At 45.7% G+C, this 57671-nt stretch carries 50 protein-coding genes, 2 tRNA genes and 1 pseudogene (1 of these 53 running past the window's edge); 26 read left to right on the top strand and 27 right to left on the bottom strand.

Going from position 1 to position 57671, the window contains the following annotated elements:
• Positions 1-25: 25 nt before the first annotated feature.
• The 3 genes from KO537_RS14750 to orn form a co-directional block, all read right to left on the bottom strand.
• Positions 26-101 (bottom strand) — tRNA-Gly (locus KO537_RS14750).
• 42 nt (positions 102-143) lie between these two features.
• Positions 144-219: transfer RNA gene (locus KO537_RS14755), tRNA-Gly, on the bottom strand.
• A 189-nt stretch (positions 220-408) separates the two neighbouring features.
• On the bottom strand, positions 409-954 hold the full coding sequence (gene orn, locus KO537_RS14760) for an oligoribonuclease (protein WP_131523968.1): 546 nt from the start codon (positions 952-954) through the stop codon (positions 409-411).
• A gap of 112 nt (positions 955-1066) precedes the next feature.
• Between orn and rsgA the strand changes: the two genes are divergently transcribed.
• The 5 genes from rsgA (at position 1067) to KO537_RS14785 (ending at position 7969) form a co-directional block, all read left to right on the top strand.
• The gene (rsgA, locus tag KO537_RS14765) at positions 1067-2131 is read left to right on the top strand and encodes a small ribosomal subunit biogenesis GTPase RsgA (RefSeq protein WP_105250279.1); all 1065 of its coding nucleotides are present in this window, start codon (positions 1067-1069) and stop codon (positions 2129-2131) included.
• Positions 2132-2193: 62 nt separating this feature from the next.
• Entirely contained in the window at positions 2194-3072 is an 879-nt protein-coding gene (asd, locus tag KO537_RS14770) for an archaetidylserine decarboxylase (protein WP_028761759.1), read from the top strand.
• Between the two features lie 6 nt (positions 3073-3078).
• Complete coding sequence (locus tag KO537_RS14775) at positions 3079-3960, top strand: DMT family transporter (protein WP_219234750.1); 882 nt, start codon at positions 3079-3081, stop codon at positions 3958-3960.
• A 68-nt stretch (positions 3961-4028) separates the two neighbouring features.
• A complete protein-coding gene (locus KO537_RS14780; protein WP_219234800.1) occupies positions 4029-7232 on the top strand; it encodes a mechanosensitive ion channel domain-containing protein in 3204 nt (1067 codons plus the stop codon).
• A 14-nt stretch (positions 7233-7246) separates the two neighbouring features.
• A complete protein-coding gene (locus KO537_RS14785) occupies positions 7247-7969 on the top strand; it encodes a glycerophosphodiester phosphodiesterase family protein (protein ID WP_219234751.1) in 723 nt (240 codons plus the stop codon).
• Positions 7970-7989: 20 nt separating this feature from the next.
• On the opposite strand, the gene KO537_RS14790 is transcribed toward KO537_RS14785, so the two are convergent.
• Positions 7990-8325 (bottom strand): DUF3392 domain-containing protein, encoded by a 336-nt coding sequence (locus tag KO537_RS14790; RefSeq protein ID WP_113939153.1) that lies wholly within the window; start codon positions 8323-8325, stop codon positions 7990-7992.
• A 92-nt stretch (positions 8326-8417) separates the two neighbouring features.
• Between KO537_RS14790 and KO537_RS14795 the strand changes: the two genes are divergently transcribed.
• Positions 8418-9353, top strand: a complete 936-nt coding sequence (locus KO537_RS14795; protein ID WP_219234752.1) for a D-2-hydroxyacid dehydrogenase — start codon at positions 8418-8420, stop codon at positions 9351-9353.
• Between the two features lie 86 nt (positions 9354-9439).
• Here the strand turns inward: KO537_RS14795 and KO537_RS14800 are convergent, their stop codons facing one another.
• Complete coding sequence (locus tag KO537_RS14800) at positions 9440-11014, bottom strand: PAS domain-containing methyl-accepting chemotaxis protein (RefSeq protein ID WP_173496266.1); 1575 nt, start codon at positions 11012-11014, stop codon at positions 9440-9442.
• A gap of 262 nt (positions 11015-11276) precedes the next feature.
• Here KO537_RS14800 and KO537_RS14805 point away from each other — a divergent pair, with 262 nt between their 5' ends.
• Entirely contained in the window at positions 11277-11468 is a 192-nt protein-coding gene (locus tag KO537_RS14805; protein ID WP_076498521.1) for a bacterioferritin-associated ferredoxin, read from the top strand.
• A 276-nt stretch (positions 11469-11744) separates the two neighbouring features.
• Here the strand turns inward: KO537_RS14805 and KO537_RS14810 are convergent, their stop codons facing one another.
• A complete protein-coding gene (locus KO537_RS14810; protein ID WP_173247576.1) occupies positions 11745-12401 on the bottom strand; it encodes a thiopurine S-methyltransferase in 657 nt (218 codons plus the stop codon).
• A gap of 102 nt (positions 12402-12503) precedes the next feature.
• Entirely contained in the window at positions 12504-12845 is a 342-nt protein-coding gene (locus KO537_RS14815) for a hypothetical protein (RefSeq protein ID WP_105250285.1), read from the bottom strand.
• A 249-nt stretch (positions 12846-13094) separates the two neighbouring features.
• Between KO537_RS14815 and KO537_RS14820 the strand changes: the two genes are divergently transcribed.
• The gene (locus tag KO537_RS14820; protein ID WP_173247579.1) at positions 13095-14903 is read left to right on the top strand and encodes a protein kinase; all 1809 of its coding nucleotides are present in this window, start codon (positions 13095-13097) and stop codon (positions 14901-14903) included.
• Between the two features lie 20 nt (positions 14904-14923).
• Here KO537_RS14820 and KO537_RS14825 read toward each other — a convergent pair whose 3' ends face one another.
• From KO537_RS14825 to KO537_RS14835, 3 genes are all read right to left on the bottom strand, one after another.
• Positions 14924-17332, bottom strand: coding sequence for a zinc-dependent metalloprotease (locus KO537_RS14825; protein ID WP_219234753.1), 2409 nt, complete (start codon positions 17330-17332; stop codon positions 14924-14926).
• A gap of 138 nt (positions 17333-17470) precedes the next feature.
• The gene (locus tag KO537_RS14830; RefSeq protein ID WP_113939159.1) at positions 17471-21187 is read right to left on the bottom strand and encodes a response regulator; all 3717 of its coding nucleotides are present in this window, start codon (positions 21185-21187) and stop codon (positions 17471-17473) included.
• A 215-nt stretch (positions 21188-21402) separates the two neighbouring features.
• Positions 21403-22797 (bottom strand): PhoH family protein, encoded by a 1395-nt coding sequence (locus tag KO537_RS14835; protein WP_105250289.1) that lies wholly within the window; start codon positions 22795-22797, stop codon positions 21403-21405.
• A gap of 406 nt (positions 22798-23203) precedes the next feature.
• Between KO537_RS14835 and rapA the strand changes: the two genes are divergently transcribed.
• Positions 23204-26110 carry an RNA polymerase-associated protein RapA gene (rapA, locus tag KO537_RS14840; RefSeq protein ID WP_173247585.1) on the top strand — a complete coding sequence of 969 codons (2907 nt, stop codon included), beginning with the start codon at positions 23204-23206 and terminating at the stop codon, positions 26108-26110.
• A gap of 206 nt (positions 26111-26316) precedes the next feature.
• Positions 26317-27219, top strand: a complete 903-nt coding sequence (locus KO537_RS14845; RefSeq protein ID WP_173247588.1) for a DUF3530 family protein — start codon at positions 26317-26319, stop codon at positions 27217-27219.
• A 35-nt stretch (positions 27220-27254) separates the two neighbouring features.
• Here KO537_RS14845 and KO537_RS14850 read toward each other — a convergent pair whose 3' ends face one another.
• Positions 27255-28061 (bottom strand): crotonase/enoyl-CoA hydratase family protein, encoded by an 807-nt coding sequence (locus tag KO537_RS14850; RefSeq protein ID WP_173247591.1) that lies wholly within the window; start codon positions 28059-28061, stop codon positions 27255-27257.
• A gap of 562 nt (positions 28062-28623) precedes the next feature.
• Here KO537_RS14850 and KO537_RS14855 point away from each other — a divergent pair.
• Complete coding sequence (locus KO537_RS14855; protein WP_028759518.1) at positions 28624-29619, top strand: response regulator; 996 nt, start codon at positions 28624-28626, stop codon at positions 29617-29619.
• 18 nt (positions 29620-29637) lie between these two features.
• Positions 29638-30612, top strand: coding sequence for a sensor domain-containing diguanylate cyclase (locus KO537_RS14860; protein ID WP_131523954.1), 975 nt, complete (start codon positions 29638-29640; stop codon positions 30610-30612).
• Between the two features lie 82 nt (positions 30613-30694).
• Here KO537_RS14860 and rraB read toward each other — a convergent pair whose 3' ends face one another.
• The 6 genes from rraB to KO537_RS14890 all read right to left on the bottom strand — a co-directional run bounded on the left by rraB (position 30695) and on the right by KO537_RS14890 (position 35568).
• Positions 30695-31102, bottom strand: a complete 408-nt coding sequence (gene rraB / locus KO537_RS14865; protein ID WP_113939164.1) for a ribonuclease E inhibitor RraB — start codon at positions 31100-31102, stop codon at positions 30695-30697.
• A 306-nt stretch (positions 31103-31408) separates the two neighbouring features.
• Positions 31409-32152: a 1-acylglycerol-3-phosphate O-acyltransferase gene (locus KO537_RS14870; protein ID WP_219234754.1), complete on the bottom strand. Its 744-nt coding sequence runs from the start codon at positions 32150-32152 to the stop codon at positions 31409-31411.
• A 162-nt stretch (positions 32153-32314) separates the two neighbouring features.
• The gene (locus tag KO537_RS14875; RefSeq protein ID WP_173496258.1) at positions 32315-33115 is read right to left on the bottom strand and encodes a metal ABC transporter permease; all 801 of its coding nucleotides are present in this window, start codon (positions 33113-33115) and stop codon (positions 32315-32317) included.
• 4 nt (positions 33116-33119) lie between these two features.
• Positions 33120-34028, bottom strand: coding sequence for a zinc ABC transporter substrate-binding protein (locus KO537_RS14880; protein WP_173913152.1), 909 nt, complete (start codon positions 34026-34028; stop codon positions 33120-33122).
• The gene (locus KO537_RS14885) at positions 34012-35196 is read right to left on the bottom strand and encodes a hypothetical protein (protein WP_105250297.1); all 1185 of its coding nucleotides are present in this window, start codon (positions 35194-35196) and stop codon (positions 34012-34014) included. The genes KO537_RS14880 and KO537_RS14885 overlap by 17 nt, the downstream gene beginning before the upstream one ends.
• Positions 35197-35277: 81 nt before the next feature.
• Positions 35278-35568 carry an ABC-type zinc uptake system zinc chaperone gene (locus KO537_RS14890; RefSeq protein ID WP_219234755.1) on the bottom strand — a complete coding sequence of 97 codons (291 nt, stop codon included), beginning with the start codon at positions 35566-35568 and terminating at the stop codon, positions 35278-35280.
• A gap of 288 nt (positions 35569-35856) precedes the next feature.
• Here KO537_RS14890 and KO537_RS23255 point away from each other — a divergent pair, with 288 nt between their 5' ends.
• Complete coding sequence (locus KO537_RS23255; RefSeq protein WP_263266200.1) at positions 35857-35982, top strand: hypothetical protein; 126 nt, start codon at positions 35857-35859, stop codon at positions 35980-35982.
• A gap of 137 nt (positions 35983-36119) precedes the next feature.
• Here the strand turns inward: KO537_RS23255 and KO537_RS14895 are convergent, their stop codons facing one another.
• Entirely contained in the window at positions 36120-36449 is a 330-nt protein-coding gene (locus KO537_RS14895; RefSeq protein ID WP_113939169.1) for a hypothetical protein, read from the bottom strand.
• Between the two features lie 235 nt (positions 36450-36684).
• Between KO537_RS14895 and KO537_RS14900 the strand changes: the two genes are divergently transcribed.
• Positions 36685-38343 (top strand): mechanosensitive ion channel family protein, encoded by a 1659-nt coding sequence (locus tag KO537_RS14900; RefSeq protein WP_219234756.1) that lies wholly within the window; start codon positions 36685-36687, stop codon positions 38341-38343.
• An 84-nt stretch (positions 38344-38427) separates the two neighbouring features.
• Here KO537_RS14900 and KO537_RS14905 read toward each other — a convergent pair whose 3' ends face one another.
• Positions 38428-40140, bottom strand: a complete 1713-nt coding sequence (locus KO537_RS14905) for a formate--tetrahydrofolate ligase (protein WP_219234757.1) — start codon at positions 40138-40140, stop codon at positions 38428-38430.
• A gap of 166 nt (positions 40141-40306) precedes the next feature.
• On the opposite strand from KO537_RS14905, the pseudogene KO537_RS23300 reads away from it, so the two are divergent.
• A pseudogene (locus KO537_RS23300) lies at positions 40307-40404 on the top strand (oxidoreductase); the annotation flags it as partial.
• Between the two features lie 80 nt (positions 40405-40484).
• Here the strand turns inward: KO537_RS23300 and KO537_RS14910 are convergent.
• Positions 40485-41315 carry a MaoC/PaaZ C-terminal domain-containing protein gene (locus tag KO537_RS14910; protein WP_219234801.1) on the bottom strand — a complete coding sequence of 277 codons (831 nt, stop codon included), beginning with the start codon at positions 41313-41315 and terminating at the stop codon, positions 40485-40487.
• 678 nt (positions 41316-41993) lie between these two features.
• Here KO537_RS14910 and KO537_RS14915 point away from each other — a divergent pair.
• The gene (locus tag KO537_RS14915) at positions 41994-42767 is read left to right on the top strand and encodes a methyltransferase domain-containing protein (protein ID WP_219234758.1); all 774 of its coding nucleotides are present in this window, start codon (positions 41994-41996) and stop codon (positions 42765-42767) included.
• A gap of 17 nt (positions 42768-42784) precedes the next feature.
• Here the strand turns inward: KO537_RS14915 and KO537_RS14920 are convergent, their stop codons facing one another.
• A complete protein-coding gene (locus tag KO537_RS14920) occupies positions 42785-43687 on the bottom strand; it encodes a TraB/GumN family protein (protein WP_219234759.1) in 903 nt (300 codons plus the stop codon).
• Positions 43688-43735: 48 nt separating this feature from the next.
• Between KO537_RS14920 and KO537_RS14925 the strand changes: the two genes are divergently transcribed.
• Together KO537_RS14925 and KO537_RS14930 are read left to right on the top strand one after the other, a co-directional pair.
• Positions 43736-44044, top strand: coding sequence for a prephenate dehydrogenase (locus tag KO537_RS14925; RefSeq protein WP_105250305.1), 309 nt, complete (start codon positions 43736-43738; stop codon positions 44042-44044).
• Positions 44045-44209: 165 nt separating this feature from the next.
• Positions 44210-45967, top strand: a complete 1758-nt coding sequence (locus KO537_RS14930; protein WP_219234760.1) for a GGDEF domain-containing protein — start codon at positions 44210-44212, stop codon at positions 45965-45967.
• 43 nt (positions 45968-46010) lie between these two features.
• Here the strand turns inward: KO537_RS14930 and KO537_RS14935 are convergent, their stop codons facing one another.
• Entirely contained in the window at positions 46011-46535 is a 525-nt protein-coding gene (locus KO537_RS14935; protein WP_219234761.1) for a DUF3016 domain-containing protein, read from the bottom strand.
• A gap of 278 nt (positions 46536-46813) precedes the next feature.
• On the opposite strand from KO537_RS14935, the gene KO537_RS14940 reads away from it, so the two are divergent.
• Positions 46814-47122 carry a hypothetical protein gene (locus KO537_RS14940; RefSeq protein WP_105250308.1) on the top strand — a complete coding sequence of 103 codons (309 nt, stop codon included), beginning with the start codon at positions 46814-46816 and terminating at the stop codon, positions 47120-47122.
• A gap of 135 nt (positions 47123-47257) precedes the next feature.
• On the top strand, positions 47258-47572 hold the full coding sequence (locus KO537_RS14945) for a hypothetical protein (protein ID WP_168827330.1): 315 nt from the start codon (positions 47258-47260) through the stop codon (positions 47570-47572).
• A 13-nt stretch (positions 47573-47585) separates the two neighbouring features.
• On the opposite strand, the gene KO537_RS14950 is transcribed toward KO537_RS14945, so the two are convergent.
• Positions 47586-48095 (bottom strand): DUF4240 domain-containing protein, encoded by a 510-nt coding sequence (locus KO537_RS14950; protein WP_219234762.1) that lies wholly within the window; start codon positions 48093-48095, stop codon positions 47586-47588.
• 127 nt (positions 48096-48222) lie between these two features.
• Here KO537_RS14950 and KO537_RS14955 point away from each other — a divergent pair, with 127 nt between their 5' ends.
• The 4 genes from KO537_RS14955 (at position 48223) to KO537_RS14970 (ending at position 50899) form a co-directional block, all read left to right on the top strand.
• Positions 48223-48603 carry a hypothetical protein gene (locus KO537_RS14955; RefSeq protein WP_105250311.1) on the top strand — a complete coding sequence of 127 codons (381 nt, stop codon included), beginning with the start codon at positions 48223-48225 and terminating at the stop codon, positions 48601-48603.
• An 82-nt stretch (positions 48604-48685) separates the two neighbouring features.
• The gene (locus KO537_RS14960) at positions 48686-49483 is read left to right on the top strand and encodes a response regulator (RefSeq protein WP_105250312.1); all 798 of its coding nucleotides are present in this window, start codon (positions 48686-48688) and stop codon (positions 49481-49483) included.
• Positions 49484-49642: 159 nt separating this feature from the next.
• Positions 49643-49915 carry an HU family DNA-binding protein gene (locus KO537_RS14965; protein WP_006079990.1) on the top strand — a complete coding sequence of 91 codons (273 nt, stop codon included), beginning with the start codon at positions 49643-49645 and terminating at the stop codon, positions 49913-49915.
• Positions 49916-50206: 291 nt separating this feature from the next.
• A complete protein-coding gene (locus KO537_RS14970; protein ID WP_105250314.1) occupies positions 50207-50899 on the top strand; it encodes a TorF family putative porin in 693 nt (230 codons plus the stop codon).
• Between the two features lie 57 nt (positions 50900-50956).
• Here the strand turns inward: KO537_RS14970 and rimK are convergent, their stop codons facing one another.
• The 4 genes from rimK to KO537_RS14990 all read right to left on the bottom strand — a co-directional run bounded on the left by rimK (position 50957) and on the right by KO537_RS14990 (position 56351).
• On the bottom strand, positions 50957-51862 hold the full coding sequence (gene rimK, locus KO537_RS14975; protein ID WP_219234763.1) for a 30S ribosomal protein S6--L-glutamate ligase: 906 nt from the start codon (positions 51860-51862) through the stop codon (positions 50957-50959).
• 179 nt (positions 51863-52041) lie between these two features.
• On the bottom strand, positions 52042-53757 hold the full coding sequence (locus KO537_RS14980; RefSeq protein ID WP_131523939.1) for a GGDEF domain-containing response regulator: 1716 nt from the start codon (positions 53755-53757) through the stop codon (positions 52042-52044).
• 9 nt (positions 53758-53766) lie between these two features.
• Entirely contained in the window at positions 53767-54201 is a 435-nt protein-coding gene (locus KO537_RS14985) for a response regulator (RefSeq protein WP_105250317.1), read from the bottom strand.
• Positions 54198-56351: a CHASE domain-containing protein gene (locus KO537_RS14990; RefSeq protein ID WP_173247621.1), complete on the bottom strand. Its 2154-nt coding sequence runs from the start codon at positions 56349-56351 to the stop codon at positions 54198-54200. Before KO537_RS14990 ends, KO537_RS14985 begins: the two co-directional genes overlap by 4 nt.
• A gap of 324 nt (positions 56352-56675) precedes the next feature.
• Between KO537_RS14990 and KO537_RS14995 the strand changes: the two genes are divergently transcribed.
• Positions 56676-56852 (top strand): hypothetical protein, encoded by a 177-nt coding sequence (locus tag KO537_RS14995; protein WP_006079984.1) that lies wholly within the window; start codon positions 56676-56678, stop codon positions 56850-56852.
• A 540-nt stretch (positions 56853-57392) separates the two neighbouring features.
• A protein-coding gene (locus tag KO537_RS15000) for a flavohemoglobin expression-modulating QEGLA motif protein (RefSeq protein ID WP_105250320.1) crosses the window boundary here: on the top strand, positions 57393-57671 show its 5' portion. The gene runs 1077 nt beyond the window's last position; 279 of the gene's 1356 nt are visible here — the first part of the coding sequence; it begins with the start codon at positions 57393-57395; its stop codon lies off the right edge, out of view.

The raw sequence follows: 57671 nt of genomic DNA on the forward strand, positions 1-57671 counted from the left end.
TTTGGTAAATCACTAAGTTTTAATTTGGAGCGACATATCGGGTTCGAACCGATGACCTATACCTTGGCAAGGTATCGCTCTACCAACTGAGCTAATGTCGCATAATCTGTATTAATGATTTGGCAAATCACTAAATTTTAATTTGGAGCGACATATCGGGTTCGAACCGATGACCTATACCTTGGCAAGGTATCGCTCTACCAACTGAGCTAATGTCGCTTTTTGCATCGCTGCTACATTTGCCTTCAACATTAACAAAGGTATCGCCTTTAACCTTTATCAACTGAGCTAATGTCGCATTCAATCTAAATGACCGTACATCTCTGTTCGCATCAAAAAGTTGAGGCCGCATTATATGAAAAATTCATGCGGCTGCAACCCCTTCTTGCATATTTATCTACTGATCGGTCAAATTTTAAATACTTTGCTGCGATAATACTGCAATTCAGCGATCGACTCTTGGATATCCTGCAGTGCTTGGTGAGTATTTTGCTTCTTAAAACCGTCCATCGTTTCTGGACTCCAACGCTTCACTAGCTCCTTAATCGTACTGACATCCACATTGCGGTAGTGGAAATAATCTTCCAGCTCGCGCATATAACGATTTAAAAAGCGTCTATCTTGACCAATGCTGTTACCACACATTGGAGAAGCACCCTTAGGAACATACTGTTCTAAGAAGGCAATAGTCTTAGCCACGGCTTGCGCTTCGGTTTCTTGGCTAGCACGAACGCGATCAATCAACCCAGACTCACCATGATGCTTTTGATTCCAATCGTCCATGGCGGCCAGCACATCATCTGACTGATGAATCGCGATAACCGGACCTTGACCGATAATATTGAGTTCTTGATCTGTCACTAAAGTGGCAATTTCAATGATCCTGTCGACGTCGGGCTCTAACCCTGTCATTTCCAAATCGATCCAAATGAGATTATTTACATCTGCCGTCATAAATCAGCCTTATCATGTCAGTTAGCCTAAATTCAGGCTTTTTTATTCAAGAGCGTGTATCATACTGCTTTTTTCCGACACAAAAAATCACCTAATTGACGAAGACGAATCAGTGAGTAAAAAGAAACCCCTAAGCCAAGGTCAATTACGCCGTATGCGCGCTAATCACGAGAAGCGACTCAATCGTGACAGTGGCGATAAAAATACGCCAGAGTTACAGGATAGTTCATTGGGGCAAGAACAGCCCGGTACTGTGATTTCACGTTTTGGCCAACATGCCGACATAGAAACTGAAAGCGGCCAAATTGTGCGCTGTAATATTCGCCGTGCCGTCACAAGTTTAGTGACTGGCGATAAAGTGATCGTACGCTTAGCCATTGAGAGCCAAGCCAATAGCGGCATCGCAGGTATTGTTGAAGCCGTTCATCCACGTCGCTCATCACTTACACGCCCAGATTTATACGATGGCGTGAAAATCATTGCCTCGAATATCGACCAGATTTTGATTGTCTCCTCGGTATTACCCAGCTTTACCACCCAGATCATCGACCGTTATTTAGTGGCTGCCGAAGATACCGATATTCCGCCTATCATCATTTTGAATAAAATTGACTTGCTCAATCCCGATGAAGCGCAGGCAATCGACGAAGCGCTACAGCGCTACAAAGACATTGGCTATCCGGTTTATAAGGTCAGCAGCAAGCTTGGCGATGGTATCGATACCATCAAAGGCATACTCAAAGATAAAGTCAGCGTGTTTGCCGGTCAATCTGGTGTGGGTAAATCATCAATCATCAATGCATTACTACCCGATGCAGAGCTTATTATCGGCGATGTTTCCGACAACTCAGGTTTAGGTCAACACACTACTACCACAGCTAAACTGTTGCACTTGCCTAGTGGTGGCGATTTGATTGACTCCCCGGGCGTGCGCGAATTCGCTCTATGGCATCTTCCTGCACAACGTGTCGGCTGGTGCTTTATCGAGTTTCGCGAATATCTGGGCGCATGTAAATTCCGCGATTGTAAACACGGTGACGATCCCGGCTGTGCACTTCAAGAAGCCCTGAGCCAAGGTAAGATCAGCGCAGATCGCTTTAATAATTACCATAAAATTATCGCCAGCTTAGATGAACAACGTCATGCCCGCCATTTCCGCGCGGCCACTGACGAATAACGACTTATTGATAAATAACAACAGTCTCAGCAAAGATTGAGCAGTAAGAAAAGGAATTGAAATTGGATAAAGTCAAAATAGCGCTGCAGTACATGCTGCCGAAACACTTATTATCTCGTTTAGTGGGTAAACTCGCTGCAGCCGAAGCTGGCGCCTTGACCACTGCCGCCATCAAATGGTTTATCAAACAATATAAAATCGACATGAGCGAAGCGGCGCAGAGCGAACCAGAAGCTTATAAAAGCTTTAATGCTTTTTTTACCCGCGCCCTTAAACCCGGTATTCGTCCGTTAGATATGGACGCCGATATCATGGTGCATCCCGTCGATGGTGCGGTAAGTCAGTTAGGCCCCATCAAAAACGGTCGCATCTTCCAAGCTAAGGGTCATCACTATTCATCGTTAACTTTGCTTGGCGATCAAGCCGAAGATGCTAAACGCTTCGAAGGCGGTGATTTTGCGACTATCTATCTGGCGCCTAAAGACTATCACCGTATCCACATGCCGATTAAAGGCACATTATCAAAAATGACCTATGTACCTGGAGAACTGTTTTCGGTGAATCCGTTAACGGCGAGACACGTACCCGGTCTGTTTGCCCGTAACGAACGCGTTGTGGCGATTTTTGAAACCGAATTAGGTCCACTGGCTATGGTATTGGTTGGCGCAACGATTGTTGCCAGTATTGAAACCGTATGGGCTGGCACAGTCACGCCGCCGACAGGTAAGCAAGTCTTCACTTGGGAATATCCAACCCAAGGCCCAGATGCCATCACCTTAGACAAAGGCGAAGAAATGGGTCGCTTCAAGTTAGGCAGTACTGTGGTGATGTTGTTTGCCAAAGACGCTATCGCGACCTTTGCTGAAGGTGTTGAAGCCGAAGCAGTAACACGTATGGGACAAGCCTTCGCTAACCTGAAAGACGTTAAGCAAGCGGATTAAGTTTTCTTGAGTTCTGCTAAACCTTCGGGATTAATTGAATTGCATCTGGCTGTGCTGCTATTTGGCGGCACAGCTTTGTTTTCTAAATTAATCCCACTCAGTGCTCTGGACATCACCTTCCTACGCTGTATCGTCGCAGCCACTGTGTTAGGTTTGCTGGTGAAATTCAGCCGCAAACGTTTAACGCTGGCAAGCAAACAAGATTATCTAGTCGCAATCGGGCTTGGGGTTATCGTCAGCCTGCATTGGGTGACTTATTTTGCGGCCATGCAATTATCGTCGGTCGCCATTGGCATGATAGCGTTTTTCACCTATCCGGTGATGACAGTCATTGCTGAGCCGTTACTGACAGGTAATAAGATAAAATTACACGATATGCTCAGTGGCGTGTTAGTGCTGATTGGGGTGATATTACTCATCCCTGAAGCCAATTTAGGTAACGACACTACGCTAGGGATTGCCATCGGCATAGTATCCGCCATCTTGTTCACCATCCGTAACTTATTGCACAAACGCTACTTTTCCCAGTACAGCGGCCCCCATGCCATGTTCTATCAAACTTTGGTCGCCGTGGTGTTCTTGATGCCGTGGCACCAAACGGAGCTGGTCAGTATCTCATTAGAAGTGTGGGGATTAATTATTTTACTCGGCGTCGTCTTTACCGCTGCGCCACATGCGCTATTTACTTCTGCGCTGAGGCAACTCAGCGCCAAAACGGTTGGGCTAGTCTCTTGCTTACAGCCCTTTTATGGCGCCATGTTAGCGCTGATCATTTTAGGTGAAGAGCTCAATCTCAACACCCTAATTGGTGGCACTATCATAGTCGCTACCGCCATCTTCGAAACCCATCAATCGCACCAGTCACAGCGGCGAAAAAAGAACGCCTGAAATATACCAATCTCAACGCAATTTGGCTAATATGGAGCGTCTTTCGCCCCTAAATGTCTTTAGCCTATATGCCACGTATTTTATTGTTCATTATTGCTTTTTTCACATTTTCCGCACTTGCCAATTCGCCTTTGCAGTTGGACAAACGTCTTGGCATGAACAAGCAAGATCAGCAACAAAATCTCAGCATTGACGAACAAATTAACGAACTAAAAATTAACATAGAAAAACTCGCCGCCAACGCAGCCAGTTTCCAACAAGCGCAGATTGATTTTGAGCAACATAAGAAGCGCACTAACCAAGCACTGAAAGACGCCTATAAGCCTTTATCTCTGGAAAAAGGTACTGACCTCAGCCAGCAGGCTTCCATGGCCTATATTCGCTTGTCTGAACTTAAAGAAAGCGAATCCACCCTTGGCCGACAAGTTAACGATTTATTGCTACGTCACAATGACTTACCTACAGTTATCGCCAGCGCGAGGCAAACTGTCGCCCAAAACAAAAAAGCAGAACTCGCCCCGCTAGATACCCCAACGGGAGAGTTACAGCAAACTCAACGACTCTTCTTTGAACAAAGCCTTGCCACCGATGAAGCAGAACTTGCCAGCAGCCAAAAACGCATTGAACTGACGCAATTGCAATTACAGCTAGTCCGCCAACAACTGGTGCAGCAAGAAGCCTTGATCGAAACCATCAACAAGGCAATCAATAAACAACGTCAGCAACAAACGGATGCCACCCTAGCCAAAAACTTAGTTAATACCGAAAAAGTCATCGATCCTATCACCCGTAATATTGCCGACACTAACCAGATTTACGGCCAAAAGCTGCAAACGTTAACTCTGCAGATCAATAATGTGGTCGAACAGCAGGAACAGGCTGAAACCCAATATCAATCCCAAGCCAAACAACTGGCAAACATCCAAGAGCAGATCACTTGGGTCAAAATGAACTCCGCCTTTGGTGAGCGCTTTTTGCAGATGTTGCAATCACTGCCTAAACCACCGAATCACGAAAAACTGCAAACGCTGATCGCCGATGCGCGCTTAGACAGATACCATTTAGAGCAACAACAAGCCCTCAATGAGCAAGAATTAGAACAACCCGGCTTATACAATGAGCAGCAGATTAAGCTCTTACACTCGCAACAGAGTTTGATCTCGCAGTTGATGCAAAGCTATGACCAATACTTGAGTGAATTAGGCAAGCTGAAGGTCAATTACCAACAACTGAGCCAACAGAATCTCACCCTCAAAAATACCCTTAACGAACATTTGTTCTGGGTGCCTAACGCTGCAAGTATCAGTAAGTTATGGCTTACGGATCTTGAGCGCAGCACGGTTTGGCTTGTGCAACAAGCACAGTGGGATGAACTGGGAAAAGCCTGGGATGAACAAAATGATTATTGGTCTTGGTGGATCATATTGCTGGTACTGTGTTTAGTCGTACAAGACTTGATCACTCCTAAATTCAATCGCTTGCTAAATCATTACACCACTTATGTGGGCAATGTGACCCAAGATAAATTCATTTACACTCTCAAAGCGCTCGCCTGCAGTATCTGCTATGCGTTGATAAAACCTTTCCCAGTGATCATGGCGGGATTGATTTTCTATCATTCCGATCGCAATTTTGTGCAAGCAGTGGGTATGGGCACACTGGCGATTGGTTTAGTGTATCTCTTATATCGCTTTATCTTTATTCTGACACTCGACAAAGGCGTACTCGTGGGCCATTTCAAACGCCCCTCAAAACTCATCCAAGCGGGACAATCACGGCTCAGACACTTTGTGCTGATTGCTAGCCCATTATTGGGTCTGATGGGCTTTACCGAAGTACTCGACACATCACTGGTGCGTAATAGCATAGGCCGCGGCGCATTCATTATTTTCTGTATCGTTTTATTCTTGTTATACAAAGATATTTTAATCCTGAGCCGTAAAAACTCAGATGCAAAAAAAGACGGTAAAAACAAAAAACTCATTCAGAAAATGCTCTGGACCTTGCTGATTTCTGTGCCGCTTTTAAGCGCAGTGTTAGCCTTTAGGGGTTACTACTTCACCGCTTTCCAAATGCTGTTACAACTGCAATTATCTATCGTGCTGGGTCTGGGTTTCTTGCTCTTATACCAATTGATCAAACGGTGGATGTTAATCGAACGCCGCCGTATCGCCTTCGATCGCGCTAAGGCAAAACGTGCAGAGCGCTTAGCACAAAGGGAAAAAGGCGAAACGCATCACCCTTCCGTCGATGGACTCGATACCTACGAAGAACCCGTAGTCGATCTCGAAACCATTTCGAGCCAATCCCTTGGCCTAGTGCGTTCACTCTTGTTATTGGCCTTTTTAGCCAGTTTGATTGGTCTGTGGACTCAAACCCATACGGCGCTGTTTTCCTTCCTCGATGGTATTACGCTATGGACGACCAATACCAGTGTGAATGGCTTAGAGCAACAATTGCCCATTACCATGAAGTCGCTGATGTTTGGGCTGATAGTGGTGGGTTTCTCGTTAATGATTGCCACCAATTTACCCGGCCTACTTGAGCTAATGATCCTGCAAAGGCTTGATCTCTCGCCCGGCACGGGTTTTGCGATCACAACCGTCAGTCGTTATCTGGTGGTTTTCCTCGGCCTATTAATCGGCTTCTCTAATCTCGGGATGGAATGGTCTAAGTTACAATGGCTGATTGCCGCACTGTCTCTCGGTTTAGGTTTTGGTTTGCAAGAAATTTTCGCCAACTTTATTTCGGGTCTGATCATTTTGTTTGAGAAACCCGTGCGGATTGGCGACACAGTGACAATTCGTGATTTAACGGGGACAGTCAGTAAAATCCAAATTAGGGCGACCACCATTATTGATTGGGATAGAAAGGAAATTATCATCCCGAACAAGGCCTTTATCACAGAGCAACTGATCAACTGGTCCTTGTCAGATCCTATTACTCGGGTCATTGTTTATGTGTCGGTGGCGCGGGATTCAGACCCTGCCAAAGTTGAAGCGACCCTGTATCAAGCGGTGCAAGAGTGTGAAGATGCACTTGCCAGCCCAGAACCTGAAGTCTGGTTTGCCGGCTTTGGTAAACATACCCAAGATTATGAAGTGCGCGCCTATGCGAAAGATATGTCGGCACGCTGGCCACTACGCCATGATTTACATAAACGAGTGACTAAAAAACTCAAAGAAAACAATCTCGAACTCGCCTACCCGCAGATGGAAATCCATATTAAGAATGGTCAAAATCGCGAGCAACAAGGCATTATTAGAAGCTAATAGGATCGCAGACCATGCTTATTTTTGCTCACCGCGGCGCCAGCGGTTATCAGGCCGAAAATACCTTAGCCGCCATGGCTAAAGCGTTAGAATTGGGTGCGCAAGCCGTCGAACTCGATGTACATAATGTCGAAGGTGAGTTAGTCGTGTTTCACGACAGACGACTCGATAATAAAAGCTCGGGCACGGGCGTCATTCACTTAGTGAGCAAGGACTATCTAGCAAGCATCAATGTGAAAGGTGAATCCATTCCGACGCTATGGCAAGTACTTGAGCTGATTGCGGGGCGCTGCATAGTCAATATAGAGTTAAAAGGCATTAATACCGTCACGCCGTTAATCGACTTATACCCAAAGGCTATGAGTCAGCTTGGATTTACGAAGGAGCAGTTACTGATATCTTCTTTTAATCACCCCTATCTACATGAACTTAAACAGGCGTTGCCGGATGTGTTAGTCGCACCATTGCTTGCCAGTATTCCACTCGATGGGGCTGCCGTGGTAAGCGAACTGAATGCCTATTCATTGCATTTAGATGTGAGTTTTATCAGCCAAGCGCTAGTAGACGACGCCCATAACCGAGGTGCCAAGGTTTATGTTTATACTGTCGATCATATTGATGATATTCATGCACTTAAGCAGATAGGCGTCGATGGCGTGTTCAGCAATTACCCCGATCGCGCCATGCAAGCCTTAACTCAAAAGGCAATGGCCGATTACTCTGGCTACTTTGAGTAACGGCAAAAATAATAACGCTATTAAGCTTGGCTATTTCGCTGAGCCCAATAACCGATAAAAATAAACATGGCCACAATTAACAGAAACATCCAATGGGATGGCATAGCCACTATGTGTCTTGCCACCCAAGGCGTGGCTTTCACGATCAATAGTCCATAGCCAAAGGCATTCACAATAATAAAAACAAATGTTCGCAGCACAAAAGAATGCCCCAACAAATGACGCCTTAAGATACGATTTACATCCGCTGAAAAAACCAAAATAAGACACACCACCATAGCGGTAGCAATATCGAAGGCCCAAGGGCGAAGCATATTACCTAACTGGGCAATAATGGCGACTAATTGATCAAACATAGACTTAACCTAAAAAGATGCAGCGCAATCCATCAGCGTGGCCGCGACAGCGTATTGAAAAATAACAATAACCAAGCATAAAGGGAGACGCCATGGGGCACAAGTTACTCTTGCTAACAAAGGCAAATCAACAGTACCGCGATTTGATTGAGGCGCAGAAACTCCCTGATTTAGAGATACTCGATGATAATCCAGCGGGCATAATTGAAGCAGATATTTGGTTAGCCGAACCGAAACTCGCCGCGCCCCTATTGCCCCATGCTAAAAATCTGCAATGGCTACAATCAAGCTTTGCTGGTATAGATGCTCTGATGAGTCCAAGGGGCAGAAAAGACTATCAACTCACCAATATTAAAGGCATTTTCGGCCCGCTGATGAGTGAGTATCTATTCGGCTATTTACTCGCGCATATCCGCGGCCATCGTTTTTATCGCCAGCAACAAGGACAAAAACAGTGGCTGATTCAACCCCAGCAGCGCCACTCAAGTTTACAGGGCATGCGATTACTCTTACTCGGTACAGGCTCAATTGCCCAGCATTTAGCGAAAACGGCAAAACACTTTGGCATGCATGTTACTGGTATCAATAGCAGCGGTAATGCCGTAGAAGGTTTTGATATCATAGAAGCTATGGCCAATTTAGGCCAAGTGTTGACACAGGCAGATGTGGTTGCAAATCTACTGCCAAGCACTCCTGCAACGTACAATCTTCTCAATGCTGACATGTTAGCTATGTTAAAAACTGATGCAGTGCTGTTTAATGTTGGCCGCGGTGATGCACTCGATCTCGATGTGCTAAATACCCAGCTTATCGCTAATCCTAGTCAGCAAGCGATCCTCGATGTATTTGCTCAGGAACCTTTGCCCAATAGCCATCCTATTTGGGAACGGGAAAATGTCGTGATCACGCCGCATATTTCGGCGCCAAGCCATCCTGCACAAATCGTCGATATCTTTAGCCAAAACTATCGCCGCTACATCATGGGTGAGCCACTGCAGAATCGAGTCGACTTTAGTAAAGGTTATTAGATCAAAGATAAGAAATTGAGTTAGAAATCAGTAAAAGAAAAGGCAATAGTCAGACTATTGCCTTTTTTATCTTAAATTTTAGTCAGTTAAATCCTAAAGCTGCGCTTTAAGAATTGCTCGACTAATACCGAGTGAGAATCCATCTCGCGAGTCACTTCGTCATTCAAGCCGACCATTTCACTGCCGAGTTGATGACTAGAATGGGTAAATTGCGACACATTCACCACGCTGCGATTCATCTCATTTGCCACACTCGATTGCTCTTCAACCGCGCTAGCAATATGGTGCGTCATATCGGTAATGGTCGAAATGGCCTCACGAATCGTACGTAATGCCGTACCCGCTAAATCCGCCGTTGAAATACATTCGGAAGCGGCAACCACTCCTTGCTGCATACTGATAACAGCTTTATTCGTCCCCTGCTGCAACAGATTAATCATACTGTGGATTTCTTTGGTGGCATCGTGAGTACGTTGTGCCAGCGCCCGTACTTCGTCAGCAACGACAGCGAAGCCACGACCTTGCTCACCCGCTCTAGCCGCTTCAATTGCTGCATTCAATGCCAGCAAATTCGTCTGCCCCGCAATACTCTGAATCACATCGAGCACTGTGCCAATATCTTTACTGTGGGCTTCTAACTCAGTAATCACTTTTGACGTTTGTTGCAGTTGCTCCGCCATGGCTTGAATCGAGCGAATAGTGCTCGACACCGTTTTATCACCATTGATGGTTTCAGCGGATGCCATTTGCGTGGCACTCGCCGCATCGGCACAATTGGAGGACATATCGCCTAATGTGGCGGTCATTTCCTGCATCGCTGTAGCAACTTGCTCTATTTCAGACAGTTGAGCCTGACTGGTACTCTGGATTTGTTTTCCCTTAGCGGCAGATATTTTGGCCTGTTCTGACACGTTATAACAGGAATCCGATGCACGCCCAAGAATCGACTTAAGCTCTGAATTTTGCATTTGCAGTGCTAAATCAATCGCGCCAAGATCATCACTGCTTCCACTATAAATATGCGCCATCAAGGGGTTATCGTAGATATGCTTTGCCTTAGCCACTATCGCGTAATAGCGACTCAGCACCAGATTGCCGCCCACCAGCAATACTAGGACACTTATCGCTAGGGCAATAAAGCCCATTAAGCCAATTTGCAGAGCAAGGTAAAGCATAGGTAGCATGGCAACCAATGCGAGTAACAGCAATTTAACTGGCATATCCAAGGTACGTTTTAACGCACTAACGCTGCCCTTTTTGTTCAACTCCGCATAGGCTATTTCTGCACGCTTAACCTGATCGCGTGTGGGTTTAGTGCGTACTGATTGAAACTCGACGACTTTGCCATTAACTGAAATCGGTGAGACATAGGCATCGACCCAATAGTGATCGCCATTGGCGCAGCGGTTTTTCACTATCCCTTTCCAAGGCTCGCCTTTTTTGATACATCGCCACAGATCTTCAAACGCTTGCGGAGGCATATCTGGATGACGCACCATGTTGTGGGGCTTGCCTAGCATGGCATCGAGGTCGTAACCGGCAACGGTACAGAAAGATTGATTGGCGTAAGTGATATGACTTTGAGTATCCGTGGTCGACAATAAAATCCAATCCGCTGGATAATCATATTCTCGCTGTGTAACTGGTAGATTAGTTCTCATGAAACCTTATGGATCTTTGATTAATTCTTCGTTATTCATCCATGAGTTATCCATCCGTGAGGCATCATCACCCTGACTCTGTATTCCTAAACCTACTTCTAAAACTGCCTAGCTTTTTAGTGCTAAAACACACCTAGCATAGACGATAAAACGTGCGTCATGTAACAAAAGCGTTAAAGTATAAAAATCACCCAAAAAAACATGATTGCATTTGATAAGCGTTTTCATTTAGAATTAGCGCAATTCGATTGGAGACTAGTATATGTACGTTTGTCTTTGCCATGCGATCACTGATACGCAAATTAAAAACGCAGTAAGCCAGGGCGATAGCTCGCTTGCTGACGTAAAAAAGCGCTTAGGTGTTGCCGATCAATGTGGTAAATGCGCCAGAATGGCGGTGCAGATCATTCAAAATCAACTAGAACTTGAGCCTAATTATTACGAAGTCGCATAGAGTTCATCGCGAATAGTGTGGTAAAGGGTAACTCACTCACGAACAAAGTTCCGACAAGTTAAAACCACGCTGACTCAAGCAAACTTAATCCAGCTCAAGCAAACTCAATCCAAAAAAGTCCCGCGACAACAAAGCCTTCTATCCGCCACTTCGTCTTAAATAATCTTGCCAGCCTAATCTTTAGATATGATGTTTTAATGACAAGCCCCACTGAACTCCAAGCTCGAAAGCCGCGAATAATTCAATGGGGTTACAGATCCAACTTCCGAGTCAAGCCTACTTACGTTTCAACAAATAGGCCGCTTCATTAAGCCAAGGCACGGCTTTCTTAATAAAACGTGGATTGTCGGCCAACACATCTTGCGACGCTAATACTTCAATATCAAAATCCTCACTCAGATGCTGCTCTACCCAAGTAGGGGATACCGCAAAAGGTGGGCCGATAAGGGATTCTTGCGGATAATCTAAAGTCACTAATAAACCGACACTGCCGCTAGGTAATAAGCTCGCTAACTGCTTGGCATATTGTGCACGCATACTTTCTGGCCATGCGATCAAAGCCGCGCGATCGTAAAATGCCGTCACCGCTTGGGTGATAGTCTTAGGTAGGGTGAAAATATCACCCTGATACAAGCTGATCTGTTCGGTTTGATAATGCTGGTGTTCACCCACGGCCGTTTGCGTCATCTCGAGTTGGTTATCGCTAAAAAATTGCTGTACTGCCAATTCATTCAACTCACAACCTATGACCTGATGCCCCTGTTCTGCGAGGAAACACATGTCTAGCGACTTACCACATAAGGGCACAAAAACCTTGGTGTCTGCGGGTAATGCAAGCTGCTGCCAATACTTAACGAGGAAAGGATTGATGTCTTGCTGATGAAAACCTATCTGTTGCTGCTGCCACTTTTCATGCCAAAAACCGGGTTCCATGGTTTTATCTCTATTCGCTAATGTTGTCCTTACTCTAATGACATTTTAAAGTGGATGCAAAGCCTCCTGCCATTCGGCAAACTCAGCAATGTAAAGACTCACTTACTGATCTAACGTAGCTTGCACTTTACGCAGCCAAACACAGTTATCGCATTGGCATTGACGGCGTGATAAATGATGTGGGCTTAAAGATGAGTCGATAAAGTCCACGGCGATCAACAACTGCTGTTTTAACTCGGCTATCGATTTTTCGTTCACGGCCACCAGCTCGTCATTCTGGTTCATCCAGATACATTCCATGCCCTGATGACAAGTTAAACATTGCTCGTCTCTATCATTAAAAAATACCGCATGCGGGCAATGGGTCACTTCCATTGACTGTAAAATACGCTTACGCGGATATTCCAAAAGTTCGATCAACAAGGCTTTATATTGGGTGGGCATACGCCCTCCTTAGCTGCACTTTGTCTGTGGGTTAATTAACAAAAATTGATTCCATCTAATGCTCCAAAGATTACCTATAGTCGCGAGGATTTAATTTGATGTAAGTCAAAGTCAGTGACGAAATGATCGTATAGGTAAGCCGCGCCTGACGCTGATCATCAATGCCATTCAAAATACTAAAATAAAGCCACCCGCTATTTGATTATCTCCCCCGCTTACTGGTTAAATGAACAAAACAAGGAGCACAATTTGCAAACACCGCAGCTGCAGCATTTTTATATTTCTGAAGAGCAATCCATTTACTTGCTCAAAGCCAATGATGCCCGTAAACACAAGGCGTGGATCCGCCTCTGTAAACAACAGCTGAGCAAATTAGGTTATACCGATATCGAATTGGTCGGCAAAGGCGCCTACGGTTTCGTGTTTGCGGGTATCAATCAAGCTGGCGATGCCCATGTGTTTAAGTTTTCACGGATTAATCTGCCACAACACATTCAAGATCGGCTCGAAGAAGAAGCCTTTATGCTCTCCTTACTCAAGCACCCTAATGTGCCGGGGGCGATCAAATTTGAGCGAGTAGGTAAGCAGGGAATACTCGTGATGGAACGGGCAAAAGGGGAAGATCTCGACCAACTTTGCCGCCGCATGGGCGCCTTACCTACCGCTATGGTCATGAGCATCGCCCGCCAACTCGCCGATATCTTGTATTACCTGCGCACGGGCAAGCCTTTAGTGCACGGCGATATCAAACCTTCTAATCTGGTTTACGATATTGAACAACAACACTTATCGTTAATCGATTGGGGCTCAGCGGTATTTGCGCAGCGGGATGAACATAACAAACCCGTCGAAGACAATGTGATGGCGTTAATGTCTAGCGATCAACAACATACCAACGCCCGCATGGGTGATGTGTACTTTATCGGCGAAGAGCAACTCAATGGAGCACTCTCCAGCCCGCGCTTTGACGAGCAAGGAGTTGCCGCGACTCTGTATGCCCTCGCCTCTGGGCAAGCAAGCCGCTTCGGTGCACAGGTGATCTCGCCCACCAGCATTGGCTTACCGATAGAATTAGCCCGTACCTTAGAAGGCATGCTCAGCACTGATCCGCAGCAGCGCAACATTGCCGGCGATTACTTTTTAAAAAGTATGCGCCACAGCCACAGACTACATTTACCTGAACTGCCCAAAGCTGATTTACAGGGGGAAATTCCTGTATGGGTACAATCCCGCGACAAAGATGTTGAAACCGTCAGCTACAGTTCGCGTAAATCCTTTTTAAAGGAGCACAACGCCCAAGATCCCATCGCTAAGATGGATGATATTCAGCTCGAAAAATATTATCGTAACTTCCTCGCTGGCATGGGCGATACCGAAAAAGGCTTTATCGCCGCAGTGGGTCGTTTAGCGCAATATCCGATCGTGGGTGGTCTGGCTATTCATTGGCAGGAAACCGGCGTGTTTATCGACTCCAATCTTGCGATTTACGATGCAAAACAAAAAAGTGCGTTAATCATTGCAGTCAACAATATGGTGGATCTCGCGCGGGGAATTAAACGTATAGGGGTATTTAAAGCCTGTTTCTTTAACGCCAAAGACACACTGCATATCGAACGAGCTGACACCAGCGAGCCTTTTGTCGCCAGTGCCGCACTGCAGTTGCCCTTCGAAGTCGGTGACGTACCCACCTTAGAAGATAAGTCGCGGTTACATTCTTATTTTGAAGACGGTAAAGATCCCGATGAGAACCTCGAATTGCCGGTGGAGATCATGGAGGAATTAGCCCGCATCAACCAAATTCACCACACAGGCTGCATCATTTTTGAGGCGCTGCCGAATCACTTAAAAATTCACAGTTACTTGAAGCTGCTCAATCCGCGTAAGCAAGCGGCGTTTCGCGCAAGTCTCGATCGCATCTTGCATCATGTCGGAAAAATCCAAGGTCACGGCGTATCGGGCTTTATGAAACTGCCCTACAAAAACACCCGCCGCTTTACTCATCTAGAGCGTAAAGCTGATCACTTTTATCCGAAAAATCCAAAAGAAATAGGCGCCTAATGGCACCTATGTTCATCGGGTTAAATCGGTGATCCCGGCGGTAAGGTTAACGGCTTAGGAATAAGCTTAACCTTAGCATCGGTCAAACCTGCAGCAAGACCCTGTTGCAACCAAGTATAGTGCGCCGCAAGACTCACATTCGCTCGATTCGACTTCGCTTTCAATTGCTTAATCACAAACTGAGCGCGATCGTTGATCGCTGCCCTCACTTCTGGTGAGGTTTGAGGATCGTGCAGCGTTGCCAGCACTTCATCAATCACCACAGCGTTCACTCGCATCCATACGCCTTCGACCAGCGCGAGCTTATCCTCTTGATACAAGGTCGCCGCAAATAACTTATCCAGTAATGTCGTCACCGATAACTGCTCACTATCTGCCATGGATGCTTGGCTGATACGATTCAAGCGTTTAGGCATCAATAACAAGCTAACAGTATGACGGCTAAACACTTCAGCCATACCGAGAGGATCGTTAATTGCACCTAGACCTGAGTCGAAGGATTCCCGCGTAGCATGATAATTCCCCGCCTTTGGCACTAAACTGTCGAGCAAGGATTGCGGCACAGTTAAACTCGCCGCATCGAGCGTGTTAAGTAGCGCGTCTAAGCCCGTTAACTGCAACTGCGGCGCAATATAGCTCCAGCGGCTGCCTTCACCGATAGATTGATAGTTATAGTCAGTGCCACCAATAAACTTCGCGACCGCATCGATTTGATAACGCGTCAGTAAATAAATTGGCGCAAAGGCATCGGCTAGCTCGCCCAATGGCTCATTGGGTAACAAGGCCGCACTGGAGAAATCCGCAATCGCCTTAGTGCGAATTTTATTTAACTTACCCAGCTGATCGATCGGATCGTCACCACTATCCCACAAACTGGCATAGGCCTGACTCCCATCCTTTTGGCGAGAATCGGCCTCACCAATATAGCGTAAGCCACGTTTCGCCACATCGGCCAGCAAGTCGACTTGCAGTGCTTGTTGGGTACGGGCATCACCTTGATCGCTATAACCATAGGCGATAGTAAAATCATCCCAAGGGCCAACACCTGTAGTGTAAGGTGCTGAAATATCAATATCATTGCCCTTTAGCTGGATTTTCGGATGGGGATAATCCATCACAGAGGAATCCTGATTAGTCGAAGCGGCAAAGTTATGATCTAACCCTAAGGTATGGCCGACTTCATGGGCGGCCAGTTGGCGAATACGCGCGAGCGACAAGGCTGTCGCCGCTTTCTCGGCCGCCACTCTATCCTGCCAGCCTGCGGTTAAGCCTTTAGCAATCAAGTAATCCTGACGCACACGCAAACTGCCGAGCGTGACTTGACCCTTAATGATTTCACCTGTGCGAGGATCTGTCAGTGCGGCGCCATAGGACCAACCCCGCGTCGCCCTGTGCACCCATTGGATCATGTTGTAGCGAATATCCTGCGGATCGGCATCTACAGGTAATAACTCAACTTTAAAGCCGTTGATAAATCCCGCCCGAGTAAAAGCCGTCTCCCACCAACGCGCGCCATCGAGCAAGGCCGACCGTATAGGTTCTGGCACGCCAGGATCGAGATAATAAGTAATAGGTTTAACGACTTCGCTTGGCGCTGGGCCTGGATGCACTTTCTGTAAACGGTGGCGCAGGATAAAACGCTGCACTAAAGGCTGGTCAAAGGGCGTGGCATAATCGCGATACTCATCGGACAAATAACCGCTCATAGGATGATAAGCCCGCGGCTGGTAATCCGCATCGGGAAGCTCAACAAAGGAATAACGCATCCGCACCGACATTAAGGTGCCATCGGGTGTTACCTGTGCGACCTGCGCGCCAGCAACATCGCCTTTGAACGTCAGTTGCACATCTACATCGGCGTTTTTCTCAAAGGATTTAATCCCTTTGGGTAAGATGACAGAACGGCTCAAATCGAGCTGATAATTGCCCTGCTCTGTTTGTTGCAATACGGAAGACACTCCGTGTAAATCATTGAGTACCAGATCGTTGATCGCTACCAAATCTGGCTTGCCCTCAATCACTTTACCTTGCCATAACACAGAATCGGCAAAGGCTTCTTCAACCGCTCTTTGCTCGGCGGCATCAGAGGTATTTGCACGATATTGAGTATTGAGTTGCTTGAGTAAAACATAGGGACCTTGGCGCTCAAACTGCACCATACGGGTCTGACCCAGTTGGCCGCGATCGAGACCAATGTCGTTTGAGCCTACGCCCTGTGGCAGGCTAGTAACTAAGATAAAAGGTTGATTTAAACGATTGACCTCAAGATATAACTCTCCCTCAGACTCCTCGTAATAGAGATTAAGAAACCCTTTCGCCTCTTGGCCCTGCTTAATGATCTTGGCGCTAGGCGCGGCTGCCGCGACCGTAACGGTGGGAAATCCTAACAGCGCTATAAATAAGGCTAAGGCTACACTTTGGGGTTTCATCTTTCCTCCTGATTCGGCTGGCTGCGTTATTTACCTTATTAAGTCATTTATGTCATAAGCATCTTTGATGACTGCTTATCTCAAGCGATTGATTTAAAGTAAATAATGCGAGGCCATCACTGGCCCCGAGCAAATAAATTAACGATTCTGATGCTGGTTCTTGTGTTTGATCCAGTGATTTAATGTTTCAAATAATTCGTTGAGCACTATGGGTTTAGTGATGTGGGCATTCATCCCTGCTGCTAAACTCTTTTCCCTGTCGCCCGACATGGCATGGGCTGTCATGGCAATGATAGGCAGTTCATCGGCACTAAAACGCTCACGCAATGCCCTTGCGGCAGTTAACCCGTCCATCACTGGCATTTGAATATCCATCAACACGGCATCAAACGGCCGCGAGTCGATGGTATCCAGCGCCACTTGACCATTGTCGGCCAGCACCACTTCATAGCCAGCGCTCTTAAGGAGTTCGGTGGCCACTTGCTGGTTGATAAAGTTATCTTCTACCAGCAACACTAAACCTGTGTGCTCTCCTTCCTCAACTTGAACTTCAACCATAGGCTGAACCACATTCAATCTCGGTTCATCGGCAAAGGCGGCAATGATCTCATCGAACAGACTCGATGCCTTAAACGGTTTTTGCAGTACGGCAAACACATTGGCACTATCGACTTCATGCTGCAAGGGCTCTGCCGCATAGGCCGTCATCATGATAATCACTGGTCGTTTCGCTAAGCGGCCTTCGGCGACCATAGTATCTATGGCACTGACCACATCGCTACCGTCCATTTCTGGCATCATCCAGTCGAGCAATAACAGATCGATTGGTGCCCGCGACAGTTTGTAAAGCGCTTCGGCGCCGCTGGCGGCAGTATCAACGTCGAAGTGGAAATCTCGCATCAAGGTCGAATAAATTTGCAGTGCTGTCGGGTTATCGTCAACGACTAAGGTGCGTAAACTATTGAGTTTTTCCGGCACGACCAAAGGCTCAATCTTAGCGGCTTCGGCAATTTCAAAACTGATGGTAAAGCTAAAAGTACTACCGACCCCAAGCTCACTCTGCACTTGCATCTTGCCGCCCATCATAGACACCAGATGCTTACTGATCGACAAACCTAAGCCAGTGCCACCGTATTTACGAGTGGTCGAACCGTCGGCTTGGGCGAAGGCATCAAACAACTTATCCTGTTGATCTTTACCTATGCCGATCCCCGTATCGCGCACCCAGAACTTCAAGGTAATCCGATGATCCCGCTCGCCGACATCTTCACAGCCGAGCTCAATCTCGCCAGATTGGGTAAATTTCACCGCATTAGATAACAGATTAATCAGCACTTGGCCTAAACGTAGCGGATCGCCCTTAAGAATGAGTCCCGCCGTCACTGGGGCATATAAGAGTAATTCGACGCCTTGTTCTTGTGCCTTGAGCGCATTGAGATCCAGAGCGTGATCGAGCACTTTATCCAGCGGGAATGGCACCCGCTCAAGCTCCAACTTACCCGCCTCAATTTTAGAGAAGTCGAGAATATCGTTGATGATCCTCAGCAGCGATTGCGCCGAGAAACCGGCTTTTTCGAGGTAATCTTTCTGCTGCGCAGTTAACGAGGTGCGCTGTGCCAACTGCAACATACCGATAATGGCGTTCATCGGCGTGCGGATCTCATGGCTCATGTTGGCCAAGAATTCACTCTTGTAGAGGTTAGCGAGTTCGGCGTCTTGCTTGGCTTCCAAAAGCGCCACTTCGTTACTCTTATGGCGGGTAATATCCTTATGGGTACCGAGCATACGCTTAGGCTGACCTTCGGCGGTGAACTCCACCACACGGCCACGGGATAACACCCAGTGATAGCCGCCATTTTTACCTAACATACGGAATTCAATTTCGAAAGCACCGACGGGATCAGCAAGATACTGAGCACGGTATTCCTCGACGCGAATACGATCGTCGGGGTGGGATAATTCATCAATTGTCGATACTAAAGCTGGGAATTCATTGGTTTTATAACCCAACATAGAATAATAGGCTGGGTTACAAATGATCTGTTCAGAGTCTAAATACCAGTCCCACAGGCCATCTTCCACCGCATCCATGGCTAAGTGATAACGCTCTTCGGACAGGCGTAATTGTTCGGCGGATTCGTATTCCCGCGTCACATCACGCCACACGGCAATCAATCCCTGCAGTTCGCCGCGGCGATTGTAGAAAGGCAGTTTGAGGGTATCGAGCAGCACAGGTTTGCCCGCAAGCTCGACCTTTTCTTGGTAGCGCAGCGGCGTGCGATCTTTTAAGACTTGTTCGTCTTCGGCGCGGATACGTATGCCCATTTCAGGCGAGGTCAGATCCTCAGATGATAAACCTATCATCTCGCTCTCTGTGTAACCCAGCATGCGTTCAGCCGCCTTGTTACAACCTAAATAGTTGCCTTCTTTATCTTTAAAGACAATCGCTTCAGGAATCGAGTCAAGCAGGGATCGCAGTAGCGCATATTCGCGCTCACGCCGCTCTGTGGTGTCTTTTAAGCGTTCAGTACGCCGCGCCACTAGCTTATCGAGCCGCTTATTCTGCTCAGCCAGATGGTGGGTATATTGTTTGTTTTCCTCAAAAATTCGACTCACCAGCAAGAACCAAGGTTCCCAGCCGCGGGTGATTTTCTCCGGTGGCTTACGCGGCTCTTGGGAGCAGCCCTCAAGGTGCGACAGTAGTCGCGAGGCTGGACTCACAAAAGATCGACGCGTCTGCCAATGCACTATGGTCACCAACACCGACAGGGCGATAACCACTAAAATAAACGTCAGCTGCAGTTTTTCCCACGAGTCTTGGAATAGGTCGTCTTCATCCTGCAAATACAGTAAACGCCAAGGCGCGTTATGCAGTGCAACCGAGTGAATGTAATAGCCGTTACGGATGATGCCGTCGTGGGCATCAAACAATTCCGACTCAGGTAAAGAATGCAGCTCAGAGGGAATACGTTGGCTGATGTGATAGACCCGATTGATATCTGAGCTATCAAAATCGCTGTGGGATAAAATATTGTTCTGTTGGTCGAGCAAAATCACTGTGCCCGGCATCTTAAAGTAAACCCGAATTTGCCGCGCTAACGAGGCAAGCGTCATGTCTAAGTTGATTGAGCCAATGAACTCATCATCCAAATAAACGGGCACGCCTAAAGTGGTCAATAAGCCTTTGCCGGTGGAGTCAACATAGGCTTCACTCCAAAATACACTGCGCTGCGGGTTCATTGCTGGGGTGGCGTATTGAAACTGTTTCTTGTTGAGTAATTCGTCCCTAAAACGTTGATCGTCATTCGACCAAGGGAAGTAGGACATGATCCTACGTTTCGACAGGTAATAGATCGCCGAGGCTTTCGGGGCGGCTTCTTTGGCGACGGGGAATGACAATGACAGCTCAAACAACATCTCAAGCTCTTGATAGAACTTGTCGTCGCGGCCGTCGAGAGAACCCGCACCAGTAATCCTACCCATGTTGGTAAAAGGCTCACCGCTCTGGGCGTAGCTAGGTTCTAAGGTAAAATACTGGCCGCTTTCGTTGAATTTACCGTATTGGGGTAAGCGTTCTTTACGCACGAGTTCGCCCAAACGTAAATGATCCACTGCAACGTTGCGTAAGCTTTTTACCGCTCTAATGCTCGACTCAAGTAGCAAATCGATTTGCAATACATGGCGTTGAACCTGCTCTTCACGCTGCTCCATCTGCTGTGCTTTTTGGCGGTCGAAAAACATCCATGCGGTCAACAAAGACATGACGATAACGCCGATGTACGTATAAAAAACGGCACGGTTGTAGTTCTTCTGGATCGGCGATTTTAGTTGGAGATCCGGCTCACTCGATTTCATCCACTACCCTTGATTGCAGCGCTTAATTTCAGCCTACGGCGGCAAAAACTATGAGCTCCATATAGTAGCAGGAAGGAACTGCCAATCACATAAAATAATTGTCAGATAAAGCCTACTCATACCACTGATAAGTCGATTAAAAATCTACTACTCCATAAAATTAAGGCCTCCATATCAGAGGCCTTAGTCATTACCCAAAATTAAACCGACCTGCTTTACAGATGCTCTTCGGCGTATTCCGCTAAGCGTGAACGCACCACGCCATTCAGATACACGTTGGCACTGCCTTCAAAGTCTTTAAAACGTTCGACAATATAGGTTAAACCTGAGGTAACAGCAGTTAAGTAGTTAGAGTCGATTTGCGCTAAGTTACCGCAACAAATCAGTTTTGTGCCTTCGCCCATACGGGTGATCATAGTTTTGATCTGCGAGGCAGTGAGGTTTTGGCATTCATCTAATAACACTATGGAGTTTTGGATCGACCGCCCGCGCATAAAGTTTATCGACTTAAACTGAATGTTAGCCTTCTCCATGATGTAGTTCATGCTGCCAGTGGGATTCACATCATTCTTATGCAGTACTTCGAGCGTATCAGTAATCGCGGCCAGCCACGGCATCATCTTCTCCTCTTCCGTGCCGGGCAAGAAGCCGATAGATTCGGCGATTTCAGGGGTGTTACGGGTGACGATCACTTTGTCGTAGCGATTACGCTCGACCACCAGTTCCAACGCCGCCGCCATGGCGAGCAAGGTTTTACCGCAACCCGCTGGGCCGGTTAAGATAACCAGATCGATATCGGGATCGAGCAGCGCCTGCAATGCCATGCCTTGATAGACGTTTTTAGGTTTAACACCCCATGCCTCGAGGTTTTTCACCCGCTCACGGCCTAAATCTAAAATATGTAAATGGGTGTCTGTGCGCTCGATAACACGACCGCAAAAATCAGACTCTGTGTCGATAAGATATTGGTTGATATAGAAATTATCATTTTCGAGGTCTTTGAGCGGTACTTCATGCACTGTATGTCTACCGTGGCGCTCGGTGGAGACCTTGTTCAAGTGCTCCCAAAAATTACCTTCGAACTGGTAAAAGCCTTTACTGAGGAAGCGGATATCATCGATCAACTGGTCAGTTCGATAATCTTCAACCAATTGAATACCCGCACCTTTGGCTTTAAGGCGCATATTGATATCTTTGGTGACTAAGACAACGGTACGGGGATGATGTAGGTTTTGTAGATGTAGCGCGGTATTGATAATGCGATTGTCGTTTCCATCTCCAGGCAGTGCGCCTAAGGTAAAATCGACAAGGTGATCAGGGAAAATTGAGAGCGAACCGACGGCATCGGCATGACCCTCTCGGCTGGGTAAAGGGACGCCATTGATAATCTGCTCAGGGGTAGTTTCACCACCTAGGGTATCTTCCAATGCCCTGATAGCAACCCTAGCATCACGACTCACATCACTCTTTCGATCTTTAATCTGGTCCAACTCTTCTAGCACAGTCATCGGAATGACCACATCGTGCTCTTTAAACGAATAGATCGCCAAAGGTTCATGTAGTAACACATTGGTATCCAGTACAAACAACTTTCTGTCGTCTTGTTCCATGGCGCCTCCAGAGTGCTTCATTAAAGTTTAAACACACTTTTGAGTCTCAATAAAAGTTACACGGCTCCTATTACTGGCTAAGCATATGGCAAAGAATGATCATAAGGTTCAAGTTGATAGCACTTTACTCGCACTTAAACCTTAAGTTGATATTGGCACCAAACTTACAAGATAACAATACAGCAACCATTGTTTACCTTACAGACTCGAAGCAGTGTATAACCGCGGATGTGACATTAGCGTGACAGTTTCATGTACTGGCATGACAATTTTGTCGCTTGTACAATTTGTAATCTAGCACTCTGGGAATTAGGCTCTAACGGGTGAGAGGGCGATTTAAATATCACGAGTATTGGTATAACATACGCGCCCTTTGTTAGAGTCCGCCTAGAAATGAGAATTTAAGATGCCGTTCGCCTTAGGTCAACGTTGGATAAGTGATACCGAGTCAGAGCTTGGTTTAGGAACTGTGGTTCAAGTAGAAGGCCGTATGGTCACTGTATTATTCCCTGCCACGGGTGAGAACCGCATGTTCTCCCGAGCAGAAGCCCCTCTGACACGCGTTATATACAATCCCGGCGATTCGGTTGAAAGCCATGAAGGCTGGAGCCTTGCGGTCAGTGAATTGACCGAGAAAGACGGGATAGTGATCTATCACGGCATTCACAGTGAGACAGGCGAGCAAGCTACACTGCGTGAAACCCTGCTGAACCACAATATTCGTTTCAACAAACCCCAAGACCGTTTATTTGCTGGCCAAATCGATCGCCTCGACCGTTTTGGTGTGCGTTATCAATGCCAAATGTTGCGCCACAAACTGGCCTCATCGGATTTGCTTGGTCTGCAAGGTCCACGTGTTGGACTTATTCCGCATCAAATGTGGATTGCCCATGAAGTCGGCCGTCGCTATGCACCGCGTGTACTGTTAGCCGACGAAGTGGGTTTAGGTAAAACTATTGAAGCGGGTCTGATTATTCACCAACAACTGCTTACTGGCCGCGCCGAACGCATTCTGATTATCGTGCCCGATACTCTGCGCCATCAGTGGTTAGTGGAAATGCTGCGCCGCTTTAATCTGCGCTTTTCGGTATTCGATGAAGACCGTTGTGTAGAAGCCTATGCCGATCACGACAATCCTTTCTACACAGAACAGTTAGTGATTTGTTCACTCGAATTACTGCGTAAGAAAAAACGTCTTGATCAAGCCCTAGATGCCGATTGGGATCTGTTAGTGGTTGACGAAGCGCACCACTTAGAATGGACCGAAGAAGCGCCAAGCCGCGCCTATCAAGTGGTTGAAGCATTAAGCGAAGTCATCCCAGGCGTTTTGCTGTTAACCGCAACACCCGATCAACTCGGCCATGAGAGTCACTTCGCCCGTTTGCGTCTGCTCGATCCGGATCGTTTCTACGATTACGATGCTTTCTTAGCTGAAGAAGACAGTTATAAAGACGTCGCCATTGCCGCCGAAGCCTTGGCTGGTAACGCTAAATTACCCGATGCCGCCATCAACAGCTTGACCGAATTACTGGGCGAGAAAGATATCAGCCCAAGTATTCGTTTAATCCAAGCCGACGATATTGATGCCGAAGTACAACAGGCCGCCCGCAGCGAATTACTGCAAGAATTACTTGACCGTCACGGTACTGGCCGCGTGTTATACCGAAACAGCCGCGCCTCGGTAAAAGGCTTTCCAAAGCGTTTCTTTAACGCTTATCCCCATGCCATGCCAGATCAATATCAAACTGCCGCACGCGTCAGCGGTATGATGGGCGGACACAAGTCATTAGAGGCGAAAGCGGCGCAAGCCCTGAGCCCTGAAAAACTGTATCAAGAATTTGAAGATAACAGCGCCAGTTGGTGGAAGTTCGATCCCCGTGTGGATTGGTTAATTGAGTTCTTAAAATCCCACCGCAGCAAAAAAGTGCTGATCATCGCCAGCCAAGCAGAAACCGCCCTGAGCTTAGAAGAAGCCCTGCGTACCCGCGAAGGGATTCAAGCAACGGTATTCCACGAAGGCATGTCGATTATCGAGCGCGATAAAGCCGGCGCTTACTTTGCCCAAGAGGAAGGCGGCGCACAGGCGCTGATCTGTTCTGAAATTGGCTCTGAAGGCCGTAACTTCCAGTTTGCCAGCCACTTAGTGCTGTTCGATCTGCCGCTAAACCCCGATCTATTGGAACAGCGAATCGGTCGTTTAGACCGTATCGGCCAGAAAAATGATATCCAAATTCACTTGCCATACCTTGAAGATACCGCCCAAGAACGTTTGATGCAGTGGTATCACCAAGGGCTAAATGCCTTTGAACTCACTTGCCCGAGTGGCCATGTGCTTTACAGTGAATTTGCCGAAGATCTGCTAAACGTGCTTGTGGGTGACGACAGCGACGAGCTGACAAACCTGCTCAATCACACCCAGAGCCGTTATAAAGAACTCAAGCACGCCATGGAGCAAGGCCGCGACAAGCTGCTGGAAATCAACTCACACGGCGGCGATAAGGCACAGGCAATCGTCAACCGCCTTGCCCAAAGTGACGGTGATACTCATTTAATCGGCTCAGTGATCCGTCTGTGGGATATTATCGGTGTTGATCAAGAAGATAAGGGTGAAAACTCGATTATTCTGCGCCCGAGTGAGCACATGATGTTCCCAACTTATCCTGGCTTGCCAGAAGATGGCGTAACAGTGACCTTTGATCGTGACACAGCGTTATCACGCGATGATATTGCGCTGATCACCCAAGAACATCCGCTGGTGCAAACAGGGCTCGATCTGATCACAGGTTCTGAAACTGGCACCACCAGCGTCGCAATTCTAAAGAATAAAGCCCTGCCAGCAGGCACCTTATTCTTAGAACTCATCTACATGGCCGATGCTTCAGCACCTAAGTCGAGCCAGCTGTACCGTTATTTACCGCCTACCCCCATTCGCGTACTGCTGGATAAAAACGGTAACGATCTATCGGCTAAAGTGGATTACGCCAGTTTCGATAAGCAATTAAGCGCGGTGAATCGTCACATTGGCGGCAAGTTAGTCACGGCATCTCAGCCTATTTTGCATCCGCTATTTGCTAAGGGTGAAGAATATGCTCAAGTGGTTGTCGATGAAATGGTCGCCCAAGCCAGAGAGAAAATGACTCAGCAACTGAGTGCAGAGCTTGATCGTTTAGAGTCACTTAAGGCTGTGAACCCCAATATCCGTGAGGAAGAATTGGAATACCTGCGCAATCAGATGCAAGAGTTAAACACTTATCTAGATGCCAGCCAGTTACAACTCGATGCGATCCGTATGGTGCTCGTCAGCCACGTATAAACCCAAGCGGAACAGCAGGTTTCAATCAATTAGCCCAGCCTCAGCGTTGGGCTTTTTTATGCCCTGTGGCTTTCGATTCCAAGTAGCCTTTTATACTAAATGACAGGTGTAATTCTTTGGCGAGGAAAATTCACTTTTTGGTAATTGTTCAGGTTATACTCAAACACTAATGAATTTATGAGACTACACAGGTGGTTATCAATTCTATGCCGCGCATTCTTTCACTCCTCTTTTGCCTCATTCTCGGCATCACAACCATCGCTACCCACGCGGCAGACACTACAACAACTCCGCCAACATCTGCGCCAGCCGAAATCAGTGCCAAAAAGTCGAATAACAGCTATCTACCCACAAATGAAATTAAACAAATCACGATTGATAATCAGCCCTACGATTTGTTAGTGCGACCATGGGAAGGTAAAAAGAAACTTGGTGCGGCGATAATCCTGCCCGCCACCAATGGTACCGCAGACGCGCCTGGATTGATGGCGTTTGTACGCCGCAATATCAATCCTGCCGGTTGGGCCAGCTTAAGTTTAACTCCGCCAACTGAAATGCCCGCAGCTAACTTTGCTACCGCCGCTACTGAAGTGACCTCGCCTGGCGCCGCGCAATTAAGCTCACCGTCCAACAAACCAAGCCCTAAAATCAAGCCCGAAGATAACAGCAAGCACCAGCAAGAGCAGGAAGATTTTCTCGTCAAAAGCATGTCGCAGTTAGATGCCGTCGGTGCAGATTATGCAGGAAAACGTATTTTGATCACCGCCGACCAAAGTGCAGGATTATTGATTAGCCTATTAAGCCAGAAGAAGATTGCCGATCCCGATGTGCTGATTGTCATCAATCCCTATCGAGAAGACGAACAGCGTAATCAAGCACTCGCAGAACAACTGGCAAAACTCACGCTGCCCATTTTAGATATTCAATCGCCAGACGGTCACCCAGCCTCATTAGAAACAGCCGACAATCGCAAAAAACTCGCGGTGACCTTAGAAAGCCCTAACTATCGCCAAACTACCCTAGCGCTCAATTTAGATAACGAGAGCGCATGGCAGAATTGCTTAAATGCGATTAAAGGCTTTTCTGCCCGAATGAGCGGCGCGCAGTAAAAACGGCGATTCAAGCTAATTCAGACAAAATAGCATTACCAACCCGATTGTCGATCCCGATAGGGTTTCTGCGGATCTTTCAGCTGACGCGTCGCCGCTATCTTGCTATTTTTGCCTAACAATAACCGAATCTGACTAATAGACTCGCGGCACAGCAGACTACGGATAGAAGCAGTCCAACTGCGATTAATGCTAAGTTTGATGGCCGCAGCAGCATCCGGTGAGGTTTGCATCAGTTGCCGCGCCAATTGCTCAGCGGCTTCCATGGGCGTCTCACTCACTTGTGTCACGAGTCCTAAGGCCAGCGCTTCATGACTCTCAAGCACTTTTGCCGTCAGGCTAAGTAACATGGCTTGATCCTTAGGCATAATTTGCCTTAATGCGACTAAACCCGCCATATCTGGCACGAGTCCCCATTTGGCTTCCATGATAGATAACTTACTGTCGTGGCTAGCAATACGCAGATCTGCGCCTAAAGCGATCTGCATACCGCCGCCATAGCAACAGCCCTCAAGCACAGCAATCACTGGCACAGGCAAGGTTTGCCAACCTAGTGACACCCGCTGTGCCAAATTCGCATTCCCCGGTAAACCCTTAAACAGTAACTTAACTGCATGCATCGGTGCCGACATCACGCTTTTGACATCAAGCCCTGAACTAAAATGCCCACCCGCTCCCGAGAGGATCACGGCTCGCACCGCACGATTGGATTTAATACTTTTAATCGCGCAGTCAAGCTCACTAAACATTAAATAGTTAATAGCATTCATTTTTTCAGGACGATTAAGCAACACGTAGGCGATGCCATCATCGATTTTAACTTGTACACTTTGGCCACTCATGAAATATTCCGTTACTGGTCAGTCCAGAATAAATGTTAACACGTTTGGCATAATTCACTAAAAGATATAACATGAGCCTGTTTTTTGACTTAAGTCAAAATATTGCCAATTCCATCATGGATTGAAGGCAACTTATGTTAGGCTGTCATCACTACGTGCAGTAATCCTAATGTATTTTTCGATTAGATAGCCTTAGCAAGCTCAATAATTAAGCGTATTTAACCGCTAGCTATTTAACTGCTAAAAATCGACACCAGTATCGCAATGCTACCTGCAGCGAAGGATGATTGGGCAGCCATATATGGATTCTATAGTCCTTTTTTAGTCACTATATCCTTGTTATTTACTAAACATTAGCCAGTTCAATTTAAGATTCAGCATGATTTGATTCAACAATGATTCAAATTTTAATGCCATCAGAAAATATAAATTTATCAATGATATCTATAAGTTACATATAAAAGATATTAATCAGACTTGCCCGAAGAACGCAATTCGTCAGTCAGACCTAAAAAATAAGTGTTATCTTCAATAAATGGGCAAATAAGGATCACTAGTCAGCATGTCAATATCTGTACTCATCTGTGACGATTCCGCCATGGCACGTAAGCAAATGGCCCGCACACTCCCCAAAGAGTGGGATGTGGAAATAACTTATGCGACCAATGGTGCCGAAGGCCTTGATGCCATCCGCGCTGGAAAAGGCGAAGTGGTGTTTCTCGATCTCAACATGCCTGTAATGGACGGTTATGAAGTACTGCAAACAGTGCAGCAACAGGACTTACCCGCGCTGATTATTGTGGTATCCGGCGATATTCAAATCAAAGCTCACGAGCGGGTTAAAGCCTTGGGTGCGTTAGATTTTATTCAAAAACCGGTGAGCGCCGATGCCATCAGCAACATTTTACAAGATTACGGCATCTTAACGCTGACGCAGAAAGATCTCACCGACGAAGTCCCGATGATCAAAGTCGACATGCGCGACGCTTGCCAAGAAATAGCCAACGTTGCCATGGGACGCGCCGCCGATCTGTTAGCTAAGTTACTCGATGTATTCGTGTTACTACCTATCCCTAATGTGAACGTGCTTGAAGTCAGTGAGTTAACCATGGCGCTCAAAGCCACGGAAGAAAGCTCAACTGTATCAGCGCTCTGCCAAGGTTTTATCGGTGCGGGTATTGCGGGAGAAGCCCTGCTTTTGTTCCATGATTCCAGCTTTAAAGACATGGCCAAGTTGATGGGATTAGCTAATCCAGAAGACAAAAATACTGAGATAGAAGTCCTAATTGATACTGGAAACGTACTGATAGGCGCTTTCCTTAACGGCATTTCTGAACAGCTCGATATGAAATTTAGTCAGGCTCACCCTGTCGTGCTGGGACGGCACTGCACGGTTAACGATCTGATCCATGATAATTCAGAGAAATGGCACCGAACTTTGGCAATGGAGATCAACTATCGGATTGAAGATCATAATATTCAATGCGATTTGCTACTGCTCTTCACCGAGGATTCTATCCCCACACTTAGCTATAAACTCGGCTATTTACTCGATTAACCAGTTGGATTTTATCCTATGTCAAATGACCAAAGCGCAATGAACGAACTACACTGGCTCATCGATATGGTACAAACCATAGAGGTGGGATTAGTGGTATTAGATCGCCATTACAATATCCAGCTGTGGAACGGTTTTATGGAGAATCACAGCGGTGTTTCCCCTAATTCAATCAAAGGTCAAAACCTATTTACCCGCTTCCCCGATCTGCCTGCCACTTGGTTAAAGCAGAAAATGGAATCGGTTTTCATGCTTAAAAACCGTGCTTTTATCAGCTGGGAACAACGTCCGTACGTTTTCCAATTTAAAAACTATCGCCCGATTACAGGCCGTGCAGACTATATGTACCAGAACGTGACCCTGCTGCCGCTGGCATCGCTCACGGGACAAGTGACCCATATCAGTGTGATTATTTATGACGTGACAGATATCGCCATCAACAAATTGCAACTTAAAGCTGCCAACGAACAACTCGAACGCCTTAGCCAAACCGATGGTCTAACTCAGTTGCACAACCGTCGTCATTGGCAAGAGTGTTTAGACCACGAGTACGACTTGTATGCCCGCTACTCAGGTATAGCAAGTTTAGTCATGATAGATATCGATAACTTTAAACATATCAACGACAGCTATGGTCATGTGGCGGGTGATAAAGTCATTCAGCATATCGCCCACTTACTCAGCCAATCCTTACGTGATACTGACTGTGCAGGGCGTTATGGCGGCGAAGAATTTGCGGTTGTATTGCCTAAAACCAGCGGCGCAGATGCGATGAACTTTACCGAGCGACTCAGGGAGAAAATCGCCGCATCCGTCATAGTGTATGAAAGCCTTAAGATTACTGTGACGGTAAGTTTAGGCGTATGTGAAATTGGCTCCCATATTACCAGCAGTTCTAGCTGGATCTCTTGCTCCGATAAAGCCCTGTACGAAGCGAAACAAAAAGGCCGTAACTGCAGTGTTTTACATACGAGTAAAACAAGTAAATCCTAAATATACCCATTAAAAATGCCCATCAATGATGGGCATTTTTATTTAAAACGAGTGGAGATTAAACTCGAGATCCGCAAACGAATTAATGAGGGAAACCATCATCTTCTTCGTCTTCATCTTCTTCGTCATCCATTTCATCGCCGACGAAATAGGTGCCCCAACCGTCATATTCCACTTTCTGCTTTACCGCTAATTGCAGCAATTGCTCGGCCGCTTTGTCCAGTAATTCAACATCCAGTTTGTGGTGTGCGACAGCATCGAAACAGAAGATAATTGAACCATCCTCCAGTTCCATTTCTTCGGCATCATTCACCTCAAAACCTAATTTGAAGGCATCCACAGCCGCTTTTTCAAGACGGTCAAAATTGGTCGATGAAAAGTGATGCTCAATAACATATTCCGCATCAGGCTCTGAGCCATCGTCAAGCAGGGCTTGCACTATGTCACGATTCTCTGCAAGTTGGGCTTTTAACTGACTTTCAATAGACATGGATTTGTCTCCGTTAAGGTAAATCTGGCTCAAATTGGCATTATACCCAAACAACCTGAAGATGCAGGATTCAGCGGGAATTTAACGCACTTTAGGCAAGGCGGTTATTTGCAGACCTAGCGGGCTAAGTTAAAAATAACCAACTCAGCATAAAGTGCTTTAAAACCCGCCGGGACGGAGCGCCTAGGGCACTCCATTTCCGTGTTGCATCAATTCAAAAGGTGACCGACATTCTTTCATTGATGCGCCTTGAATTGAAGCACCCTAGGCGCTCTGAAACTCGTATCTTCAGGTAGCTTGGGTATATTATACGTCATCACTCGCGAGAGTTTTACCCATAAGTGCTGCCGCTTCTTGATTTATCTCAGCAAATCTCGCCGACATGCTGGCATGGATTTGCGCAGAGAAGTTTTTCACATCGGCTTTATCTAAACTTGCGGTCGGCACAGGTGCCATCATATCGATGATGACGACACCATTATTCCAGCGATTTAACTTAATATGGCTCTGACACGAAGCAACCACTGGCACCACTGGCACTCCCGCCGCGATTGCAGTATGGAAAGCTCCCGCTTTAAAAGGTAACAGACCACGACCACGCGAACGTGTACCTTCAGGAAAAATCCATACGGATAGATTCTTCTGCTTAATTTTTTCAACCGTTTTAGCCATAGTATCAAAGGCACTGTGACGGTTTTTACGGTCGATAAGAATATTACCTGACAACCAATAGATTTGACCGAATAGCGGCATCCACGCCAAACTCTTCTTGCCTAAACTCACTGTACCTTTAGGAACTGCTGTCGTGTGAGTAAAGAGATCAAAGTTATTCTGATGATTTGCTAAGAAAATATACGGGCCGTCCTGCACATCTTCGTGCCGGCGAACAATCACTTTAATCCCAAGGATTGGCGCAACCGATGAGAAGATCTTGGCGAACATATGTACATTGTCGCGATGGCGAGGCCTTAATAAACACACTAAGCCACCAAAAATAAAGGCAAGCAACAAAGATACCGCCAACAACATTGATCTGACGATTAAAAGCACGATTTACTCCGACTGTAAAAGTGGCGACAGTATAGCCACCATGGCTTTGGGACTCAATATATTGTTTACATCTGTAAGCTGACTTGCTAACAAGCAAGCAAAAAAAGCCCATCGATATACTGAACCTCCAGTGTATCGATGGGCTTTAAGATTAATATCGAACTAAGCGTGGTGCTTGGGTAGGATTTCAGACTCAGTTGCCTGAGGCGAGACTTTACTTAACACAAAGCGGATCACTAAGGCACTCACGGCCAAAGTCGCGACAATTGCCGCACCACTAGGGAGGTCTAAGGTCGCCGATAGAACTAAGCCCAAAACATAGCCCAGTAAACCGACGAGGTAAGCGTAAAATAGCCGACCTTTACCACGGTACTTGTTCAACGCTAAAGCTGGCAATATCAGGGTACTGAACACCAGATAAACGCCTACTAATTCCACCGATAAGGTAATCACTAGCGCAAATAGCAGATAAAATCCTGCCCCGTCTAACATCTGGGGGCGTAGGAATATCGCTAATAACACCAGTGAATACACTACGGCCGGCAAAATCAGTTGTGACCAACTTACCCACAGGATCTGACCTGACATCAATTGCTTTAACAACTCGGCGCCATGTGGGTCGTTTGCCAGCAACAGCATTGCGGCCACCGCAGACAAGACGTAAAAGCAGCCAATCATAGCCTCCAACTCACCCGCCATACGCTTAGCTAACCAAGCGATAAACCCTGCACCCGCAAGGGCAAACAGCGCTGGCATCCACACATTAGCAAACGGCATATCTTCTAATCTGTGGTCCATGTGAGCGACAATCGCGCCTAAAGCGGCAACTTGCGCTATCGCTAAATCAATAAAAATGATGCCACGCTTAAGCACTTGTCTCCCAAGTACAATATGCGTCGACAACACTAAGATCCCCGCTGCCAATGCAGGTAACAGAATCGACATCAGCTCAAGATCAAACATAGGTTTATTTCACTCCATTTAAGAGGGAAATCACGCTGTCATACAGGCTAAATAAATCTTGGCTCTTATCATTCCCCCCCACAGACATAGGCAGCATTACCACGGGCAAGTTCGCTTTTTCACCCAGCCATTTTGCACCGCGCTCATCCTGATAAGATGCCACAACTACGGCCAGAATATCCCCCTGCTCGGCGCGCGTCAGCAGACTCGCTAAGTGGCCGCTAGTGGGAGCTAAACCCGGTTTTGGCTCTAAATCTGCCACTTGCTCGATACCAATCCAGTTGAATAAGTATCTAAAACTTGAGTGGTAAGCGATCACTTTTTTACCTTGTAATCCCTTAGCTTGCGCTTCCCAACGCGGGACTGCGGCTTGCCAGCGAGTGGTAAAATCTGCCAGTGATTGTTGATAATCGGCCGCACCAGCAGGATCTAACTGAGTCAGCTTAGCACTCAATGCCGTGGCGACTTTTAACAGTCGCGTCGGGTCAAAATGAATATGTGGATTACCTTGGGCATGCACATCACCCATGCTGCGATCGACACTGGCCAGTTTATCTAAAGTTTCGATTTGATCGGCTGCGAAAAATAAGCCTTGCTCGGTCGAGCGCACTTTTGCGTTTGCCGACTTCATCTGCAGCATAGGCAACCAACCCACTTCAAGATCGGCACCTGCGCACACCACAAGATCCGCCTGACGCATTTTAGCGATCAAACTCGGACGCGCCTGCACTTGGTGAGGGTCTTGTAATGCCGTCGTTGCCGAATAGATGCTAGCCGTTGGAGCAAGCTCCTTGGTCAATGCAGCGTATTCAGGTTCACAGGCAAACACATTCAGCTCGGCATGGGCCAAACCAGTATAAGTGACAGATAAGGCCACTGCGGCCAATTTAGCTAAATTAGAATTGATGCGCACCGTGAGCCCCCAGAGACATAATGTATTGAATAGTGAAGATGTTATCGTCTTCAATTCCATCGAAGTTAGTACCCTTTTGATTGGTATACTGGAAACGAACCGTCGAGAAATGGCTAGAATGCCAAGCCAAACTCACCTCAGATTCCTTCAACTTTTGCCCATGAAAATGATCGCCATGGAGCTCTTGCGTATCAGCTTCACCGTAACGCACACCCGCTGACCAGCTAGGCGTGAATTGGTACACACTGCTCAAATACCAACCTTGGTGGTAATCTTGGCTCGGTGCATCCTCTGGATGTAAATCGATAGGTGTAAAATCGCTCACGCGATAGTACTCACCGCTCACAGTGAGATTTTGATATTTGTAGTTACCGTTAGGCGCCCACTTATAAACAAAATCAGCACCATAGGTATTTTTACCTGTGTAAGATGCGGCATGGCTATGACCTTCGTGCTCATCACCATGGGCATGCTCATCTTCATGTTCCCCTTCTTCATGGGCTGTCACTTGGCCATTTTCGTTGCGCAAGTAACTCAACCCCGCTTGCCATGAGCTGTTATCGCCTATGTCGCCACCAATTTTTGAGTACAAGGTATAAACGCCGACCTTCTTAAACTCACGCTCACCATGCTCATCGGCAGCACGTAAACTATCGCCCTTAAAGGCTTCAACACCCATGGTCCAATACAAGTCCGTCGGCGCTACGTAGTTAAAACGTATACCGTCATCAAAATAATGTCCCCCTAAGAATGCACGGTAAACCACAGGACGGTCGGTGAAAGAATCAGTATGTAAGTGTTGGTTATTGAGGTAACCAATGTCCGATAAGAAACGGCCACCACGGATAGAAAACCCCGCTGGCATCGCCATGGTTTGAATAAAGGCTTCTTCCAGATTCAGTTCAGTCTCACCGTCATGCATTTCAACTACTGCGGTGATTTTACCGTAAAACATATCATCGATATTGGCACTCATCGCCAGTTCAGTTTCACCTAAACCAAAGCCATCTGGACTCTCGGCTAATGGGCGCTCTCCCGTCTGATAATATCCATTTAGCACACCACTGATATTAGGGTTGGTCAAGCTCGAGTCTTCTGCAAATAAGCTAGGCGAAACGAGCGCACACGCCAAAGCCACCAAAGAAATTCGGGTATTTAAAACAGTCATGATATCTCCAAAATACAACTAGCACTCGACGACTGATATAAAGTCATCAAGAAATACAATAAGTTAAAATTTTAAGTTGATTTAGAGAGCGAAGGGAGGCGCACGACTGCGATAAACACTGACGTGTTCAAAAATAGAGGAAGGTAAAATAAATTCGACCACATCGAAATGCTGTATAGCTAAATTCAGCGTCAGCGGATGGGTCAATAAAATCTTGTTGAGTTGGTGCTGATGGAAGCACAGGGTACAGTGAGTCTTAGCGCCATCATCAAGATGGGTCACACTATGGGCTGAGGCTGCAAGAGACAGCAATATCAGTACGGCAGCAAGCCATACCGAAATTGTGCGTCTAATGTGACTTTTAAGTCTCACTCAGTCGTCCCCATAGTTAAAAAGTTGCATAAGTCTATGTCAGTGCCATAGCAAGTTGCAATAAGGTAATCGCTTTGCAAAAGGTTACAAGATATTTGAGGTACCCAGTCTTACCAATAACTCCTTGTATCAATAGCGGTAGGATCTTGCGAGAACTCAGGTAAAAAAACGCATTTAAGATTAGCTTAAGTGAGTGTAACTATAGTGTATTTAGTTTTTATGTCTGCGAGCACAATGACGAAATCAAGCTCGATATGGCTCCGTTTTATCCACCTAAAGGCAACTATTATGCTAGCATTTTTTCGTGAAAACTTAGGGCTTATCTTAGGGATAGTCATCTTCAGCGCGGTGATATTTGGTGGTATTTATTACGTTGAGCACTCCTTAAAGAGCCAAGAACAAGTCGTGCAGTAAATAAAGACGCGGCTGCAGTTCGCCCTTTAAACCCTCTTAGTTGCATTTTGAGCGCCTGCTAAAGGCGCTCAAATGATGTTCGTCTCTAGAAAATTATACCGCCGATTTCCCTATCCATGACGAATCCACTTATTAGCCTAACGATACTTCTGTCTTTGATCGCTATCATCGACTTGCTCGGGCGCTTCAATGGTGATGACTTGATCCATAAAATGGCTCACAAACAACAACATCAACGAAAAAATCATTACAGGGATCGCAAAATACCGCACAGAGGCATCAAAGTAACTGTATCCCGCCGTAAACACACTCAAATAAAATCCTAATAACTTGAGTTTAGCCAATGTTGGGCTGCGGCCTAACCAAGCCGCACAATGGGGGCAACGCACTTGAGCGTCGAAACCTTTGCCCCTTTGCTGGCTAATGTCACTGACCTTGATGTATTGATTACAATGGGAACACAACATGAAAACACGATTCCTAAATAACGATGCGCAAGTTTACCAGATACCGACTAGAGTTCGGCCTGTAAATACCCAAAATGTCGGAAAAAGCAGATAAAGCACCGCACTCAAGGTAAAGCTCAAATCAACCCTTCCCTAAAAAAGTTTAATTCCAAGGGCTATTTCACTCGCAGATATTTTACAGTAGATCCGGCAACATCTATCATACTCAGACATATTTCTACTTAAGATCACTCCTATGCACCGCTACCTCGCTCTCGTGTTTGCCCTGCTAATACCACTACTCAGCCTTTCATCCCAAGCGCAAACTGAACCTGTCGCTGTAACCGAAAGCCCATCCAGCACTCCTGTAACGCTCAAGACAGAACTGGCAATGCTGCAACAGGCTATCGATACGGATATACGTAAACTAAAAAATGCCAAAGGCGAATTGAAGACAATTGTTGAATATCGAATTCAAAACAAAACCTTACAGTTACGTAATAAGATTAAAGATCTGCTCGAAGCAACGCCAATCGACAAGGCTTTTCTGCAGCCATTAATCCAAGGACAACTTAACTACATCCAACAAATTGATGCTTATATCGATGACAACATTAGTAAATTGGAACAGCAATTAGGTTCAAGCACAGATGATGCGACTCTGCTGGAAATATCAAAGCGCGAATTAGAAAAAGACACCTATTACAAGCAACAACTCGAGACGCTCACTTGGCTCGAACAAGTTGGCCAAGATATTAGCGAAGCACAAAAATCACTGATGCAAATTTTAGTTGCTCGTGCCGATACGCTAGAAAGTTTAGTGACTTATACCCAGCAGCAACTACAAGCAGCGATCGATACCGCAACCAATGCAGGTAAAGATGTCACTTCGGCACAAACCAGCCACGTAATGATGCTGAAGGAACGCTTAGCACAAAATAGTCAGAGCTTAAATATCGACATCAGCCTACTCGACGCCTTAGGCCATGATACCGCCGCGCTGAAAAAGACACTCTTTAGTGTTTCAGGTGATATAACTCAAGATGTGTTGAACTTTGATGTGGCATCAAGTCTCGTTGAGCAGTGGCTAAATACGGCACAAGAACAAGCGATTAATCACGGCCCAACCGTCGTGTTTAAGTTATTTGTTTTCTGTTTGATCTTGTTTATTGCGGGTCTCGCCGGCAAGTTAGCCAAACAGATAGTGAAAAATACCGTTAGCAATTCTAAGTTGAATTTAAGTAAGTTATTACAAGACTTCTTCACCTCGCTATCAGGTAAAGCCGTCTTTACTATCGGGCTGTTAATCGCCCTTTCACAGCTTGGGATCGAACTTGGTCCCTTGCTCGCAGGCTTTGGTATCGCGGGTGTTATTATTGGTTTTGCCCTGCAAGATACCCTGTCGAATTTCGCCTCAGGCATGATGATCTTAATTTACCGTCCCTATGATGTGGGCGATTTGATCAACGCCGCTGGCGTCACCGGACGCGTCAGTCACATGAGCCTTGTCTCCACCACGATTAAAACCATGGATAACCAACGTCTTATTATTCCTAATAATAAGATTTGGGGTGACACAATTAACAACATCACAGCTGAGCATCAACGTCGAGTCGATATGACCTTTGGGATCAGTTATAGCGACAGCATCGAACAAGCTGAAGCGATTCTCAAGTCCATCGTCGAAGCGCATCCTAAGGTACAACCATTGCCAGAACCGACGATTAAACTACATCTATTAAGCGAATCTTCGGTCGACTTTATCGTTCGCCCTTGGGCAAAACCGGAAGATTACTGGGAAGTGTATTGGGACATTACCCGCGAAGTGAAAATGCGCTTTGACGCCGAAGGGATCAGTATTCCCTTCCCACAGCGTGATGTGCATATCTATCAAACTACGAAATCACCGCTTTAAACCAGCGTTAAACGAGAGAAGAAGGGCGTTGCAATGAGCTCGCCCTTATTTTTATCTCTGGCCTATCAATCTCTGCATCAAGTGTTAGCCTAAGCCGACTATCTCACCTTGCGCATCAATATCAATTTTTAAGTAACCCGGTTTCAGCCCAAGTCCTGGCATAGTCATCACATTCCCCACCAAGGCGGTGATAAACCCCGCACCAGCATGCAAGACTAAACCCCGTACTGAGATCTCAAAGTCCTGAGGAACGCCCTTTAAGCTAGGATCGTGACTAATTGATAAAGGCGTTTTGGCCATACACAGGGGCAAATGTCCATAACCTAATACGGTCAGCTGCTGCGCCTGTTGTTTGGCCTCGATAGAAAGGCTAACGCCCGCTGCGCCATACCCCACCTCGGCTAAGGTGGATAACTTAGCCTCCAATGAGGCTTCATCTGAATATAACAGCTTGAACTGACTCTCGGTTTCAGCGGCGCGAACCACAGTCTGCGCTAAGGCGATAGCGCCCGCCTCCCCTTGGCTAAAAGCATCGCTGACCTCACAGCCAAAGGCGCTGCTCGCGTTAACAGCCGCAGTTAGCCATTGCAACTCGGCATCAGTATCAGTGGCGAAACGGTTAATGGCAACCACCACCGGAATACCATAGCGAGCCACATTATTGATATGCCAGTTTAAATTTGCAAAGCCCGCTTCAAGTCGAGCCTGATCTGGTAGATTGATATCTGACTCAGACACCAAACCATTATTGGCCTTCAGCGCTTTTAAAGTAGTGACCAGCACAGCGGCAGCGGGCACCTGACCCGATTGACGCACTTTGATATTACAGAACTTTTCAAAGCCCATATCTGATCCAAAACCAGCTTCAGTCACCACAAAATCCGCCAGTCTGAGGGCGATATCATCAGCAATAATGGATGAATTACCGTGGGCAATATTGGCAAAGGGTCCCGCATGGATCAGGCAAGGTGAACCATTTAAAGTCTGCATTAACGTCGGCTTTATCGCATCCGCCATGATGGCCGTCATCGCACCAGCGACACCTAAGTCTTCGGCTGTGATCACTTGCCCTTGAGTATTTAATGCCAGCACTAGACGACCTATTCGCGCCCGCATATCCGCCAAATTATGACTTAAGGCTAAAATCGCCATTAACTCAGAGGCGGCGGTGATATCAAAACTGGAGGCGTACTCTGGGCCATTATTATCACCTAAGCCCACCTGGATTTGCCTAAGACAGCGATCGTTGTGATCGACCACTCGGTGCCAACGGATCTCTCTAGGATCGATATTCAAAAACGCTTGCCCAGATTGCGCCTCAAATTCCGCCTTACCTAAGCGCGCTTCATGAAATAGCCGCGCCGCAATCGCTGCTGCCCCTAAATTGTGGGCACTGCTCACGGCATGAATATCACCCGTGAGATGTAAATTCATCTCCTGCATGGGTACCACTTGCGCATAACCGCCACCCGCAGCGCCACCTTTTACCCCAAATACAGGCCCCATGCTGGGCTGGCGAATACAGGCACAGGCCTTTTTGCCTATGGCATTTAACGATTGCGTTAAGCCAATGCTCGTCACTGTTTTACCTTCACCGTGAGGCGTAGGCGTGACTGCGGTGACGATAATCAATTTGCCTTTGCGCTGCCCAGCCAAACGCTGCAACACACTGAGCTCGACCTTGGCTTTAGTGTGACCAAATTGCATCATCTCTTCGGGTAATAGACCTAAGTCGGCGCCCAGTTCATTAATGTCTTTTAGGCTAGCGCGATTCGAAATATCCATATCTGTCAGCATGCGTCGATTTCTCCCTTTCAAATACGCTTTGGTTTAGTATGAGGGTTGCTAAGCACAACACTCATTGAATAGGGCGGATATTAGGTGATTGGCTTTAAGATATATAGCCGTCGAAAGGGTTAATGAGCGATTCCTTAATCTACATCAAATAATCTGCCCTGCGTCCGAGCGGCTCAAGAGTGCCGTTGCCTCAAATGAGATCCAGCTCGACGCCAGCAATGGTTCAGTATCTGGCAGGCATCTATGGGTCACAGCGTACCTTGATTTTTGTTTCTCAAAAGCAACAACCATAAACAACAACGGCGCCAGAAGGCGCCGTTGTTGTATGCATTATTGAGTGCGGCTTAAAACTGCACATCGCCACTTAAATGGGGGCGACGGCCTTTGCTGTCACGTAATTCAAATACCATATTATGAGCATTCTGCTCATAGCCAAATCCAACATCGGCAGGCATCAAAAGTGGCAGCTTAAAGGTCACATCCACAGTGAATGGACGATCGCCAATACTTGGCATCAACTCTGCTAAACAACGGGCCTTAGACCACATGCCATGGGCGAGCACTCGATCAAAGCCAAAACGCTTTGAAAGCACAGGATGCAGATGGATCAAGTTATAGTCGCCAGATGCCTTAGCATAACGACGACCTAAATCTTCACTCAAACTCCAGCTTTGTGGTGTTTCCCATGCCATATCAATGGCTTTAGGTGGGCGAACGCGACGTCCAGCGACATCGATACGATATAAATAGGTGGATAACGATTCCCAGACGAGTTCTTCACCGACAAACGCCTTAGACACAAATTCAAACTCTAAGCCAGAATCCGTCTCGCGGCTCGTGGTCAAGGCGCACTCGAGGGAGAAAGTCTCGTCAACCGTCACAGGCCGATACACTTGAATGCGGTTCTTAAGGTGGATCATCCCAAGCAGTGGGAAAGTGATCCCATCGTGGGTAAAGATCACCGCATGCAGGCGAAATGCCATCACGTAGAGATAGGTTGGCGGTAAAACTTTACCGTCAAATTGAAAACCACACACCTGCGCATATTGGCTTACTTTAGCTTCAGACACAGTCACATGCGGCGCGGTCACCTTGATTTGGGGCAACGGCTGTTGATCCCAACCAGGCTTACGGCCAAAGAAGATCTTGCGATAAAGAGAAAACAGCGACGGCATCGCGTTCAATTCAACACAATATGCATTATTCAAGTCTGAGTACCTTTTAATTAACTATCCCTTAGCACAAAAATACATTGCCATAAATTACCCCGCACAGACGAGTAACGTCTGATCAATCAAGCTGATAACGAGTGTAAAACAGGCAGTGCTGCGTCTTAATAAGGGCTGATGCTGACTCTCCGAATGGACAACTATACCCAAACAACCTGAAAATGCAGGATTCAGCGGGAATTTAACGCACTTTAGGCAAGGCGGTTATTTGCGGACCTAGTGGACTAAGTTCAAAATAACCAACACAGCATAAAGTGCGTTAAAACCCGCCGGGACGGAGCGCCTAGGGCACTTTACTTCCGTGTTGCATCAATTCAAAAGGTGGCCGACATTCTGTCATTGATACGCCTTGAATTGAAGCACCCTAGGCGCTCTGAAACTCGTATCTTCAGGTCGCTTGGGTATATAGAGTCAGGTTTGGCGAAAACGGCGTGATTATAACCCAGAGCACTGAGTTCTGTGTATCCCTAAGTTTAGTAGGAATAATTACTACAAATAAAATCAATAGATTAAAAATTAACGATGCAAATTTATCCATCTCAACTCGGCAATAACATCTCCAGAGTGCGAAAAATTTACGACTGTGCCACACTATCGTTCCACTCTCCTTAACCTAGTTATCACGTGCAAGATAAGAATTTTGATAAGCTCGCGCAAAAATTTGCGAAAAACATCTATGGTACGCCCAAGGGCGAAATTCGTGCCGCAGTGCTATGGCGCGACCTCGTCCCCGCGCTGGCAAAACTGGGGGATAAAAAACTCAGAGTATTAGATGCGGGCGGTGGTTTTGGTTACTTTAGCCAAAGATTAGCGCGCCTCGGCCACGAAGTTGTACTCTGCGACATCTCTGCTGAGATGCTGGCTCAAGCCAAAGAACAAATTGATGCCTCACCTGAACCATTAGCTATCCAGCTTATCCATGCGCCTATCCAAGCATTATCGGTCGATAACCATGGCTATTTCGATATCATACTGTGTCATGCGGTCGTTGAATGGTTAACGGATGCTAAGCCCACCGTAGCGGGTTTACTTACTATGCTAAAACCCGGCGGATTATTCTCTTTGATGTTTTACAACAAAGAAGCCATGCGCTTTCATGCTTTAGTGTCGGGCAATTTCGATTATGTCGCCGCTGATTTAAAAGTGAAGAAGAAAGTGCGACTAACTCCCACTCATCCGCTTTATATTCAAGAAGTTAAAGATTGGTTTAGCGAGTGGCGAATGTCGCTCATCAGCCAGTCTGGCGTGCGTGTAATCCACGACTATTTGAAAAAGAGTCAGCCCGCGGATTTCGACTATCACAAGCTGCTACAAATGGAGCTGGAGTACTCGCAACGCGAACCCTATATTTCCCTCGGCCGATATGTGCACTTTTTAGGGCAAAGCTTTGCAGTGTGAACGCGCTGCCTAAACAATTACTGACAAGTCTGTTTCCAGCAGGCGCTCACTTTGGCGCCTGCTTGCTCTAGCAATAGCACCACGCTTTTATCCCCCACCACATGGCCAGCACCAACCACCACAAACAAAGGTGAAGTCACGTCAGTCGAGCCCATTAATTTTATAATGCCATCGGCCATCACATGATTTCGCTGCCAGAGGATTTTCTCTAGCATTTTAGTATCGCCCTCGCCGCCCATTTGCTCCTGCATTATGGTATCAAGCTCAGTTTCATTACCTGAACGCCAAGCCGTTATTAACGATAAAAGCTCCGCATCCGATGCACTAATCGCCTCACGCACCATAGACCACTGCTCTTGACTATTAAAAGACGCTAACAATTGAAATTGTGACTCGGCGGTTTCCAACGGATACACAGGCAAAGCCGCATATCGAGCCATCAACTGCATATCAACGCCATAATCCGTGCTGTAACCTAAGTCGTTATAACGCAATAAGTTAACTTGAGTAGCCTGCAGCCAAGGTGCAAAAGATTGTATCGACTGACAAACATTTGCCGTGGCCGCGCAATAGGGCGTCATGCTCTCGACCGTTTGCTTATCTCGGCTCTGCCAATCTAAACCCTTAGTTTTATCGGCGCGGCCGTATTGTTGCAGTAAGGCTGTGCTATCGACTTTATTGATATCGACTTCTACAACTAAGCCCTTAGCTTTACCCAACGCGGTTTCAATTTGGGTGGGTAAAGGATAAAAGTCGGCACGTCCAATATGAATCGAACCCAGCAAATACGCGCTCTTGCCTTGCCATTGCACTTTATAAAATGGTGGTTTATCGGTTTCTGCACCCACCACTTTTGTGCTCAAACCCGCTAACACCAGAAAACAGATTGATGCAATTAGTCGCCATTGGCTTGTTGCCATATCCTTTGCCCCTTATAATTCCTGCAAATTTTGCAATGAGACGCTGTTATGCCACATACCAAGGTTATAGAGCAACTGAAAGAAAATCTTCAAATCGCCTATCGCCAAGCCATAGACGCCGACGCTAAGTTAGATGAGCTAAAGAAAGCTGGCCATGGAAACTTCACCAGCATATTCACGGCAGAACAAGGTTTTATCGCTTCGAGTAATCGCTTTCTGCCCTATGTGCAAGAGTTGGTCGATGACTTAACTCGCATGGAAGAACATCAAACGCTCGATCCTAAAGAACTCGAAACCTATGTGCGTCAGTTAGGCGCATTACTGCAAACATTGCAGGCCTTTAAGAAGCAAAGCTAAACCGAGATTAGGGGCTGAAACTCATCTTAGATTTCAGCTCTTTCCATAGCATATCTAATCAAGCCCACCAACACAGATAGATAGCACTAAGCTTCCCCAAAACTGTCATCATTTTGTCATTTCTAAGTCATAGACTCCGCTCACATAGACGAAGGGGCTGACGTAATGACAAGTTTAGATCTGGCTAAAGAGCTCGATAAAATAATCTCTAAAGCTGCAATCAGTCCCTTATTTCAGCCAATTTTCAATATATTAGAACATAAAATTCATGGTTTTGAGGCGTTAAGCCGTGGCCCTGAACACAGCCCGTTATACTCCCCAGTCCCGCTATTTCAGACCGCCGAACATCAAGGTAAATTAAGCGAGCTAGAAACCCTTTGTCGCCGTATTTCACTCGAGCAATTTAAGTTGCGCCAGTTTCAAGGCAAGCTGTTTATCAATATCTCGCCTAAGGCATTATTAGATCCCGCCCACCCCAAGGGCATGACCTTACAACTGCTGCAACAACTCGGCATAGCGCCATCACAGGTTGTGATTGAACTGTCAGAGCAATACCCCGCCGATGATATCGATTTACTCAAATCCTGCTTGAATCACTATCGTAGCCAAGGTTTTTTAACGGCGATCGATGACTTAGGTGCAGGTTATTCGGGTCTGAGACTCTGGTCAGAATTGTCACCCGACTATGTCAAAATCGACCGTCACTTTATCCATCAGATTGATTCGACTCCCGTCAAACAGGAATTTGTCCGCTCGATTGTGGAGTTATGCCAAAGCTTAACCTGCAAAGTGATAGCCGAAGGAATTGAAACGCAAGAGGAATTAGCCGTACTCAAACAACTGGGTATCGTCTATTGCCAAGGCTACTTACTCGGTCGTCCAGAAGTGCTCCCCTGCCGCGCGATGAAAGCGACCTTAGTGCCGAGCAATACTCAAATTCAACCTAGATACAGCGAATCGGCCGAGAGCCTGTGCACGAGCGCCATAACCGTAGCGCCCACGCTTAAACTCAAATTTTTAAGTGACACCTTTATCTCGCAACCTGCATTACAGGCTGTTGTAGTGGTCGATAACCTGTTGCCACTCGGTATTATCAGCCGTGCGACCTTACTTGAACTCTTCAGCACACCCTATGGTCGCGCCTTACATGAAAATCATGCTGTGAGTGAAGTGATGGACCCGCAAGTCATCCAGATTGAGGCCAACGAACCTTTATCCACCGTAAGTCAATTACTGACCTCAGAGAGTGCTAATACGGTCGCGCAACAGTTCATTATCCTTCGCCGTGGTAAACTACTCGGCATAGGTCACACCAAAGATTTACTGCAAAGGATCACAGAGCACAGAATTAAGATGGCCCGCCATGCGAATCCTCTGACAGACTTGCCGGGCAATGTGCCCATTCAAGAGGAATTAAAACGCCTTAAGATCCAAAAGAAACATTTTTATCTAGCCTATTTTGATCTGTGTAACTTTAAGCCCTATAACGATATTTATGGATTTTGCCGTGGCGATGAAGTGATTTGTGAAGTGGCGAATCTGTTACTGAAGTATAAAAGCGACAATTGCTTTGTTGGCCATGTCGGCGGCGATGACTTTGTAATTATCAGCACCTGTGAGCATATGATCAGCCGTTGCCAGCGAATTCTAGCGGATTTTGAAACCCATAAGCATTTATTTTATAGCGCAGATCACTGGCTGGCCCAGGAAATGCTCGCCGACGATAGAAAAGGTGAAGCCTGTTACCATCAATTGATCAGTCTGTGTGTAGGCATTTTACCACCAGCACTCACCTTTAACGCCCATGAACACAGTCTATCGACCTTAAGCGCTAGGGCAAAAAAACAGGCAAAATCCGCAAATAACGGATTTTACCTGTTAGAAAATCATCTAATTATCGACACTCAGGCCCTAACGGCATAGCTAAACAGCTTAAATCCTCAGCATTACCGCCCGATATGAGTCATTAAAGTTGTGGTGCAATCGTCTTCTTTAACCACTCGGTTAACATTTTGGTTTCATACATAAAAGGTTTATCATTTAAAGATTGGATCCCACCCATAAACCCCATATCCGACAGTTTTTCATCGCCCGCGATAATCACTTTATCGTTTTCCATGACTTGATAAGAAAAAGTCATACGTGGCGGATAAATGTCTTTGATAATGCGTAAATCATTGGCGGTCGCACCAAATGTTGGACGCATATCACCCGCAAGATCAACATCGGTAATGGTCATTTCAAGCTTTTGATTTTGCTTTAAAATCTTCGCGGCTTCTTTATTGATGTTTTCAGTTAAGGTCTCAAATAAGCGCTTCTCATAACGGGATTGGAGCTCCCCTGATGATTTTATATCGCGATAATCTTTAGGACTTTGCCAAACAATTTTAACCACACCATCTTCGGTGACGGGATCCACAGGCGCTTCATCGGCCGCCCAAGCCGCACTGCAACTTAATACACCTGCGAGTAAAAGGGACTGAATTTTCATGTTTGCCTCCAAGGCCTAGATAACTTTCTGAGAACCACAGTACAAAATCTAACCTGAACTAGAGCTTAACGCAAAACTGATATAAGTACAGCAAATGTGTCGTAAGCTTTTGTATAATTAAGTAAATATTATTTAACCATCACAACCGATACGTATCTTTTTGTATCGAAATTGCACCAAGTAAGTGCATAGTTATCAATTTGTGAACATTTCACGCGCATAACGACAAAAAAAGCGTTATCCTTCCGCTATTGTTTACATTGCCCACTTAATAAAAAATGAAATTCCCTGTTGTACCTGTGTTCATTCTTATCCTGTTTACCTGCGTCGTAAGTGCGATTTGGTTTATCTCCCCGAGTGACAAAAATACTGGCCCTAAAACTTGGTCAGCCTTTATCTACAACCATGGCTATGATTCAGGAAAATATAAAAAAACCGATAACTTTGACAGCTATAATACTTGCCGCGATTTTGCACGCGAACAATCTGCCTTCTACGACAATGTGCCTTGGGAATGTGGATCTATGTGCCAGTTCGATACTCGTAAGCAAGGATTTCAATGCGAAGAAATGAAGAATGAGCACTAACTAACCATTCAGCATAGGTTCAATATTTATACAATAAACTCAGCTCCTCACAGTACAACTCGTTTTCTTTACCGTCTAAGGATGCACGATTTAGAACTAACGTGTTAAACGTAATTTTTAACTTGGAGCTTACCTATGAACCTAAAAACGGCTTATCTATTCAACCCATATTCACGAAAACTCGCTTTATTGGCACTGCTGACAATTGGAACGAGTATCAGCCTTTCAAGCCATGCTGCACCATTGACCATCAGCCAGCAACAAGCTGTTACTGTTCATTTGAGTAAATTGGCTCAGGCGCAAAATGCGGCTGAGCATCAAATGACAGAGCAGCTTAAGCAAGATTTTAGTCAACAATTAACCGTTCAAGAACATGAGTTTATGAGCGACATCTGCCCTAAATACGGCATGACCTTCGATGTCACTACCAACGCTTGCTTGCGCTCGTAAGGTATTGCCAAGACTAAAATGGAAAACGGGCACTCAGCTCAGGGTATTGCAGCTTTAAATCCTTGGGCTTAGTGCTAAATTTTTTACCCGCGGGCGTCGCCTTGCCCGATGGCATAAAGGGCAGTTCCTCACCAGTTCTATCTTCGTATAATTGCCCTGCGATAAGGTCGTATTCATCTACAAAAGGGTAAGCATAGGCATCTCGCTCTGGCCAAGCGACTAAACGTGCTAGGGTGTCAGGTTGATTAACCACACCTTCGAAAATTTCTTTACCAAGTGAAATCAAAAAACACCTAAACTCGGCAAAAGCATATTCAGAATCACAGCCCGTAATAATGTAAGCCGCCCCCCAAACAGACCACAAATAACTACGGCGCATCTGCTGACCAAAGATTTTATCGAAAGCTTTTAACTCTTCATTACTCAATTCGGCAAGTTTCTGCTTCAGTGCTTGAGTCAAAGACTCCTGTGATTGCGCCGTTTCCGTTCGCGTGACTAACCCCCAAAAATCAACTTCTGTCATAAACGTCACCTATTAGAGCCTCTAGCAAAAAGGCATATTCTACACGATATCACGGTTATACTGGACTCGGATTAGGGCATTTCCTACACTTGCTCATCTTCTTTGCTACTGGTGTGCACTTCAATCTATGCCTAAACGTCTTATACTACTGATCACGTTATATTGCCTCTTCAGCATTGCTGCACTTTGGCGTACTGTGATGACTCAATCCCTTGATGTATTCACCCTAGGTGTCCTCCCCGTGCTCGTTGGCATACTCATACGGGCGCCGTGGTCTAGCTTAGTGTTGAAGATTTATATTGGCATGCAAACCTTAGGATTCTCGGCACTGGGGATTACAGCAATTATTGCCTATCGCATTACCCCTGAGGATGTAAAAGTAGTTGTTTCTGGCCACAACATTCCTATGTTGCCACTCACAGTGAGCATTATTGTTATTTTACTCGTGCAGTATTGGATCGCATTTTCTAAGGTCACGAGACACTATTTGACCCGCCAAACTCAGTAATGGACTTTGTTGCTAAGCTGTTATCAATAGCGTAGCTTAGCGACCCAGTAAAATACTTACGATTCTTAACTTGAAGTAGACTATGAGCCATTTATCGCCCAGCGAACTTTCCATTCTTTTGGTAGAACCTTCAGAGACACAGCGTCGAATTATTATTCAACGCTTACAACAAGAAGGCATTCTCAGCATTCAAACCGCAGAAAACATAGAAGCGGCTAAAGATATTATTGCTCGCCATAAACCTGACCTTATTGCGAGCGCCATGCATTTCGATGATGGCACTGCCATCGATCTCTTGGGCTACTTAAGGGCCAACGCTGACTGCAAAGATATCCAATTTATGCTGGTCTCGAGTGAGTGCCGCCGTGAGCAACTTGAAATATTCCGCCAATCGGGTGTAGTAGCGATTCTACCTAAACCCTTCAGTGCCGACCATTTAGGTACAGCATTGAATGCCACGATTGATTTACTCAGCCACGATGAACTCGACCTGAGTAATTTCGATGTACAAGATGTGCGCGTATTAGTGGTCGATGATAGCCGTATGGCAAGAAACGTCATTAAACGTACGATTGGTAACTTAGGGATGAAGCTAATTACCGAGGCCGAGGATGGCGCGCAAGCCATAGCGTTAATGAAACACAATATGTTCGACTTAGTGATCACGGATTACAATATGCCGAGTGTAGATGGGCTAGCTTTGACACAATTTATCCGCAATGAAAGCCAACAATCGCACATTCCCATCTTGATGGTGTCTTCCGAAGCCAACGATACCCACCTCAGCAATGTGTCCCAAGCGGGTGTAAATGCCTTATGTGACAAACCCTTTGAACCCAAACTTGTTAAAAAATTACTCTATCAACTGTTAGAAGAATAAAACCAGAATAAAACTTAAGTCACGAACTGAGTAAATATTCTGCGCTTTACTGAACATCCTGCTGCACGCTAGACGCAAAAGGCTTTCCAAGTGCTAAACCTTATGGCATGTTAGGCACGCTTATTTCAAATAAATCTACGGAAAGAAGAGACAATAAAAATGAACAAAACTGAACTAATCGCCAAAATTGCAGAAAATGCCGATCTAACGAAAGTAGAAGCAGCACGCGCATTGAAGTCTTTTGAAGCAGCTATTACCGAATCAATGAAAAATGGTGACAAAATCTCCATCGTAGGTTTCGGTTCTTTTGAAACAGCGACTCGTGCCGCTCGCACTGGCCGTAACCCACAAACGGGTAAAGAAATTCAAATTGCTGAAGCGACAGTGCCTAAGTTTAAAGCGGGTAAAACCCTACGTGACAGCGTAAACTAAGTTATAAAATTCAATACAACGCCTCCATTGTGAGGCGTTTTTTTTTGCCCAATCCCAGTGAAGCACTGAATATTTTTTGCACAACAAAAGTGCGCCTCTGCCCCACAAACTGGCAAATAAAAACATTTCATTAACATTGCGAGTTCTAATACCTTGTTTTACATGGCATTGTAATAGTGGCATGTGATTAGCAAATCCTTCCTTAGAAAAAACCAAGATGCACTAATGAACACAGCTGACTTTGAGTGTGCCAATGGTGAATCGATAAATAAGTCAATCGAGGGGATGAGCATGAAGAAATCACTGTACAGCGTTTTGGCCTTATCGACGGGAATGTTACTGGCAGGCAACGCCTTTGCAGCCGTATCAGGCAACATTGGCGGTACCTCTAATTATCTATGGCGCGGTGCGACCCAAACTAAAGATGCGGTCGCAATCCAAGGTGGCCTTGACTACAGCCACGATTCTGGATTTTATGCGGGAACTTGGGCATCGAATGTGGATTTTGGTGATGATACTAGCTACGAGCTTGATCTATATGCGGGTTATGGCGGCAGTATTACCGAAGACATCAGCTACGACTTTGGCTATCTCTACTACGCCTATCCAGACGCGCCGGGCAGTATTGATTTTGGTGAGCTCCATGCTGCTGTCACGTGGAAATGGCTCGAACTGGCTTACTCCCAAGTCATCAATGCCGGTGACGATCTGGCCGCCGATCCTTTAGATAATAAAGATCTCAGTTATCTTGCCGCGACGGTATCCGTACCTCTCACTGAAAAGCTGAGTTTATCAGTGCACTATGGTTACTCAAACGGTGATGTCGTCCAATCTTGGTTTGGCGAAGATAATTATGCCGACTATAACGTGACTCTCAGCGCAGATACCAGCATAGGCACAGTATCATTTATGGTCTCTGATACCGATCTCACCGATGATGATGCCAAACTAGTACTCGGATATTCCTACAGTTTTGATCTATAAGCTCTAAACATAAAAACGCCACCTTAAAAAGTGGCGTCATTTTATCACTATCACCAATTAGGCAATAATTGACCGGTTTGTTTTACGGGCCGCAACCATTTTCTCGATATACTCAACAATGGGCTCAGTCACTGAAATCCCTGTTGTTTGCTCAATCCCTTCAATGCCTGGCGCCGAATTAACCTCAAGGATCAGTGGGCCACGGTTAGAACGTAAAATATCTACTCCCGCGATAACCAATCCCATCGCCTTCACAGCGGCAATAGCCATTTTACGCTCAACAGAGGTGATTTTTACCACCTCACCACAACCACCTAAATGCAGATTTGAGCGGAAATCACCCTCGGGACCTTGACGTTTCATCGAAGCAACAACCTTGTCACCGACAACAAAACAACGAATATCACTACCATTGGATTCTTTAATGTATTCCTGTACTAAGATATTCGCTTTGAGTCCCAAGAATGCTTCAATCACGCTCTCAGCAGCCGTTTTAGTTTCAGCGAGTACGACACCAATCCCTTGAGTGCCTTCGAGTAATTTAATGACTAACGGAGCGCCGCCCACCATATTGATGAGATCTGGGATATCATTTGGCTTATTGGCAAAACCCGTCACTGGCATGCCAATCCCTTTGCGGGAAAGTAGTTGCAGTGCCCGCAATTTGTCCCGCGAACGCGCAATGGAGATTGAATCATTCGCGGCATATACGCCCATCATTTCAAACTGACGTACAACGGCACAACCATAAAAAGTCACGCTAGCATGAATACGCGGAATGATGGCATCAAACCCAACTAATTCAGTACCTTCATAATGAATGCTAGGTTTAATAGAATTAATATTCATGTAGCAATTCAGCGTATTGATCACGACCGCTTCATGTCCACGACTTTGGCAAGCCGCGACTAAACGTTGTGTTGAATACAACTGGGGGAATTGGGATAAAATACCTATTTTCATTGCTGAGTGACCAACTTAAGCATGAGTGAATAAACCGTTCTGCGGCACCAAAAGCACAGCGACAGAAAAAGGAGCTGATATTTGTCTATAGCTCAGTGTAAAGCAAGAAAATATTCCTCACCAGACGAAATCATTATGCTAATGAAATACTTCAAGACCTATCACACTCGGAACTCGGTTTAAGTTAACAGCGGCAGAATATACTTAGCCTCAAACTCCGTTGCATCTAAGGGACGAGAAAACAAATAACCTTGTAATACAGTACAATGGCGAGAAGTACAAAACTCAGCCTGCTCAATCGTTTCAACGCCCTCAGCTACTGATATGACATTAAACCCATGGGCGAAGTTAAGTAATGCAGCGAGCAAACGAGTGTCTTTATCATCCTTATCATAGGAAGCGACAAAGCTTTTATCGATTTTCAGCACGCTAATGGGAAACAATTTGATATGTTCTAAGGACGAAAAACCCGTCCCAAAATCATCAAGGGCAAAACGCACCCCTAACTCTGCGATTCTATCGAGCATTTTGGCATGTTCATGGGGATCTTCAATAAGGCAATTCTCAGTAATTTCAAGCTCTAATGCTACAGCAGGAAGTCCTGTCTTAGTCAGCGTATTCGCTATTTTATCAAACAGGTTCTCATTTCCAATTTGCGATGCAGACAGGTTAACGGCAATGGTAAATTCTCTCCCTGTTGGCTGTAATTGGGTTAACCAAACCTGTGCCTGAATACAGGCTTGTTCAAGCACCCAATCATCAATGTCCTCCATTAATCCAATTTCTTCGGCTATGGGTAAAAATTGATCTGGGGTGATAATGCCGTCTACAGGATGCTGCCATCGGATAAGGGCTTCCATCCCCACCAGCTGATGGGTTTTCGCATTCACTTGCGCTTGATAATGAACCTTAAATTCATTTCTTTTTAAGGCAGTACGCAAACTCGACTCGATATGATTACGGTAACGCACCTCTTTATCTAAAGCTTCTGAGTAAAACTGAATTTGGTTTCGGCCCATTTTTTTAGCGCGATACATGGCAATATCGGCACATTTCATCAGCTCAGAACTGTTCGAAGCCGCTTCATTATAAAAAGCCACGCCGATGCTGGCACCAATAAGCACATCGTTATCACCGAGACAAAACACGTCCTCAAACACTTTTAACAATCGATTAGCCACAATCATAGGGAAATATTTATAATCATTATCAGTGACTAGCACGACAAATTCGTCCCCACCTAAACGGGCAATAATGTCGCCATCTCGTAGTACTTCACTTAATCGAGCGGCTACTTTAACTAAAAGAATATCCCCCGTCTGATGGCCTAGAGTGTCATTGATCGCTTTAAAATCATCTAAATCGAGTAAGATAACGGCTAAATAGTCGTGACAACGTTTGGCCCTTGCTATCGCTCGATTAAGACAAAGTTCAAAACCATAGCGATTAACCAGCTTAGTCAACGAATCGTGTTCAGCTAGCTCTTTTAGTTTTTGGTGACTATTACGTAACGCCAACGCCATTGAAGATCTTTGTTTCGCATAACGAATTGCACGGGTTAGTATCCGCGAGTTGACCTCATCTTTAAGCAAGAAGTCCTGTGCCCCTAGTTCAATACAGCGCTGAGCCAGTTTCTCATCTTCATAGCGACTCAGCATCACGACTACGGTCTGGTCTTGCGTCATGGCATTGAGCTTGATCAACACTTCTAAGCCATTAGCATCGGGTAATAAATAATCCAATAGAATACCGTCAAAATGACGTTCTAATGCGAGATTTAAACCATCAAATGCACAATTTGCTTCGACCACATTAAAAGTCAACTTTGACTGTCTGAGTGCTCGGATGATCGCAGTTCTATCAACTTCATCATCATCGATCAGTAGTAAATCCATATACTCACCTTATGCGGATGGGAGCTCCACTATTCGCCAATAACCTTCAAGCATATTAAAAATATTGTTAAAACCGTCTTTCATATCAGTTTTAACCATGTAACCAGCCACATGATGGCTATAGGCTTTCATCCTATCTTCATCGGTACTCGACGTGGTGAGCATAAAAACGACAGACGAAGAAAGAGAAGGATCTGAACGTATTCGCTCAAGGAACTCAAACCCATTCATTCTTGGCATATTAAGATCGAGCAAAATAAGATACGGACCTTTGATCGTGTCTAAACTCGTTAGAATAGTTAATGCTTCGATCCCATCCCGAGCACGCACTAAGGGATTGAGTAACCTCAATTGTCTCATCGCCCGCTGCACGGCCATGTAATCCACGTCATCGTCATCAACCAATAAAATGGTGACCTGTTGATAGTGATTTGCTGCGCTCATAGAAGCTCCTTTTTCACTATTTTCTTAGGCCAACTAAAGCAAAAACAACAACCTCGGCCCTGCGATTTGAGCTGAATCTCTCCACCTAAACTTTCAACCGTTTTCCTCACAAGTGATAAGCCTAAACCACTGCCTTCAACTTCATCCCTTGGTTTAAGTGTTTGAAACATCTCGAAGACTTTTTCATGATATGAGCTTGATATCCCCGGACCATCATCTATCACACTGAATCGATACTGCTGATCAACCGCCTCACATGAAACCGTAATCACACCTGTACCTAAGTCATGGTGTTTTATGGCGTTACTGATTAAATTTCGTATAACTAATTCCAACAATGGTCTTACGGTATAAAAATTCGGAAATTCACCTTTTAGGACTAATTCAAATCCCTGTGGCGGCGCGACGAGCGCGAACATGTCTTCAACCAGTTGCCGACTTTTCACTTCAGTGGTTTCTGTATCGACACGACCAATCCGAGAAAACATCAATAGTCCATCGAGTAATAACACCATTCGATGAATACGACTTTGGATAAGCCCTAGGTATTTCTGTACATTTTCATTGGTGTTATCGACTAAATCCTCAGACAACCAAGAGGTTAGCTGCTCAATACCACGTAAGGGGGATTTCAAATCATGGGAAGCAATATAGGCGAACCTGTCTAATTCTTGATTGATACGCTCAAGCTCAAGCATATGTTCTGCACGCTGAACTTCAATGCGTTTACGTTCAGAGACATTGTTAATTGTTGCGAGAATAGAAATGCCATTACTAAAATGAATAGGCGTCAACCCCACTTCAATTGCGAGTCGACTGCCATCTTTACAACAGCCAAACAGGTCATCCCGCATCGACATATTTTTCGCAATAGGCTGCACTAAATAGTTACTCATGTGCTGCTGATGAGCATCCCTCAGGGTTTCGGGCAATAACATATTGATGGAACGACCGAGTAACTCGTCTCTGGTATAGCCGAACAAACGTTCAGCATGGGTATTCACTAAAGTAATAAATCCAGATTTATCCACCATAAATAGCGCACTTGGAGAGGCTTCAATTACTAATCTAAAGCGTTTTTCGTTAGCAATTAACTCTGAAGTCAGTAAAGACTCCTTATATCGATTACGCGCCATAATTAACACTGAGTAAAACAATGCCAAAATAAAACCACAACCGATAAATTGGAGCCACATACCTTGGGTCTGTTCCGCTCTCGAGATAAAACGCGATTGTGATGAAATGTCTAAGCGCCACAACTGCCCTCCAACTAAGTCAGTCTGTGAGTGATAAAACACATCCTGCTCATTCGGGGCCACTTTGCTGCTGGTAAACATTAGACTGTCAGCGCTTGCCTGCGGACTTTCATAAATGGCAAGTTTCAAGCCTGAGAATCGCTCCCCCATAATCCCTTGCATGAGGTCATCCATCCTAAACGCTGCATACACAAGTCCAAACACGTGCTGTTTACGCTCAGCCTCTGTTGTTGTGGTGCCTTGATAAAGCGGTAAATACATTAAAAAGCCCGCTTTCGCATCATCAGAAGTATCTTGAACTAATACGACTTTGCCAGAAACTGTCGGCAGTCCAGTGGTAATAGCGCGAGTGATGGCTTTATATCGATTAGACTCGGAGCACATGTCATAACCCAAGGCTCTTTGATTACGCCAATCAAAGGGTTCTAAGTACACAATCACGCAATACTGATCACGCGTTCCTTCTGGGTAAACTTTATAGTCTTTAAAACCTTCAGCTTGAACTTGTTGGATGTGCGCACTTAATGCTTCAGGTTGAAGTAACTGAGCATAGCCAAAACCTTGAAAACCTGGGTAATACTCAGATAAATGAGCATTGATGACATAAGTTTGCCATTCCTGACGTGTCACATTACTCGAGGATAATAATAAGCCAACGCCACCACGTAAGACTTGCTCATAGGCAAGCATTCTGCGATTCACGGCTTCTGTTAATTCTTGAACGCTATTTTCGAAACGCTCTTCACCTCTATCCCTAAGATATTGCTCAAGCACATACCAAGAGATCCCCATGAAAAGTAAGGCAGCCACTATCATCAGCCAGCTAGAGCTCAGCACGCTAAAGTAGATATTATTAGATGGGGGGAGTGATTTAGAAAACTGATCCTTGTCCATGTAAGCCAATTCCCTAGCAAACGATTAACAACAAACACAGGTACAAGTGTTGTTGTAATTATGACTAAATTCAAGTTTATCCTACTATTTAACTCGGAATTAACGCGAATATATCTATGACGATACCGTGCTCTTAATCACAAAATAAGCAAAAACTAAATTAATCAAATATTCAATTGCAGTCTAGTGCCTACGCAAAACAGCGGTAAGCTGAATCATCCGACTCACGGGAAGAATTTTTCACCCTAACTCACAAAATTATTTGCTTTTCTACCATACTCTTTTTAGTTAGAAAGTCGTTAGGAACAACAAGAGGAATTCGTTATGGCTCATATTACTGAAGTCGTGCCCAACGATACTGAACTTGAGGCAATGACCACACCAAGAAACAGCAAAGCCGCCGAGGCAATGCAGCATAGACGCGAAGTCAAAAAGCGTTTAGAAGACTACCTCGAGCGGGCGGAGTTAAAACGTGCATTAGGAGATGACGATTTTTTCTAGCCAATTCTATCTCGCTATCTAGTGGTCAAAATGATGGGATGATGATCTCAGTCGGTGATCATTTGTTTCGAACTCACTGAGTTTTGGCCCACTAAAATCGAATATCTCACCCAGCCAATAATGCTGGGTGTGACTCTGCTTTAGCTCACTAACCTCCAGATTTAAAATCGCGTCATCACAGTCATTTTTACCACTCTTGTCGGCTTGAGTTTTGATTAACAAGCATTCAGCCTTAACACACTCAAATAACTCATCGCTGTCATGCTTTGCTCCAATCAATCTATTTCTATATCAAGAACAAAGCAGCTTTAATGTCATATCAATAAAATATTATTAAACAGATGGTTACTTATTTATGTCCCATAGACATAGCGCTAGAATTGTAACAAGTGCACCAAAATGATTCACAAAATCGATAACAGCTAATTTATTTAATCGGTATATTTCTCAGCTAGCCTGCGAATCAATATGAATAAATGAGGTTTAAGGCTATGATTAGCCACATCTCTCTCGCTGAAATTACCTGCAGGATATACGGGAATGTCTGAGTCGTTAGCCCAATATCAACAAGATCTACGCCGTTTTTCCGATGAATTAATTCGCATTCAAACGCCAATAAAAATCTTAGATGCCATTAAATGGCCGCGGGAAATGGAAGAGCGTTTTCTATCCAATAAGGGCACGGTACTTCCGGCTATCAAGCAAGAGTTCTATCAAAACATTGCTTTACCTTTTGATCCTGTTAAAACCCAAGCTGAGCTAGCCTCCCTAAAGCAGGACATCCATAGACGTTTGGGTAAACGAGACAAACTCGGCAAA

The organism is Shewanella sp. NKUCC01_JLK (assembly GCF_019345615.1).
Classification (GTDB): domain Bacteria; phylum Pseudomonadota; class Gammaproteobacteria; order Enterobacterales; family Shewanellaceae; genus Shewanella; species Shewanella oncorhynchi.

Excerpts from the sequence above, each read along its gene's own strand:
- KO537_RS14785 (WP_219234751.1), top strand. The coding sequence starts at position 7,247 with ATGCTTATTTTTGCTCACCGCGGCGCCAGCGGTTATCAGGCCGAAAAT.
- KO537_RS14990 (WP_173247621.1), bottom strand. The coding sequence starts at position 56,351 with ATGGACAAGGATCAGTTTTCTAAATCACTCCCCCCATCTAATAATATC.
- KO537_RS14895 (WP_113939169.1), bottom strand. The coding sequence starts at position 36,449 with ATGTTGTGTTCCCATTGTAATCAATACATCAAGGTCAGTGACATTAGC.
- KO537_RS14855 (WP_028759518.1), top strand. The coding sequence starts at position 28,624 with ATGTCAATATCTGTACTCATCTGTGACGATTCCGCCATGGCACGTAAG.
- KO537_RS14925 (WP_105250305.1), top strand. The coding sequence starts at position 43,736 with ATGCCACATACCAAGGTTATAGAGCAACTGAAAGAAAATCTTCAAATC.
- KO537_RS14965 (WP_006079990.1), top strand. The coding sequence starts at position 49,643 with ATGAACAAAACTGAACTAATCGCCAAAATTGCAGAAAATGCCGATCTA.
- KO537_RS14790 (WP_113939153.1), bottom strand. The coding sequence starts at position 8,325 with ATGTTTGATCAATTAGTCGCCATTATTGCCCAGTTAGGTAATATGCTT.
- KO537_RS14970 (WP_105250314.1), top strand. The coding sequence starts at position 50,207 with ATGAAGAAATCACTGTACAGCGTTTTGGCCTTATCGACGGGAATGTTA.
- orn (WP_131523968.1), bottom strand. The coding sequence starts at position 954 with ATGACGGCAGATGTAAATAATCTCATTTGGATCGATTTGGAAATGACA.
- KO537_RS14845 (WP_173247588.1), top strand. The coding sequence starts at position 26,317 with ATGCCGCGCATTCTTTCACTCCTCTTTTGCCTCATTCTCGGCATCACA.
- KO537_RS14805 (WP_076498521.1), top strand. The coding sequence starts at position 11,277 with ATGTACGTTTGTCTTTGCCATGCGATCACTGATACGCAAATTAAAAAC.
- KO537_RS14910 (WP_219234801.1), bottom strand. The coding sequence starts at position 41,315 with ATGCCGTCGCTGTTTTCTCTTTATCGCAAGATCTTCTTTGGCCGTAAG.
- KO537_RS14920 (WP_219234759.1), bottom strand. The coding sequence starts at position 43,687 with ATGGCAACAAGCCAATGGCGACTAATTGCATCAATCTGTTTTCTGGTG.
- rimK (WP_219234763.1), bottom strand. The coding sequence starts at position 51,862 with ATGAAAATAGGTATTTTATCCCAATTCCCCCAGTTGTATTCAACACAA.
- KO537_RS14780 (WP_219234800.1), top strand. The coding sequence starts at position 4,029 with ATGCCACGTATTTTATTGTTCATTATTGCTTTTTTCACATTTTCCGCA.
- KO537_RS14825 (WP_219234753.1), bottom strand. The coding sequence starts at position 17,332 with ATGAAACCCCAAAGTGTAGCCTTAGCCTTATTTATAGCGCTGTTAGGA.
- KO537_RS14955 (WP_105250311.1), top strand. The coding sequence starts at position 48,223 with ATGCCTAAACGTCTTATACTACTGATCACGTTATATTGCCTCTTCAGC.
- rapA (WP_173247585.1), top strand. The coding sequence starts at position 23,204 with ATGCCGTTCGCCTTAGGTCAACGTTGGATAAGTGATACCGAGTCAGAG.
- KO537_RS14930 (WP_219234760.1), top strand. The coding sequence starts at position 44,210 with ATGACAAGTTTAGATCTGGCTAAAGAGCTCGATAAAATAATCTCTAAA.
- KO537_RS14860 (WP_131523954.1), top strand. The coding sequence starts at position 29,638 with ATGTCAAATGACCAAAGCGCAATGAACGAACTACACTGGCTCATCGAT.
- KO537_RS14945 (WP_168827330.1), top strand. The coding sequence starts at position 47,258 with ATGAACCTAAAAACGGCTTATCTATTCAACCCATATTCACGAAAACTC.
- KO537_RS14795 (WP_219234752.1), top strand. The coding sequence starts at position 8,418 with ATGGGGCACAAGTTACTCTTGCTAACAAAGGCAAATCAACAGTACCGC.
- KO537_RS14835 (WP_105250289.1), bottom strand. The coding sequence starts at position 22,797 with ATGGAACAAGACGACAGAAAGTTGTTTGTACTGGATACCAATGTGTTA.
- KO537_RS23255 (WP_263266200.1), top strand. The coding sequence starts at position 35,857 with ATGCTAGCATTTTTTCGTGAAAACTTAGGGCTTATCTTAGGGATAGTC.
- KO537_RS14960 (WP_105250312.1), top strand. The coding sequence starts at position 48,686 with ATGAGCCATTTATCGCCCAGCGAACTTTCCATTCTTTTGGTAGAACCT.
- KO537_RS14885 (WP_105250297.1), bottom strand. The coding sequence starts at position 35,196 with ATGACTGTTTTAAATACCCGAATTTCTTTGGTGGCTTTGGCGTGTGCG.
- KO537_RS14935 (WP_219234761.1), bottom strand. The coding sequence starts at position 46,535 with ATGAAAATTCAGTCCCTTTTACTCGCAGGTGTATTAAGTTGCAGTGCG.
- KO537_RS14810 (WP_173247576.1), bottom strand. The coding sequence starts at position 12,401 with ATGGAACCCGGTTTTTGGCATGAAAAGTGGCAGCAGCAACAGATAGGT.
- KO537_RS14980 (WP_131523939.1), bottom strand. The coding sequence starts at position 53,757 with ATGGATTTACTACTGATCGATGATGATGAAGTTGATAGAACTGCGATC.
- KO537_RS14830 (WP_113939159.1), bottom strand. The coding sequence starts at position 21,187 with ATGAAATCGAGTGAGCCGGATCTCCAACTAAAATCGCCGATCCAGAAG.
- KO537_RS14905 (WP_219234757.1), bottom strand. The coding sequence starts at position 40,140 with ATGCTGACAGATATGGATATTTCGAATCGCGCTAGCCTAAAAGACATT.
- KO537_RS14950 (WP_219234762.1), bottom strand. The coding sequence starts at position 48,095 with ATGACAGAAGTTGATTTTTGGGGGTTAGTCACGCGAACGGAAACGGCG.
- rraB (WP_113939164.1), bottom strand. The coding sequence starts at position 31,102 with ATGTCTATTGAAAGTCAGTTAAAAGCCCAACTTGCAGAGAATCGTGAC.
- KO537_RS14985 (WP_105250317.1), bottom strand. The coding sequence starts at position 54,201 with ATGAGCGCAGCAAATCACTATCAACAGGTCACCATTTTATTGGTTGAT.
- KO537_RS14815 (WP_105250285.1), bottom strand. The coding sequence starts at position 12,845 with ATGCCCACCCAATATAAAGCCTTGTTGATCGAACTTTTGGAATATCCG.
- KO537_RS14900 (WP_219234756.1), top strand. The coding sequence starts at position 36,685 with ATGCACCGCTACCTCGCTCTCGTGTTTGCCCTGCTAATACCACTACTC.
- KO537_RS14850 (WP_173247591.1), bottom strand. The coding sequence starts at position 28,061 with ATGAGTGGCCAAAGTGTACAAGTTAAAATCGATGATGGCATCGCCTAC.
- KO537_RS14940 (WP_105250308.1), top strand. The coding sequence starts at position 46,814 with ATGAAATTCCCTGTTGTACCTGTGTTCATTCTTATCCTGTTTACCTGC.
- KO537_RS14995 (WP_006079984.1), top strand. The coding sequence starts at position 56,676 with ATGGCTCATATTACTGAAGTCGTGCCCAACGATACTGAACTTGAGGCA.
- KO537_RS14800 (WP_173496266.1), bottom strand. The coding sequence starts at position 11,014 with ATGAGAACTAATCTACCAGTTACACAGCGAGAATATGATTATCCAGCG.
- KO537_RS14875 (WP_173496258.1), bottom strand. The coding sequence starts at position 33,115 with ATGTTTGATCTTGAGCTGATGTCGATTCTGTTACCTGCATTGGCAGCG.